The 40,433-nt window shown below is 67.4% G+C and carries 44 protein-coding genes and 1 pseudogene (1 of these 45 running past the window's edge); 14 read left to right on the top strand and 31 right to left on the bottom strand.

Features of this window, described 5'->3' with window-relative positions:
• A pseudogene (locus GRI99_RS13735) lies at positions 1-607 on the top strand (TonB-dependent receptor); the annotation flags it as partial.
• On the opposite strand, the gene GRI99_RS13730 reads toward GRI99_RS13735, so the two are convergent.
• Positions 604-1,728: a sensor domain-containing diguanylate cyclase gene (locus GRI99_RS13730; RefSeq protein ID WP_237438344.1), complete on the bottom strand. Its 1,125-nt coding sequence runs from the start codon at positions 1,726-1,728 to the stop codon at positions 604-606. The pseudogene GRI99_RS13735 and the gene GRI99_RS13730 overlap by 4 nt on opposite strands.
• 158 nt (positions 1,729-1,886) lie before the next feature.
• Here GRI99_RS13730 and uvrC point away from each other — a divergent pair, with 158 nt between their 5' ends.
• Positions 1,887-3,842: an excinuclease ABC subunit UvrC gene (gene uvrC / locus GRI99_RS13725; protein ID WP_160772603.1), complete on the top strand. Its 1,956-nt coding sequence runs from the start codon at positions 1,887-1,889 to the stop codon at positions 3,840-3,842.
• A 3-nt stretch (positions 3,843-3,845) separates the two neighbouring features.
• Here the strand turns inward: uvrC and GRI99_RS13720 are convergent, their stop codons facing one another.
• The 8 genes from GRI99_RS13720 to hisG all read right to left on the bottom strand — a co-directional run bounded on the left by GRI99_RS13720 (position 3,846) and on the right by hisG (position 12,566).
• Positions 3,846-4,739 (bottom strand): acyl-CoA thioesterase, encoded by an 894-nt coding sequence (locus GRI99_RS13720; RefSeq protein WP_160772602.1) that lies wholly within the window; start codon positions 4,737-4,739, stop codon positions 3,846-3,848.
• A gap of 92 nt (positions 4,740-4,831) precedes the next feature.
• A complete protein-coding gene (locus GRI99_RS13715) occupies positions 4,832-5,722 on the bottom strand; it encodes a cupin-like domain-containing protein (protein WP_160772601.1) in 891 nt (296 codons plus the stop codon).
• Positions 5,719-6,903, bottom strand: a complete 1,185-nt coding sequence (locus GRI99_RS13710) for a GNAT family N-acetyltransferase (RefSeq protein ID WP_160772600.1) — start codon at positions 6,901-6,903, stop codon at positions 5,719-5,721. The genes GRI99_RS13715 and GRI99_RS13710 overlap by 4 nt, the downstream gene beginning before the upstream one ends.
• Positions 6,904-7,063: 160 nt before the next feature.
• Positions 7,064-9,160 (bottom strand): sodium-translocating pyrophosphatase, encoded by a 2,097-nt coding sequence (locus tag GRI99_RS13705; protein ID WP_160772599.1) that lies wholly within the window; start codon positions 9,158-9,160, stop codon positions 7,064-7,066.
• Positions 9,161-9,290: 130 nt separating this feature from the next.
• The gene (thiL, locus tag GRI99_RS13700; protein ID WP_160772598.1) at positions 9,291-10,163 is read right to left on the bottom strand and encodes a thiamine-phosphate kinase; all 873 of its coding nucleotides are present in this window, start codon (positions 10,161-10,163) and stop codon (positions 9,291-9,293) included.
• The gene (nusB, locus tag GRI99_RS13695; protein ID WP_160772597.1) at positions 10,160-10,609 is read right to left on the bottom strand and encodes a transcription antitermination factor NusB; all 450 of its coding nucleotides are present in this window, start codon (positions 10,607-10,609) and stop codon (positions 10,160-10,162) included. Before nusB ends, thiL begins: the two co-directional genes overlap by 4 nt.
• Positions 10,606-11,895, bottom strand: a complete 1,290-nt coding sequence (hisD, locus tag GRI99_RS13690) for a histidinol dehydrogenase (RefSeq protein ID WP_160772596.1) — start codon at positions 11,893-11,895, stop codon at positions 10,606-10,608. The genes nusB and hisD overlap by 4 nt, the downstream gene beginning before the upstream one ends.
• Positions 11,895-12,566 carry an ATP phosphoribosyltransferase gene (gene hisG / locus GRI99_RS13685; RefSeq protein ID WP_160772595.1) on the bottom strand — a complete coding sequence of 224 codons (672 nt, stop codon included), beginning with the start codon at positions 12,564-12,566 and terminating at the stop codon, positions 11,895-11,897. Before hisG ends, hisD begins: the two co-directional genes overlap by 1 nt.
• A 20-nt stretch (positions 12,567-12,586) precedes the next feature.
• On the opposite strand from hisG, the gene GRI99_RS13680 reads away from it, so the two are divergent.
• A complete protein-coding gene (locus GRI99_RS13680; protein ID WP_160772594.1) occupies positions 12,587-13,693 on the top strand; it encodes a DUF2332 domain-containing protein in 1,107 nt (368 codons plus the stop codon).
• Positions 13,694-13,729: 36 nt separating this feature from the next.
• Here GRI99_RS13680 and GRI99_RS13675 read toward each other — a convergent pair whose 3' ends face one another.
• Positions 13,730-14,215, bottom strand: coding sequence for an FKBP-type peptidyl-prolyl cis-trans isomerase (locus GRI99_RS13675; protein WP_160772593.1), 486 nt, complete (start codon positions 14,213-14,215; stop codon positions 13,730-13,732).
• A gap of 202 nt (positions 14,216-14,417) precedes the next feature.
• On the opposite strand from GRI99_RS13675, the gene GRI99_RS13670 reads away from it, so the two are divergent.
• Positions 14,418-14,804, top strand: a complete 387-nt coding sequence (locus GRI99_RS13670) for a hypothetical protein (protein ID WP_160772592.1) — start codon at positions 14,418-14,420, stop codon at positions 14,802-14,804.
• A 20-nt stretch (positions 14,805-14,824) separates the two neighbouring features.
• On the opposite strand, the gene GRI99_RS13665 is transcribed toward GRI99_RS13670, so the two are convergent.
• Together GRI99_RS13665 and GRI99_RS13660 are read right to left on the bottom strand one after the other, a co-directional pair.
• Positions 14,825-15,709 carry a pirin family protein gene (locus GRI99_RS13665; protein ID WP_160772591.1) on the bottom strand — a complete coding sequence of 295 codons (885 nt, stop codon included), beginning with the start codon at positions 15,707-15,709 and terminating at the stop codon, positions 14,825-14,827.
• Positions 15,706-15,960 (bottom strand): BolA family protein, encoded by a 255-nt coding sequence (locus tag GRI99_RS13660; protein WP_160772637.1) that lies wholly within the window; start codon positions 15,958-15,960, stop codon positions 15,706-15,708. The genes GRI99_RS13665 and GRI99_RS13660 overlap by 4 nt, the downstream gene beginning before the upstream one ends.
• An 83-nt stretch (positions 15,961-16,043) precedes the next feature.
• On the opposite strand from GRI99_RS13660, the gene GRI99_RS13655 reads away from it, so the two are divergent.
• The gene (locus GRI99_RS13655; protein WP_160772590.1) at positions 16,044-16,655 is read left to right on the top strand and encodes a J domain-containing protein; all 612 of its coding nucleotides are present in this window, start codon (positions 16,044-16,046) and stop codon (positions 16,653-16,655) included.
• Between the two features lie 550 nt (positions 16,656-17,205).
• On the opposite strand, the gene GRI99_RS13650 is transcribed toward GRI99_RS13655, so the two are convergent.
• The 8 genes from GRI99_RS13650 to GRI99_RS13615 are packed head-to-tail and all read right to left on the bottom strand — an operon-like array spanning position 17,206 to position 22,306.
• On the bottom strand, positions 17,206-18,168 hold the full coding sequence (locus GRI99_RS13650) for an alpha/beta hydrolase (protein WP_160772589.1): 963 nt from the start codon (positions 18,166-18,168) through the stop codon (positions 17,206-17,208).
• 32 nt (positions 18,169-18,200) lie between these two features.
• The gene (locus GRI99_RS13645; RefSeq protein WP_160772588.1) at positions 18,201-18,830 is read right to left on the bottom strand and encodes a glutathione S-transferase family protein; all 630 of its coding nucleotides are present in this window, start codon (positions 18,828-18,830) and stop codon (positions 18,201-18,203) included.
• Positions 18,831-18,878: 48 nt separating this feature from the next.
• A complete protein-coding gene (locus tag GRI99_RS13640) occupies positions 18,879-19,553 on the bottom strand; it encodes a glutathione S-transferase family protein (RefSeq protein WP_160772587.1) in 675 nt (224 codons plus the stop codon).
• A gap of 3 nt (positions 19,554-19,556) precedes the next feature.
• Entirely contained in the window at positions 19,557-20,036 is a 480-nt protein-coding gene (locus GRI99_RS13635) for a VOC family protein (protein ID WP_160772586.1), read from the bottom strand.
• A gap of 5 nt (positions 20,037-20,041) precedes the next feature.
• Positions 20,042-20,830 carry a VOC family protein gene (locus GRI99_RS13630; protein ID WP_160772585.1) on the bottom strand — a complete coding sequence of 263 codons (789 nt, stop codon included), beginning with the start codon at positions 20,828-20,830 and terminating at the stop codon, positions 20,042-20,044.
• Positions 20,827-21,189 (bottom strand): DUF1428 domain-containing protein, encoded by a 363-nt coding sequence (locus GRI99_RS13625; RefSeq protein WP_202393098.1) that lies wholly within the window; start codon positions 21,187-21,189, stop codon positions 20,827-20,829. Before GRI99_RS13625 ends, GRI99_RS13630 begins: the two co-directional genes overlap by 4 nt.
• A gap of 26 nt (positions 21,190-21,215) precedes the next feature.
• Complete coding sequence (locus GRI99_RS13620) at positions 21,216-21,881, bottom strand: glutathione S-transferase family protein (RefSeq protein WP_160772584.1); 666 nt, start codon at positions 21,879-21,881, stop codon at positions 21,216-21,218.
• The gene (locus GRI99_RS13615) at positions 21,878-22,306 is read right to left on the bottom strand and encodes a VOC family protein (RefSeq protein WP_160772583.1); all 429 of its coding nucleotides are present in this window, start codon (positions 22,304-22,306) and stop codon (positions 21,878-21,880) included. The genes GRI99_RS13620 and GRI99_RS13615 overlap by 4 nt, the downstream gene beginning before the upstream one ends.
• A gap of 81 nt (positions 22,307-22,387) precedes the next feature.
• On the opposite strand from GRI99_RS13615, the gene GRI99_RS13610 reads away from it, so the two are divergent.
• The 4 genes from GRI99_RS13610 to GRI99_RS13595 all read left to right on the top strand — a co-directional run bounded on the left by GRI99_RS13610 (position 22,388) and on the right by GRI99_RS13595 (position 26,270).
• On the top strand, positions 22,388-23,074 hold the full coding sequence (locus GRI99_RS13610) for a winged helix-turn-helix transcriptional regulator (protein WP_160772582.1): 687 nt from the start codon (positions 22,388-22,390) through the stop codon (positions 23,072-23,074).
• A 77-nt stretch (positions 23,075-23,151) separates the two neighbouring features.
• Positions 23,152-24,135 (top strand): cobaltochelatase subunit CobS, encoded by a 984-nt coding sequence (gene cobS, locus GRI99_RS13605; protein ID WP_202393097.1) that lies wholly within the window; start codon positions 23,152-23,154, stop codon positions 24,133-24,135.
• Positions 24,136-24,244: 109 nt separating this feature from the next.
• Positions 24,245-25,840 carry a M28 family peptidase gene (locus GRI99_RS13600; RefSeq protein ID WP_160772581.1) on the top strand — a complete coding sequence of 532 codons (1,596 nt, stop codon included), beginning with the start codon at positions 24,245-24,247 and terminating at the stop codon, positions 25,838-25,840.
• Positions 25,841-25,979: 139 nt separating this feature from the next.
• Positions 25,980-26,270 carry a PilZ domain-containing protein gene (locus tag GRI99_RS13595; protein ID WP_160772580.1) on the top strand — a complete coding sequence of 97 codons (291 nt, stop codon included), beginning with the start codon at positions 25,980-25,982 and terminating at the stop codon, positions 26,268-26,270.
• A 158-nt stretch (positions 26,271-26,428) separates the two neighbouring features.
• Here the strand turns inward: GRI99_RS13595 and GRI99_RS13590 are convergent, their stop codons facing one another.
• The 3 genes from GRI99_RS13590 to GRI99_RS13580 are packed head-to-tail and all read right to left on the bottom strand — an operon-like array spanning position 26,429 to position 28,592.
• Complete coding sequence (locus GRI99_RS13590) at positions 26,429-27,421, bottom strand: SMP-30/gluconolactonase/LRE family protein (protein ID WP_160772579.1); 993 nt, start codon at positions 27,419-27,421, stop codon at positions 26,429-26,431.
• A gap of 5 nt (positions 27,422-27,426) precedes the next feature.
• Complete coding sequence (locus tag GRI99_RS13585; RefSeq protein ID WP_160772578.1) at positions 27,427-28,221, bottom strand: hypothetical protein; 795 nt, start codon at positions 28,219-28,221, stop codon at positions 27,427-27,429.
• Positions 28,218-28,592, bottom strand: coding sequence for a DUF6152 family protein (locus GRI99_RS13580; protein WP_160772577.1), 375 nt, complete (start codon positions 28,590-28,592; stop codon positions 28,218-28,220). Before GRI99_RS13580 ends, GRI99_RS13585 begins: the two co-directional genes overlap by 4 nt.
• 136 nt (positions 28,593-28,728) lie before the next feature.
• On the opposite strand from GRI99_RS13580, the gene GRI99_RS13575 reads away from it, so the two are divergent.
• On the top strand, positions 28,729-30,870 hold the full coding sequence (locus GRI99_RS13575; protein WP_160772576.1) for a transglycosylase domain-containing protein: 2,142 nt from the start codon (positions 28,729-28,731) through the stop codon (positions 30,868-30,870).
• 69 nt (positions 30,871-30,939) lie between these two features.
• On the opposite strand, the gene GRI99_RS13570 is transcribed toward GRI99_RS13575, so the two are convergent.
• The 4 genes from GRI99_RS13570 to fmt all read right to left on the bottom strand — a co-directional run bounded on the left by GRI99_RS13570 (position 30,940) and on the right by fmt (position 34,172).
• A complete protein-coding gene (locus GRI99_RS13570; RefSeq protein ID WP_160772575.1) occupies positions 30,940-31,242 on the bottom strand; it encodes a UrcA family protein in 303 nt (100 codons plus the stop codon).
• Positions 31,243-31,417: 175 nt separating this feature from the next.
• Entirely contained in the window at positions 31,418-32,524 is a 1,107-nt protein-coding gene (locus GRI99_RS13565; protein WP_160772574.1) for a zinc-binding dehydrogenase, read from the bottom strand.
• Entirely contained in the window at positions 32,524-33,273 is a 750-nt protein-coding gene (truA, locus tag GRI99_RS13560) for a tRNA pseudouridine(38-40) synthase TruA (protein WP_160772573.1), read from the bottom strand. Before truA ends, GRI99_RS13565 begins: the two co-directional genes overlap by 1 nt.
• A complete protein-coding gene (gene fmt / locus GRI99_RS13555) occupies positions 33,270-34,172 on the bottom strand; it encodes a methionyl-tRNA formyltransferase (protein WP_160772572.1) in 903 nt (300 codons plus the stop codon). Before fmt ends, truA begins: the two co-directional genes overlap by 4 nt.
• Positions 34,173-34,215: 43 nt before the next feature.
• On the opposite strand from fmt, the gene recR reads away from it, so the two are divergent.
• A complete protein-coding gene (gene recR, locus GRI99_RS13550) occupies positions 34,216-34,812 on the top strand; it encodes a recombination mediator RecR (protein WP_160772571.1) in 597 nt (198 codons plus the stop codon).
• A gap of 34 nt (positions 34,813-34,846) precedes the next feature.
• Positions 34,847-35,413, top strand: a complete 567-nt coding sequence (def, locus tag GRI99_RS13545) for a peptide deformylase (protein ID WP_160772570.1) — start codon at positions 34,847-34,849, stop codon at positions 35,411-35,413.
• A 16-nt stretch (positions 35,414-35,429) separates the two neighbouring features.
• On the opposite strand, the gene GRI99_RS18515 is transcribed toward def, so the two are convergent.
• The 4 genes from GRI99_RS18515 to GRI99_RS13530 form a co-directional block, all read right to left on the bottom strand.
• Positions 35,430-35,726, bottom strand: coding sequence for a hypothetical protein (locus tag GRI99_RS18515; RefSeq protein ID WP_202393096.1), 297 nt, complete (start codon positions 35,724-35,726; stop codon positions 35,430-35,432).
• Positions 35,727-35,785: 59 nt separating this feature from the next.
• Positions 35,786-35,998 carry a cold-shock protein gene (locus tag GRI99_RS13540; RefSeq protein ID WP_160772569.1) on the bottom strand — a complete coding sequence of 71 codons (213 nt, stop codon included), beginning with the start codon at positions 35,996-35,998 and terminating at the stop codon, positions 35,786-35,788.
• Positions 35,999-36,411: 413 nt separating this feature from the next.
• A complete protein-coding gene (locus tag GRI99_RS13535; RefSeq protein ID WP_160772568.1) occupies positions 36,412-36,816 on the bottom strand; it encodes a four-helix bundle copper-binding protein in 405 nt (134 codons plus the stop codon).
• Positions 36,817-36,951: 135 nt separating this feature from the next.
• On the bottom strand, positions 36,952-38,616 hold the full coding sequence (locus GRI99_RS13530; protein ID WP_160772567.1) for a formate--tetrahydrofolate ligase: 1,665 nt from the start codon (positions 38,614-38,616) through the stop codon (positions 36,952-36,954).
• Between the two features lie 242 nt (positions 38,617-38,858).
• Between GRI99_RS13530 and GRI99_RS13525 the strand changes: the two genes are divergently transcribed.
• Complete coding sequence (locus GRI99_RS13525; RefSeq protein WP_160772566.1) at positions 38,859-40,271, top strand: DNA recombination protein RmuC; 1,413 nt, start codon at positions 38,859-38,861, stop codon at positions 40,269-40,271.
• Positions 40,268-40,433: the beginning of a hypothetical protein gene (locus GRI99_RS13520; RefSeq protein ID WP_160772565.1), read on the top strand. Its footprint extends 569 nt past the window's final position; the window shows 166 of its 735 coding nt (coding positions 1-166); the start codon lies at positions 40,268-40,270; its stop codon lies beyond the right edge, outside the window. Before GRI99_RS13525 ends, GRI99_RS13520 begins: the two co-directional genes overlap by 4 nt.

Genomic DNA, 40,433 nt, shown 5'->3' with positions numbered 1-40,433 from the left:
GGCTGCGGGCGCCCCCCCTGCTGGCGGCCCTCCCGCGGGCGGCGCTGCCGGCGGTCCTCCCGCAGCAGGCGCGGGCGGCGGCGCTGGCCGCTTCCCCGGCGGCGGCTTTGGCATGGGCCGGGGCGGCGGCGACGGGGCCGGGCGCTGGTTCGTGAACCTGCAATACACCTATGAACTGAAGAACGAGGTGCTGATTGCCCCCGGCATCCCGGTGCTCGACCTGCTCGACCGCGACGGCAACCAGGCGCGCCACAGCGCCAACTTGCGCGTCGGCACTTTCTACAAGGGCTTCGGCGTGATCTGGAACGGCCAGTACACCGGCTCCTCGGTGCTGGGCGGCACGGGGCTGGCTGGCAGCAGCGACCTGCTGTTCAACGACTATGCCACGCTCAACTTCCGCGCCTTTGCCGACCTGGGCCAGCAGGCCAGCCTGGTGGAAGCCGTGCCGTTCCTGAAGGGCACGCGCATCGGCTTTGCGATGGACAACCTGTTCGACACCCGCCAGCGGGTGACGGACAGCGCGGGCAACGTGCCGCTGCGCTACCAGCCGTTCCTGATCGATCCGATCGGTCGCAGCTTCGAGATCGAGTTCCGCAAGGTGTTCTAGGCGGCTTTCGCCTGCACCTGCGGCACGGCCAGCTCGATGCGGTTGCGGCCGCCTTCCTTGGCGCGGTAAAGCGCTTCGTCGGCGGCGGCGAGCGCTTCGTTGGGCGTGGCATAGGCGAACACGTCGGCAATCCCGCCGGAAAAGGTGATCTGGCCGAACGGTAGCTTGTTGCGCCGGTTGACCAGCTTGCGCGCGGCCAGCGCGGCCCTTGCCTCGTCCAGCGCCTCGAAGGCGGCATGCTGGTGGCTGCCGCGAAACAGCATCACGAACTCCTCGCCGCCGTGGCGGGCGATGTGGCACCTGTGGCCGGAGATTTCGGACAGGGTCTTGGCCACCACGCAGATCACCCGGTCACCCGCATCGTGGCCGTGGGTATCGTTGACCGACTTGAAGTGGTCGATGTCGCAGAAGGCCAGGCACAGCGGCTCGCCGGAGCTGCGGGCTTCATCGTAGTTGCGGCGCAGTTCCGCCTCGAAGGCGCGGCGGTTGGGCAGGCCGGTCAGGAAGTCGATTTCCGCATCGCGCCGCGCCCGGTCCAGTGTGTGGCGCAGGTTGGCGGCTTCCTCCTCGCTCTGGCGCAGTTCGGCTTCCGCGCGGCGCGAGCGCTTCAGCATGGCGCGGGCATAGGTCGCCAGCTCGCTGATCATGTCGCCCGCGTCGGGCACCTTATCCAGCTTGTCGACATGTTCGGCCAGGGCATCGCCATACTCGCGGCTGGCGGTGTGGGCGGTGTGGGTGCTGCGCTTGAACTGGGCGATGGTATCCTCGAGCTGGCCGATCAGTTGCTCGACCGCCTTGTCCTCTTCCTTCGCCTCGCTGGCGGTGACGGTGTCCAGCCAGTCCTGCGTGACGGCCACGCCGCTTTCGCGCTGGCGGGCGATCTTGCGCATCAGCCGGGGGTTGAGGCCGGATACCGCGCTGTGGGCGATGGCCAGGTTATGAGGGGTGATCTCCAGGTCGTGCTCCACCAGGAACTCGCCGATCGCGCCCACCAGCCGCAGGCGCAGGTTGCGCCCGCGTTCCTGCGGGGTCAGGACAGCGGAGTCTTCCGCAGGCTCGATCATGTCCAGCGCACCACCGGGGCGCCGCAGGCCAAGCCATCCCAGAATGCCGTCACTCATCCGTTTCGATCCCACCAGTGCGTTGCAGGTGGTGCCATACCCCAAGAGTATCGGCGAAAGGGTAGGGCCCTGTTAAGGACGTTTGCTTAGCCGCTGTCCCCTGCAAAACGCCGGGCGGGTGATTGAGAAACCGCCGGGCCGTGGCTATCTCCCGGCACATGAGCCGCACCCCCGCAGGAAGCCCGCCCGATCCGCGCGGGAAGGAACGCTTCCACGAGGAGCGCGCGGCCTACACGGTGAAGGGCACGGCGGGCGGGTCCGGCCAGCCGGACCTGAACGCCGGGGTAGAAGCCATCCGCGAGGTGGTCCGCACGCTGAAGCCCAAGCCGGGCGTCTACCGGATGCTCGATGCCAGGGGCGACGTGCTCTACGTGGGCAAGGCGCGGGCGCTGAAGAACCGCGTGGCCAACTATACCCAGGTGGCAAACCTCACCAACCGCCTGCAGCGCATGGTCAGCCAGACGCGGGCGATGGAGATCGTCACCACCAACTCCGAGGCCGAGGCGCTGCTGCTGGAAGCGCAGTTCATCAAGCGTTTCCGCCCGCCCTACAACGTGCTGCTGCGCGATGATAAAAGCTTCCCCTTCATCCTGCTGCGGGCCGGGCACGATTTTCCCCGCATCATGAAGCATCGCGGGGCGAGGAAGGCGGTGGGCAATTATTACGGCCCCTTCGCCAGTGCCGGATCGGTCAACACCACGATCAACGCGCTGCAGAAGCTGTTCCTGCTGCGGAGCTGCACCGACAGCTTCTTCAGCCGACGTGACCGGCCGTGCCTGCTGTACCAGATCAAGCGCTGTTCGGCCCCCTGCGTGGGGCGGATCGACGAGGCCGGCTATGCCGAGCTGGTGGCCGAGGCGAAGGATTTCCTGTCCGGCAAGAGCGACGCCGTGCAGCGCAAGATCGAACGGCAGATGCAGGAAGCGGCGGAAAACCTGGATTTCGAGACCGCCGCCATGCTGCGCGATCGCCTCCGCGCCGCCACCTTCATCCAGGGCACGCAGGCGGTCAACGCCGCCGGGGTGGGCGATGCCGACGTGTTCGCGCTGGCCGCCAAGGGCGGGCACATCGCGGTGCAGGGCTTCTTCGTGCGTGGCGGGCAGAACTGGGGCCACCGCGCCTTCTTCCCCAGCCACACGCAGGACGTGAGCGAGGACGAGGTGCTGGCCCGCGTGCTGGCCCAGTTCTACGAGGAAGTGCCCCCGCCGCGCACCATCCTGGTCGACCGCGAACTGCCCGAGCGCGAGCTGCTGGAGCAGGCGTTCGGCGAGTTGGCGGGCCGCAAGGTCGAGATTTCCCAGCCCCAGCGGGGTGACCGGCGGCGGCTGCTGGAGCAGGCCAGCCGCAACGCCGTGGAAGCGCTGGACCGGCGGCTGGCGGAAACCGGCACGCAAGCCCGCGTGCTGCGCGAAATGACCGAGTTCCTGGAGCTGGCCGACGTGCCTCAGCGGATCGAGGTGTATGACAACAGCCATATCCAAGGCACCAAGGCGCTGGGGGCGATGGTCGTCGCTGGCCCCGAGGGGCTGGTGAAGAACCAGTACCGCAAGTTCAACATCCGCAGCGCCCAGACCAACGACGACTTCGCGATGATGCGCGAGGTCATGCAGCGCCGCTTCTCCCGCGCATTGGAGGAAGACCCGGAGCGCGAGCAGGGCATGTGGCCCGACCTGGTGCTGATCGACGGCGGCAAGGGCCAGATGAGCGCGGTGCGCGACACGCTGGAGGAACTCGGCATCGAGGACGTGCCGCTGATCGCCATCGCCAAGGGCCCGCATCACGGGCGCGAGGGGCGCGAGGTGTTCCACTTCCCCGACGGGCGCGAGAAGATGCTGCCCACCAATTCACCCGTTCTGTTCTATCTCCAGCGCCTGCGTGACGAGGTCCACCGCTATGCCATCGGCGCCCACCGCGACAAGCGCAGCCGGGCAATCAGCGCATCACCGCTGGACGAAATTCCCGGCATCGGCCCCGCCCGCAAGCGCGCGCTGCTGCTGCACTTCGGCACGGCGGGCAAGGTGCGCGCGGCGGCGCTGGATGACCTGAAGCGGGTGCCGGGGGTGAGCGCCAGCGTGGCGCAGCAGATCTACGATTTCTACCACGCGGCGGGGTAGGGATCACACCGCGCGCAGCATGCCTTCCTGCGCCACGCTGGCCACCAGGCGGCCGTCGCGGGTGAATATCTGGCCGCGGCCGAACCCGCGCGACATGCCGGACCACGGGCTGTCGGTAACGTAGAGCAGCCATTCGTCGGCGCGGAAATTGCCGTGGAACCATACTGCGTGGTCCAGGCTGGCCGCCTTCAACTGACCCAGGTGCATGGACAGGCCGTGCGGGTTCATCGCGGTGGAGAGGAGCTGGAAGTCCGACGCATAGGTCAGCACCGCGCGGTGGACCGGGCGATAGTCGGGCAGTTGCGCCACGGTGCGGAACCAGCAGTGGGCCATGGCGGGGCGCTTCTGCGGATCGAGCCAGTCACGCGGCTCCACCGAGCGGAAATCGATCGCGCGCGGGCGCAGCATGAAGCGCTTCAGCGGGCCATCGGGCAGGTGCTGCGCCACTTCGGCGCGGATTTCCGAATCCGGGCGCAGGTCTTCGGGCTGCGGCACGTTGGGCATCACCGCGTCCTGGTGGCTTAGGCCTTCCTGCGGCAGGTGGAAGCTGGCGGTGAGGTTGAGGATCGGCTCACCCTGCTGGCTGGCGACCACGCGGCGGTTGGAGAAGCTGCGGCCGTCGAGATCGCGCTTCACGCGGAATTCGATCGGATAGGCATCGTTGCCGGGACGCAGGAAATAGGCGTGCAGCGAATGGGTGTGTCGTTCCGCCGGCACGGTGCGCCGCGCCGCGCCCAGCGCCTGGGCCAGCGCCTGGCCGCCGAACACGCGGCCCATGCCATCGGGATGCTTGCGGCCGACGAACAGGTCACCCCCGCGCGGCTCAAGGTCGAGCAGCAGCATGAGGTCGGCGACCAGTTGTTCCGGCGTAGGAGTGGATCGGGCCTGGGTTGCCATCGCATGCCCCATGGTCTGTAGCGGCGGGCCAGTCAACCGCAGCGTGCCGCCGGTGCGACAGGCGGAGGCGGACTGTTTCGCCGACGCAAAGGTTACGCGCGGTTCACCCCCGGCAGTCGCCGCAGCAGCCGCCAGGCCAGGGCCTTGGCGCGGTTGCGGCGTGGCCAACGTCGGGGCGGGGCCGGGTGCAGGCCCCAGCGGCGCAGCAAGCCGTTGAAGGCGCGGGCATCGGCCTCGGCAAAGCTCCACTCGCTGCGCCAGGTGATCGACAGCGAGATCGACACGGCGGGGCCGTTGTGCACGAAATGCGGCGCCATCACCGGCACGTAGAGCGCTTCGCCCGGGGCAAGCTGGAAAGGCATCCCGTCGCGCGCCAGCGCCTCGTTCCAGCGCAACTCGCGCGCGCCGCCCAGGTGATAGGTCTCATGTACCTCGTCCGGGGCGAAGCGGCTGTCCCCCGGCGGGAACACGGTCATCACCTTGCTGCCGCGCAGTTGCAGCAGGATGTTGTGCTCCGGATCGAAGTGGTACGGCGTCACCGCATCGGGGCTGGAGATGAAGATGAAGCCCTGCGGTTTCATCATCCTGCCGGTCTTGCGTTCGATGATCGGGCGCAGTTCGCCCAGCAGGTCGTGCAGCAGCGCGGCATAGGTGGGCACCTGCTCGATGTTCTTGAGCGCGGCCCAGCTGTTGGATGTGGCGATGTTGCGGATCGTCTGGCCGATGGTGAGGCCGGTGGGGCCGGGCTTGCCGGTGATGCCCACTGGCAGATCGCCCCGGTTGTATTCCACGCTGGCATCCGGCAGCGCCTCGCCCAGTTCGGCCAGGGCGTCGAGCGCCAGCAGCGGATGCTCGTTCAGCTCGTGGACCAGCTTGTGCGGCCCTTCGGGATAGGACGAGGCGAAGTCTGCCCGGGCGTGCTGCCCGAACACCGCCCGGCCGGGCGCAGGAGTGCCGACAGGTCGTCCGCGTGGTTCAATCATGCTAGTCCCCCCGGCGCATGGCCGATTTCGTGCCGCAACAACAGGCCGAACAGGGCCTGCCGGGCCTGTCCGCCAATGGCGATGGAATGCCTGGCCACGCGCCGCCGCTCGCGCCAGAAATGGTCGATCATCAGGTGGTCCGCCGCTGCGCAACTGTCGGTCCAGGCGATCTCCGGGCGTTCCAGCAGGGCCAGGTTGGCCACCTGCAGCAGCACGCCGGGCGAGAAGCGGGCAAAGTCCTCGGCAAAGGCGGTCTTGAACGAATAGGCACCCGGCGCGGTGATGAAGTTGGCCAGCATGGCCAGCGGTTGGCCGTTCTGCTCCAGCGCCAGGCATTCCACGCGGCCCGCTTCGGCCCCCGCAACCAGGGCGGCGCGGAACCAGGCGGCATTGGCCGGATCGCTGGCGATGGCAGAGCCGGCCTGGCCCTTCCAGCCGCGCGCCTCCAGCGCCAGGAAGCGCTCGACCCAGGCGGCCACTTCGTCCGGCGTGCGGGCGTGGGTAGTGGCCAGCGGACCCAGCTCCTCCAGCCGGCGCTGCTGGCGGCGCAGTTCCTTGCGTTTCTTGCCCGCGAGCGAGGCTTCCAGATAGGCTTCGGGCGACAGGCGCGAGGCCAACATGGCCCGCTCCTCCACCTGCACGCTGGCGGCCTTGCGCCGCTCGCCCGCCAGCAGGCCTTTCAGCGAGGTGTGCAGGGCGCTGTCGGTGGGCATGTGCAGCAGGTGCAGGAACAGCGCGCGTCCGGCGTGGGCATCGCAATGGGCCAGCAGTTCGCGCCAGAACAACGCTTCCATGCCCGCAGCCACCAGCGGCAGGCCGCAGAAAGCATTGTCATGCACCCAGCCGCGCAAGTGGGGCAGGGGATAGCCATAATACGAGGAATACCGCCGCAGCGGCAGCAGGCCGGCAAGCTGCCCGTCCACCTCCAGGCAGGCGAGGCTGACCGATCCTTGCGGATCAAGCGCGCGCAGCGAGGGGAGCAGGAACCAGCTTTCGTAGAACGGGTTGGGCTCCGCTGTCCGCGCCGCCAGGGCATCCCATGCGGCGCGTTGCTGCGCAGTGTCGCAATCGGCCCAGGGCCGCAGCACCAGCCGCACCTGCGCGCGCGCGGGCGCGTCACTCTCCGGCGGGGGAGAGACCAGCGGCAGGCGCTCGATCGCGTGCGGGGCCAGGCGGGACATCGGCGTTAAGGTTTCCCTCGGGTTCACCGGGTAATCCGGTCATTCCGCCCTAGGACGGCTGGGACAAGGAAAGCCTAACGCCAAGGGTAAACAAAACCCTGCCCGGTCACAAAAACCGGGCAGGGTCGGTTGGCCTGTTACGGCCGGTTGGGTGCCAGGATCAGGCGAGCGCGGCCAGCAGCAGCAGGGCCACGATGTTGGTGATCTTGATCATCGGGTTGACGGCGGGGCCGGCGGTATCCTTGTAGGGATCGCCCACGGTGTCACCCGTGACGGCGGCCTTGTGGGCTTCCGAGCCCTTGCCGCCGTGGTTGCCGTCCTCGATGTACTTCTTGGCGTTGTCCCACGCACCACCACCGGCGGTCATGGACAGGGCCACGAACAGGCCGCCCACGATCACGCCCAGCAGCAGCGCGCCCAGCGCGGCAAAGCCGTTGGCCTGGCCGGCGATGGCGGCAATCACGAAGTAGACCACGATCGGGGCCAGTACCGGCAGCAGCGAAGGAATGATCATCTCCTTGATCGCCGCCTTGGTCACCAGGTCCACCGTGCGGGCATAATCGGGCTTGCTGGTGCCCGCCATGATGCCCGGATTGTCGCGGAACTGGTTGCGCACGTCGATCACCACGTCACCCGCAGCGCGGCCCACGGCGGTCATGCCCATGGCCCCGAACAGGTAGGGCAGCAACGCGCCCAGCAGCAGGCCCACGATCACATAGGGGTTCTCCAGGCTGAAATCGACGGTCAGCAAGGGGAAGAACTCCTTGAGGTCGGTGGTGTAGGCGGCAAACAGCACCAGTGCGGCAAGGCCGGCGGAACCGATGGCATAGCCCTTGGTCACCGCCTTGGTGGTGTTGCCCACGGCATCCAGCAGGTCGGTCTTTTCGCGCACGCTGTCATCCAGCCCGGCCATTTCGGCAATGCCGCCGGCATTGTCGGTCACGGGGCCATAGGCGTCCAGCGCCACCACCATGCCAGCCAGCGCCAGCATGGCCGTGGCCGAATAGGCGATGCCGATGAGGCCGGCGAGCTGGTAGGCGATGATGATGCCCGCCACGATCACCAGCGTGGGCAGCGCGGTCGATTCCAGGCTGATCGCCAGGCCCTGGATCACGTTGGTGCCGTGGCCCGTTTCCGAAGCCTTGGCGATCGAGCGGACCGGGCGGAAACCCGTGCCGGTGTAATACTCGGTAATCCAGATGATCAGGCCGGTGATGACCAGACCCAGCAGCGAGCAATAGAACAGGTGGCGGCCGATGATGTCGGTCGTCCCCAGCGTTGCCACGGTCGCTTCCATGTCGCCCAGGGCATAGCCGGTGGCCCACCAGATCGCCGGAATGGCGAGCACGGCGGAAACCAGGAAGCCCTTGTACATCGCGCCCATCACGTTCGTGCCGCCGCCAAGGCGGACGAAATAGGTGCCGATGATCGAGGTGACGATGCACACGCCGCCGATCAGCAGCGGCAGCGCCATCAGCGCAGGCAGCAGTTCCGCACCCTTCAGCAGCAGCGCGGTGAGCACCATGGTGGCGCCCACGGTGACCACGTAGGTCTCGAACAGGTCGGCGGCCATGCCCGCACAGTCGCCCACGTTGTCGCCCACGTTGTCGGCGATCACGGCGGGGTTGCGGGGGTCATCCTCGGGGATGCCGGCTTCCACCTTGCCCACCAGGTCGGCGCCCACGTCGGCCGCCTTGGTGAAGATGCCGCCGCCAAGGCGCGCGAAGATCGAGATGAGCGAGGCACCGAAGGCCAGGCCCACCAGGCCATCCACAACGGTGCGGTCTTCCCCGCCCACGCTGTAGCCGCCGGGGCCGGTCAGGTACCAGTAGAACCCGGCAATGGCGAGCAGCGCCAGGCCGGCCACCAGCATGCCGGTGATCGCGCCGGCGCGGAAGGCCAGAGTCAGGCCCGCCTGCAGGCCGGTGGAGGCCGCCTGCGCAGTGCGCACGTTGGAGCGGACCGAAATGTTCATGCCGATGAACCCGGCCACGCCCGACAGGATCGCGCCGATGACGAAGCCGATGGCCGGAACCGCGCCCAGGAACGCGAAGACCAGCACGGCCACCACCACGCCCACGATGGCGATGGTGGTGTACTGCCGCTTCAGATAGGCTTGCGCGCCTTCCTGGATGGCGGCGGCGATTTCCTGCATCTTGGCGTTACCGGCATCGGCGCTGAGCACCTGCCGGCTGGTGACGAAGCCGTAGACGACGGCCAGCGCACCAAGAATGATTGATAAAACTACGAGGTCCATGACCCGTATACCCCCTCTTCCAAATGGGAACGGCCCGGGTTTCCGGGTCCGCCTTTTTCGAGGTGCACAGGGCTATCGGCCATGCAAGAGGTGCGCAAGGGGGTAAGGATGCATTAACCCGCGCGGCGGATCATTTATGGGTGTAACCCAGCCCCTGCGGGTTGGTAACCGGCTCACCATCCACGAACAGCGGGGCAAACCCGCGCGGTTCCACCGTGCCGATGCGGGTCGCATTCACGCCAACCTTGCATCCCGGGGGCAGGGTGAACAGCAGTTCGTAATCGTCCCCCCAGGTCAGGCAGGCCATGCGCCGGGCCGGATCGGCCACCGGCACGCTGGCGATGTCGATCGCCAACGAGACCTGGCTCGCCTGCGCCATGCGGAAGGCATCGAGCAGCAGGCCGTCGGATACGTCCATCATCGCCGAGGCGAGTGGGGCGAGGGCCTGCCCTTCCACCAGCCTTGGGGTTGGGCGGGAATAGGCCGCATGATCTGCGCCGGTCGCATCCCGCAGCGCCTCGAACCCCAGCATGGCCGCGCCTACCTGCCCGGTCAGCCAAACCCCATCGCCCACTTGGGCACCGCCGCGCGAGGGGACGGGGGTATGCGTGGCGCGGCCCAGCGCGGTCAGGCCGTGGCTGCGGGTGCCGGTTCCTGACGCGGTATCGCCACCCAGCAGCGGCACGTTGTAATGCGCCAGAACCTCCGCCAGCCCGGCAACGAACCGTTCGTCCCCGGCACCCAGCATATGCCCCAGCAGCACGCCGAGCGGCTGCGCTCCCTTGGCGGCAAGGTCCGACAGGTTGGTGGCCACCAGCTTCCACGCCACGTCCGCCATGTCGGCACCCGGCAGGTAATGGGTGCCTGCCACCAGCATGTCGTGAGTCAGCACCAGCGTTTCGCTGCCCAGCTCCAGCACGGCGCAATCGTCTTCCAGGTTGCGCGCGGCGGGATGGGTGGCCAGCGCGCGGAGGCTGTCGATGAAAGTGGCCTCGCGGCTCACCGCACCGCCTTGGCCACGGCATCCAGCACGCCGTTGACGAACTTCGCCTCACGCTCGTCGAAGAAGGCGTGGGCCACGTCCACGTATTCGCTGATCACGGTGGCCTTCGACACGTCGGGCCGGGCCAGAAGCTCATAGGTGCCGGCGCGCAGAATCTGCACCATGGTCTTGTCCAGCCGGGCCAGCGTCCAGCCTTCGGCCAGCCGCTCCACGATCAGGGCATCGACCTCGTCCATGCGGGCGAGGGCACCGATCACCAGGTCATCGAAGAAATCGACCTCGGCTTCGGCATATTGCTCGTCCTCGATTTCCGCGCCCAGCCGATGCTGGTGGAACTCGTCGAGCAGGCGGGCCTGCGGGGTCTTCTCCATGTGGTGCTGGTACAGCGCCTGGACGGCGGCGAGCCGCGCGGCGGAGCGGGCGGTGGAACGGGGGTTCACTGTCATTTGAGGCGCAGCTCCACGGACTTGGCATGGGCGGGCAGCCCTTCGACATGGGCCAGCGCCACGGCGGCAGGGCCGATCCTGGCCAGCGCCGCTTCGTCAAGCTGGATGAAGCTGGTGCGCTTCATGAAATCGAGCACCGACAGGCCGCTGGCAAAGCGCGCGCGCCGCCCGGTGGGCAGCACGTGGTTGGGGCCGGCCACATAGTCGCCCACAGCCTCCGGCGTATGGCGGCCCAGGAACACCGAACCGGCATGGCGGATCTGCGCGAAGATCGCTTCCGGATCGTCGGTGGCAATCTCCACGTGCTCGGCTGCCAGGCGGTTGGCCAGGGCAGGGGCTTCCTTCGCCAGATCCTGCACCACGATGATCACGCCGAAGTCGTCCCAGCTTTCGCGGGCCACGCGGTTGGTGGACAGGTCGGCGCAGGTCACGTCCAGCGCATCCTCCACCACGGCGGCGAAGGCGGCATCGTCGGTAATCAGGATCGATTGCGCGCTGGGATCGTGCTCGGCCTGGCTGAGCAGGTCGGCGGCAATCCAGTCCGGATCGTTGCGGTTGTCGGCAATCACCAGGATTTCGCTGGGGCCGGCCACCATGTCGATGCCGACCACGCCGAACAACTGGCGCTTGGCCTCGGCCACGAAGGCATTGCCGGGGCCGGTGATGACATCGACCGGCTTGATGGTTGCGGTGCCATAGGCCAGCGCCGCCACCCCCTGCGCGCCGCCCACTCGCCACACCTCGTCCACGCCCGCCAGGTGCGCGGCGGCCAGCACCAGCGGGTTGACCTCGCCCAGCGGCGTGGGGGTGACCACGGCCAGCCGCTCCACGCCCGCCACCTTGGCGGGAATGGCGTTCATCAGCAGGCTGGAGGGGTATGCCGCCCGCCCGCCGGGGACGTAGAGACCCGCGGCATCGACCGCGCGCCACTTGGCACCAAGCCTGACACCGGCCTCGTCCACATGGTCGCGATCGACCGGAAGCTGGCCTTCGTGGTAGGCGCGGATGCGTTCGGCAGCCAGGTCCAGCGCCTTGCGCAAGTCCTTGTCCAGCGCCTTGTAGGCGGCCTTGCAGTCCTTCAGTGAAATCTGCCAGCCACTGTTGTCCAGGTCGTGCTTGTCGAACCGGGCGGTCAGGTCACGCAGCGCGCCATCGCCCTCTATCCGCACACGGGCCAGGATATCGCCCACCACGCGGCTGACATCGGCATCGCTCTCGCGCCGGTCATTGACGATGCGGGCAAACCTCGCGGCGAAATCGGGGTCGGTCGAGCGGAGCAGTTGCATCAGGCTTCCACCTGCCCGGAGACAGCTTGCCGGAAGGCATCGACCAGCGCCGACACGCGCGGATCGGTTTTCAGCGCCACGCGGTTGACGATCAGGCGGGCGCTCACCTGCATGATCGCATCCTTTTCCACCAGGCCGTTCTGCGCCAGCGTCTTGCCGGTGGAGACCAGGTCCACGATGCGGCCCGACAGGCCCAGCGACGGGGCCAGTTCCATCGCCCCGTTCAGCTTGACGCACTCGGCCTGCACGCCCTGGCGTTCGAACCAGCGCTTGGTGATGTTGGGATACTTGGTGGCCACGCGCAGGTGGCTGGCCACGCCGGGGCGATACTCGCTGCCCTCGGCGGGCTCGGCTACCGAAAGGCGGCAATGGCCGATGGCGAGGTCAACCGGCGCGTAAAGCTCGGAATAGGCGAATTCCTCGATCACGTCGGAGCCGACAATACCGGCCTGCGCCGCGCCGAAGGCCACGAAGGTCGCCACGTCGAACGCGCGCACGCGGATGATCCGCATGGCCCCGTCTTCGCTCGCAAAAGCCAGCGAGCGGTCGGCCTTGTCGTGGAACGAAGAATGCGGCACCACGCCGGCGCGCGCCATCACGGGCAGCGCCTCGTCGAGAATGCGGCCCTTGGGCACGGCAAAGGTAAGCGGCGGGGTGGAACCACTGGTCATGTGCGCGCCTGTAGTTTCAGATGGGCGAAAGGGCAATCGCGTTGGGGCAGGACAAGGGCGTGGTCGCATTCGAAATTGCCGACGTGGGCGCGGCGCTGGACTGGCACGCCGCCCATTGCGACAAGTCCGATGCGCCGATCACCGGCCGGATCATCCGCTCGCTGAAGGCCGTAATGCGCGGGCCAAGCGAAACGGGCCGCACTTTGCGCGAGTGGCAGGGGCAGGCGATGGAAGATGCCCTGGCCCTGCGCGTGGCGGGCGGGGTCCATGCGCTGCACCTGTCGGGCGCGGAACCGGCGCTGGGGCCGGTCTATCGCGGCGAGGTGGTGGACCAGGCGGCGATCGATGCCATCGTCTGCGCCGCTGCGGAAAGGCACGATGCCGCACTGCTGCCGTGGTTCGCCGGCCCGCCGCAGACCAACGAGGCCGGGCGCAGCGCCAGCGTGATGGGCGCGCTGCTGTGGCTTTCTGGCAAGTTGGGGCCAAGGTTCGAGCTGACCGAGATCGGTGCCAGTGCGGGCATCAATTCGATGATGGCGCGCTATTTCTATGACCTTGGCGGCACCACGGCGGGCCCGACGGATTCGCCGATGCGGATCGTGCCTGAATGGCGTGGGGACGCTCCGCCGCAGAACCCGGTGCAGATTACCGAACTGGCCGCTTGCGACATCGCCCCGGTTGACCTGACCGACCCGGTGCAGGCGCAGCGGCTGAAGGGCTATATCTGGGCCGACGCGCAGGAACGCATGGTGCGGATGGACGCGGCGATTGCCCTGGCGGGTGAGCGCAAGCCCGATCTGGTGGCGATGGATGCCGAGGAGTTCGTCCGCCAGCGACTGGCGCGGCCGCAGCAGGCGGGCGTGACCCGCGCAGTGTTCCACACGATCATGTGGCAATACCTGCCGGCGGAGAAGCGCGCCGCGATCCGGGCCATGCTGGAGGAGGCGGGCGCAGCGGCGACGGCGGAGCGGCCGTTCGCGTGGATCCGCCTCGAAACCAACCGCGTGACCTTCCGCCACGAGTTGACCGTGTGCTACTGGCCCAATGACGCTCAGGGCGGCGGCGCGGAGTGGATCCAGCTTGCCGAAGCCCACCCGCACGGGGCCTGGGTGGATTGGGTGGCGTAAGCCACCCCGCCCGCATGCGAGCGGGGAGCAGTAATCTTACCGCCCCGGTGCCACCATCACGTCCAGCAGCTCGATCTCGAAGAAAAGCGTGGCATTGGGCGGGATCGGCCCCGCACCGCGCGCGCCGTAGCCCATCTCGGCAGGCACGGCGATCTCGATGGTGTCACCGATGCCCATATAGGGGATGGCCACCTGCCAGGCGCGCACAAGCTGGCCCAGCGGGAAGGTTGCCGGGCGGCGGCCGCGCGTGGAATCGAACACCTCGCCCGTGGTCAGGCGGCCGGTGTAGTTCACCGTCACCGTATCGCGCACCGTGGGCGCAGGGCCGGTGCCATCGCCGGCGGTACGGCGCATGCGCACCCCGCCATCCAGCACATACCAGCCGTCTTCGGGCGTAAGGGCGTAAAGGGCGCTCAACTGGTCGTTGGCCCAGGCGGAATCCTGCGTGATGTCTCTGGCCTCCTGAGCCATGGCGGGGGTTGCACCGGCGAATGCGGTGAGGACGGCGATGAACTTTCTCATGACCCGGCCTTTAGCGGTGCCGGTCGTCGCCGTCATCCCCGCCTTCCTGATCGCACGAAATTCAAGCAAGCCCGGGTCGGTTCGAGACGTTCTGTGAAAATATGCGTGGAACAAATGCCAATAAGGAATGTATAGAACAATATTGCGCATTTAAAGGCTCAAAGCCTCAAAATATTTTTGCATTTTTAGAAAGAAAATTATCATGAATAAAATACTGTCATTCGCGATAATTTTGGCGGGCGCTCTCCTGATTTCCGGTTGTGCGACGGGCAGCCGTCCCTCCACTGCGGGTGAGCGCATCACCGCGCGCGGCGATTCCATATCCGAATATGGCGATGCGTGGACTGCCGGCCAGCACATGACCGATCGTGGCCAGGCGATGGTCGAGCGGGGCACCAGCGATGCCGATCAGGCGCGCAGGCGCCTGGCGGATGCGCGCGCCGTGATCACCCGGGAGGAACAGAGCCTGCGCGAAGCCGAAAGCGCCAGAACCGAAGGCCAGCGCATGATGGCCGAAGGGACAGCCGAAATGGCACGTGCCGAAGCAGAGTATGCCTCCCTCCGGCGCGGCCCTTCCGCTACGCAATAACCCGCCGTCCGGGCCGTGGGTCAGGGATAGCTCACCGTCTTGGGCACGTCCGGAATGGGGATGAACTCTGCCTCGTCCCCCGGCACCAGCGGAAAGCGGCCCTCGCGCCAATCGGCCTTGGCCTGCTCGATGCGGTCGCGGCTGCTGGAGACGAAGTTCCACCACACGTGGCGGCGGGTGGGGAAAGCCTCACCGCCCAGCAGCATCACCTTGGCGCTGGACTGGCTCGCCAGCGTCATCGCCACGCCGGGTTGGAGGACATAGAGCACGTAGAGGTCCAGCGGCATGCCATCGATGGTGGCGGCCCCGCCGGTGAGCATGACGGCGCGCTCGTCCGCCTCGGCGTCGATGGGGATCGATCCGCCGGCAGCCAGGTTGATCTCGGCATAGATCGTGGCCGCATGGGTGGTGGTGGCGGCGCGGCGGCCCCACAGTTCACCCATGATCACCGTGGCACTGGCGCAGGTGTCCTCCACCTGCGGCAGGTCGGTCACCGCTTCGAACGCGGGCTCGATCTCCTCCATGCCATCGGGCAGGGCCAGCCAGGTCTGCATCCCGTACATCGCCGGGCCATTGTCCCGCTCATCCTGGGGGGAGCGTTCGGAATGGACGATGCCGCGCCCGGCGGTCATCAGGTTCACCTGCCCGGGGCGGATGGTGGAAAAGCTGCCCAAGCTGTCGCGATGGTCGATCGCGCCATCGAACAGCCAGGTAACCGTGGCCAGGTTGATGTGTGGGTGCGGGCGCACGTCCATCCCTTCGCCGCGTTCCAGCCGGGCGGGGCCGAACTGGTCGACGAAGACGAACGGCCCGACCATGCGGCAGGTGGGGCTGGGCACCGCGCGGCGCACCTGGAAGCCGCCAAGGTCATGGGTGATCGGCTGGACGGTCTGGATAATGCTCATGCCGATTCCCCCGGTGCCACGGCCTTCACCGCCAGCGCATGGACGCGGGTGCCGGGAATGTCGCCCAGCGCCTTGTTGACCATCCGCTGGCGTTCCAGCCGGCCCTTGCCGGTGAAGGCCGCGCTCTCGATCAGCACGCTGAAGTGCGATTCGCCGCTGCCATCGTCACCCGAATGGCCGTGGTGCTGCGCGCTGTCATTGCTGACCACCAGCCGGGTGGGGGCGAAGGCAGTGGCAAGCAGGGCTTCCATTTCGCTCTGAACGGGTCCGGCCACGCGCTGATCTCCTGATTGGGGGGTTTTCATCTGGCGCACGATGCCCCAGATTCAAGCCAATGGCCACGACATCTCCCAAATTCCACGGCCGCCACGAACATGGCGGGCGACACTGCATGGCCCCCGGCTGCGACGGCGCGGGGGAATTTCGCGCGCCCGGCCCGCGCCGCCACGGGTTTGACGGGCCGGGCGACTGGCTGTGGTTCTGCCTTGACCACGTGCGCGAGTTCAACGCCGGGTACGATTTCTTCAAGGGCATGAGCGCGGACGAGATTTACGCCGCGCAAAGCCCGGTGGCCGGCTGGCAGACCGAAACGCGCGCCTTCCGCCCCACCGCCGGAATCGGGGATGCGCCGCGCTGGGCGGACTTTGCCGATCCGCTGGATGCCATCGGCGCGCGGGCCTCTGACATTCGTCGCCGGGCCGAGGGGCGCGCGGGCGAGATGCGCCGGGCGCAGGAACACGCCCGCTTCACCCCCGCTGAGCACCAGGCGCTGGGCGTGCTGGGGTTGAGTGTCACCGATGACCGGACCGTGCTGCGGCGCCGCTATTCCGAGCTGGTGCGCCGCTACCACCCGGATCGCAACGGCGGCGACCGGCGGCACGAAGGGCGGTTGCAGCGGGTGGTGGAAGCCTACCAGGTGCTGAAGAAGGCGCGCGCCTACGCCTGATTGGCAATTGCTATTGACAATTATAACCATTTAGGTTAGGTGTGTGTGGCCGGTCCAGCGGGGATGTCGACCCTCTCTGGCCTTTGCTCACCAGAGCAACGCGGCCGGTGTGGCGGCGCATGGCACGGGGTTACCCAAGCCACGTGCAAGCCACAACCGGAAGCGGCGGGTGGATGATCCGGGCGCCTGCCCCTTTGCAACCTCGCCCACCGGGCGCCTCTCGCGAAGACGACAGGCCCACCCGCAGCAGGAAGGCTCTCCGAAGGCTGGCCACGCACCCGGCACTGGCGCGGCACGATCAGCCGCGCCGTGACAGGCGGGCCGCAAAGCGAGTTCCCCCGCCAGCCACGGGCCACTCCCGCCCACAGGAACGGTGACCGATGCGCCCCGCCAGGCAGGCCCGGTCCGTTCGCGCATGCCCGGCAGCCCCGTGCGAGAGCGCCACCCGGCGCCGCACCGGCCGCGCGGATTTCCTTTTTTTTACAGCGATTTATGGCGTCTGACGCTGTTGGATTGGCGTCTCGGCACGAGTCCCGGCGCAGGCTGGGCCTCAAGGTGTGCCCCACAGCCAGCGCAGCACATCGGGCAGGATCGCGCTGCCGTGGGCGTCAGAATGCGCGCCGTCGCCCCATTCGTGCGCCACCTGGTAGCGGGGGCCAGGCAACCCCGCCTCATCCGCCGCGCGATTGGCGTATTCCATCGCCGCCAGCATCTGCTGGTTGGCCAGGAACCAGTTGCCGTGTTCGTTGTCGAGGTCGGCCGATCCGTCCTGCAGGAACACTTTCAGCGGGCGGGGCGGGGTGTGGCGGATCAGGCGGGGGTACAGGTCACCCGCCGGCAACGGCGCGGCGGCGGGACCAGCTTCCTGCGCGGCGATGGCGACATAGCTGCCGACGAACGAGATCACGTTGCCGAAGGCCTCCGGGTGGCGGAAGGCCACGGTGAAGGCGGCAATCGCCCCGCTGCTGGTGCCGCCGATGGCGCGGCGGGCGGGATCGTCGGTGAAAGCCCACTGTCGGCGGACTTCGGGGAGCAGCTCGTCAAGCAGCAGGCGCGAATAGTCGTCGTCCAGCTCGTCATATTCCTGCCAGCGGTGGTCCGGGTTCTCCATCCCCAGGTTGTCGGGATAGCGCCGGGACAGGTTGCCCGGCGTCACGAACAGCCCCAGCGTTGGCGGGATGGCTCCAGCCGCGATCAGGTTGTCGAGCACCACCGGCACTCGCAGCGAGCCATCGGGATGGGTGGCCCGCTGGCCGTCCTGAAACACCAGCAGGTTAGGCGGGCTGGCGGGGTCATAGCCGTTGGGCACATAGACCCAGTAACGCCGCACGGTGCCGGGAAAGGCGGCGGCGTGGAATTCGAACGGCCCCAGCAGTTCACCCGGCGCCACGCCGGGCTGCACCTGCGAATCGCGACCAGGCGGATAGTCCCCCGGCTGACGCTGCGCCGCGGCGGGGGTGACGATGAGGGCCAGGGCGACGAGGGCGGCGATGGCAGGGGAAAGCAGGCGCATGGGCAGGGTTGTCGGCCCCCGCCGCGCGCAGGTCAATTGCCGGCCTGCGCTGCGGCGATCAGGGCGTTGTCGATGGCTTTCGCTTCCTGATAGGCGGGGCGGGCGCGGACCCGTTCGGCATAGGCGGCAAAGCCGGGCCGCTCCGGCATGGACCTGAATTGCAGGCCCCAGTCCACCTGGCTGCCCAGGTACACGTCGGCCATGGTGAAGCGCTTGCCGGCGGCGAAATCGTGGGCGGAAAGCCACTGGTCCAGCGCATCCAGCGTGCGCTCGAAGGTGCCGAACCCGGCCATCATCTCGCGCCCTTCCGGCACCTGCCAGCCCATCGCATTGGCGGTGACGGCCGCTTCCAGCGGTCCGGCGGCGAAGAACAGCCAGCGGTAGTAATTCCCCCGCTCCGCCGCCGTGGGCAGCAGGTCGGACCGCTCGGCCTCGGCCAGGTAGTGGCACACGGCGGCCGCCTCGCTCACCGCCAGGTCCCCTGCCGGGGTATGGTGGACCAGGGTGGGCAGCTTGCCCATTGGATTGGCATCGAGCAGCGCCTGCGGTTTGGCCGCCCAGTCCACGAACACCGGATCGTAATCCGCCCCCACCTCGTGCAATGCCCAACGGGCGATCTGTGCCCGGCTCATGGGGTTAAAGAAGAAGGTGTAGGCGGCCATGGCAAATCTCCCCAAGCGGCGAGAACAATACAGGAACAGACTGGCCCGTCAATCGCGGTCCGGCGCGCCAAGGGGAAAATAAGGACGGTAAGGCCGGGCATCGTCCACGCAGCGCTTTACCGGCGGGAGGGCCAGCAGCTCGGCGCGTAGGGAGCCGAGGCGCGGGCGGGCAGGGCCGATGGGTTCCACCCAGTCGGCATAGAACAGGCTGGGCGCGGCGGCACAGGTTACCAGGCTGGTGTGCGGGGGCAGGGTGTTTTCGCCCAGCCAGGTTTCCAGCCAGTCATAGGCCTGGTTGAGGCGCTTCTTCCCCGCCGCCACCTCCTCGGCAATCGGCTCCTCGCGCAGGCCCATTTCCGGGCGGTCGCGGCTGATGAAGTGGGCCGAGACGACGCGCTGCATGTTGCCCATCACATAATTGTCGAACACCCGGTCGATCATCCGCGCCGCTACCGCCGCTGCCGGATCGGCGGGGATCAGCGGGGCGGGGCCGGGGTGGTGGACGGCCAGGTGCTCGACGATGGTGGTCGCCTCCACGATCACCTTGCCATCGTCCACCAGCACCGGGATGTGCCCGCCAGGATGCACCCGACCGCAGAACTGCTGGTGCAGCGGCTTGCCATCCTCCATCGGCACAAAGGTGAACGGCGTGCCGTTGGCATAGAGCGGGATCAGCGCCTTCCAGGTGTAGCTGGAGAACAGGTGTCCGTGCAGTTCAAGCATGTCTCATTCTCCCGCCAGCGCAGCTTCGATTGTCGCCACGTCGATCTTGCCCATGCCCATCATCGCATCGAAGGCCCGCTTGCGCGCGGCGGGATCGGGGTGGTCGTACATCTCCGTCAGCACGCGCGGGGTTATCTGCCAGGATATGCCCCAGCGGTCCTTGCACCAGCCGCACTGGCTTTCCTGCCCGCCGTTGCCCACGATGGCGTTCCAGTAGCGGTCGGTTTCGGCCTGGTCCTCGGTAATGACCGAGAAGCTGAACGCCTCGTTCGGCGCGAAGTGCGGGCCGCCGTTGAGGCCCAGCACCGGCAGGCCCAGCACGGTGAAGTCCACCGTCAGCAACGCGCCTGCGGGGGTGGAGGGGTTGTCACCCGGGGCATAGACGCACTGGCCCACGGCGCTGTCGGGGAAGGTGGCGGCATAGAACCGCGCGGCGTCCAGCGCGCCGCTGTCATACCACAGGCAGATTCGGGCCCTTGTCATGGTGGCTACTCCTTGCGTGGTCCGACAAGCCCGAGGCGCGCGCCTTGCGGATCGACGATGCTGGCCGACCAGTCGCCGCCGGGGACTTGCCCGATCTCGCCCTCCACCGTGCCCCCTTTAGCTGCGACTGCCGCCACCGCGCGATCGATGTCCTCAACCCCCAGGATGAATTCCCAGCGTGGCCCGCGCCCTTCGGGCAGCATGGTGCCCAGCGCGCCCACGGCCACGTCGCCGGCATGGACGAACAGATAGTCGCGCCCGTCGGGCATGGTCATGCCGCCGTCCTGCCGCCAGCCGACGAGATCGGCGTAGAAGGCGGCGGCGGCCCTGGCATCGGGTGACCAGTGCTGGTTCCAGCGCATGTGCTGCGGCTTGTCGGCAAACACGTCGCTGACGGCATCGGGCTGCCCGGCAGGAGGCACCGGGTCCATCAGGTAGAAGGTGGCGCCCCACGGGTCGGACACCATCGCCATCCGGCCCACGCCCATGTCCGTCACCGGCATGTGCACCGTGCCGCCGCCAGCCTGCAACCGGGCGACCGCTTGGTCCAGGTCAGGTGCATGGATGTAGCCGATCCAGACCGGCTCCATGCCCATCTGGGCCATGCCCGGGGTCAGCGTCAGCACGCCGCCGGCATTGCCGCCATCGCTGCGGCCGATCATGCGGTATTCGCTGCCGTTGGGCATGGCGTTACCGTGCTGCGCGATGGTCCAACCGGCCACCGCGCCATAGAAGGCAGCGGCCCCGGCGGGATCGGGCGTCATCAGCTCGTACCAGATGAAGCTGCCGGTCATTGCTTGGCATCCCCCCAGAAGATCGGGCTGAACCCGCCAAAGATCATGCGCTTGCCATCGAACGGCATCTCGTCGCCAAAGGCCTTCATCCGCTCGTCCTGCATCAGCTTTTCGTGGCTGGCATCGCAGGTGGCCCGGTCCGGCCACAGCACCCAGCTGAACACCACCTTCTCGCCCGCCTCGGCGGCCACGGCGCGGCGGAAATCGGTGTGCTGGCCGTCCTTCACGTCCTCCTCCCAGCACTCCACCTGCGATAGGGCGCCATAGTCTTTCACGATGGGCCAGAAGTCCTCTGCCACCTTGCGATAGGCGTCCTTGTTCTCATCCTTCACCGGGATGACGAAACCTTGCACGTACATGATGATCCTCCTCCAGTGTGGCAGCGTCACATGGTGAACGGCTGCCCGTCGTAATCGGCCAACTGGTCGGCATAGGCCTTGGCATAGGCCGGGCGCGCCTTGGCCCGTGCCACGTAAGCGGCGACGGCGGGTTCCTGTTCCACCAATCCGGTGGGCCGAAGGTTTTCCAGGACGGTGACCATGGCGATGTCGGCAATGGAGAACTCGCCGGCCAGCCAGTCCTTGCCGTCCAGCGCGGCGGCGAGGCGCTTCAGGCGCTGCTTCGCCAGCCCTTCCGCCGGTTCGCGCGCCCCGGCGGCCCACGGCTGATCGGCAAAGAACACGGCATAGCCGAACATGCGGGTGCACACCGGCTCCACGCTGTTGAAGGCGGAAAACAGCCAGCTCTTGGCGGTCCAGCAGGCTTGCGGATCGGCCGGCAGCAGGCCGCCGTGTTTCTCCGCCAGATACAGCAGCATGGCCCCGCTTTCAAAGATGTGCAGATCGCCATCGGCCAGGGCGGGCACCTGCTCGAACGGCTGGCGCTGCACATAATCGGCCGGCTTGGCTCCGCGTGCCTGCACCTTTTCGACCGCATAGGGCTGGCCCAGCTCCTCGAACGCCCAACGCACCCTGAGGTCGCGGACGAGGCCGCGGACCAGTTCGGGCACCCAGTCGAACACGGTGAGGACGGGGAGGGGAGCGCCGGTCATTGTGCGTCCTCCGGCATGGGTTCGCCGCTGGCGAAGGCCGGGTCCATCCAGAACGGCTCCCAGATGGTGCCGTCAGGGTCGGCAATGCTGCGCTGGTACATGAAGCCGTGGTCTGCGGGTGGGTTGATGTCGGCCGTGCCGCCACTGGCCCCGGCCACCTTGACCAGAGCGTCCACCTCGTCGCGGCTGTCGAGGTTGATGGCCAGCATCATGCCCTTGGCCTCGGGAGCAGGTAGGGGGGCCTGGGTGAAGCGGCGCCAGCTCCCCTCGCTGTGGATCATCACGAAGATCGTGTCCGACCACACCATGCACATCGCCCTGTCATCGCTGAAGGCGGGGTTCTTGGCAAAGCCGATGGCGGCATAGAACCGCTCCGATGCGGCCAGGTCTGTCACCGGCAGGTTCACGAATATCATCTTGGGCATGGGCTTGATCCTCTCCAGCGTCGCCTTCCTGCGCAACTCGGAACTTGCCAAGCGTGACCCTCGCAGTTACTAAAAGCAACTATGGAGTTACAAAAAGAAATTCTCCACGGTCGCTTACACGGACGCTGGTACGATGATGCATGCGGCACCGCCTTCGCACTGGAGGTGGTGGGCGAGCGCTGGGCGCTGCTGGTGCTGCGCGAGCTGATGTTCGGGCCGCTGCGCTTTTCGGACCTGAAGGCCGCGCTGCCGGGCATTTCCGCCAAGGTGCTGACCGAGCGGCTGGCCGGGCTGGAGCAGGCCGGCGTGGTGGCCCGGGCCGTGCTGCCGCCTCCGGCGCGCGGCACGCAGGTGTACGAGCTGACGCCCTGGGGCCTGATGGCCGAACCGATGATCCAGGAAATGGGCCGCTGGGCCGCCCGCTCGCCCATCCACGATCCGCGCCTGCCGCTTTCGCCCGTCAGCCTGATGCTGTCTCTGCGGACCATGCTTGATCGCAAGGCGGCCAAGGGCAAGAGCGCCGACGTGGGCTTTGCCGTGGCCGGCCAGGAGTTCCGCGCCCGGCTGGAGGATCGCAAGTTGCCGATCACGCGCGAGCCGGTGGCGGGCGCGCAGATCGTGGTCCGCGCGCCCGATGCCGCGCTGGTGGCGGCCACGATCTATGCCGGTGTTCCGGCCTCCGACCTGCCCGGCCTGGTGATCGAGGGGGACACGAAGCAGTGGCAGCGCTTTGCCGCCCTGTTCAGCCTGCCGCCCAAGGTGGGTTAGGGTCCTGACCCGAAAGCACCGCTTGCGCGCCTTTACCGTTGCAGGCCAATGCGCCCCCGTATAGGCACGGCCACGAGATGAATGACATGACCAGCACCACCGACCAGTCCGGCACGCTGCTTGCCGCCCCGGATACCGAAATCGACGTTCGCGGCACCTTCGGGGTCGATATCGACATGAAGGTCCCCGCCTTCAGCCAGGCTGATGGCCGGGTGCCCGATATCGATCCGAATTACGTGTTCGATCCCGATACCACGCTGGCGATCCTGGCGGGCTTTGCCCACAACCGCCGCGTGATGGTGCAGGGCTATCACGGCACCGGCAAGAGCACGCATATCGAGCAGGTGGCCGCGCGCCTTAACTGGCCGTGCATCCGCATCAACCTGGACGCGCACATCAGCCGCATCGACCTGGTGGGCCGCGACGCCATCGTGCTGCGCGATGGCCTGCAGGTGACCGAGTTCCGCGAAGGCCTGCTGCCCTGGGCGCTACAGCACCCGGTGGCGCTGGTGTTCGACGAGTATGACGCCGGCCGGCCCGACGTGATGTTCGTGATCCAGCGCGTGCTGGAACAGGCAGGCAAGCTGACCTTGCTGGACCAGAACCGCGTGATCCGGCCGAACCCGTGGTTCCGCCTGTTCGCCACCGCCAACACGGTGGGCCTGGGCGATACCAGCGGGCTTTATCACGGCACGCAGGCGATCAACCAGGGCCAGATGGACCGCTGGAACATCGTCACCACGCTCAACTACCTGCCCGAAGAGACCGAGCGCGAGATCGTGGGCGCCAAGACCGGCCTCGATCCCAAGCTGGTGGCGGACATGATTCGCGTGGCGGACCTGTCGCGCCAGGGCTTCATCAACGGCGATATCTCCACGGTGATGAGCCCGCGCACGGTGATTTCCTGGGCCGAGAACACCGAGATCTTCCACGATCCGGGCTTTGCCTTCCGCCTCACCTTCCTCAACAAGTGTGACGAGGCGGAACGGATGCTGGTGGCCGAATACTACCAGCGCGTGTTCGGCAAGGAACTGCCCGAGAGCGTGGTGGCCAAGGCGTAAGCCTGCCGCCAGACCGCTGGCGTCAGCCGTTCGTCGAAGGATCGCTTGCCCCGCGCGCCCGCGCGCGGCTAGGCATGTGCTTTCATTCGAAACGGGACTCTCACCAACCATGAACCGCCTTTCCGCCGCGCTGTGCGGTGTTGCCTTCGTTTTTGCCGCCCCGCTTGCCGCACAGGAGGTGGATTCCGCTGCCATCCAGCGTGACGTGACGATCCTCTCCCACGACAACATGGAGGGCCGCGAAGCCGGCACCCGCGGGCACGAACGGGCGGCGGGCTATGTCGCGGGCCGCATGGCCGCGATGGGTCTGCGGGGTGGCGGGGATGACGGCACCTATTTCCAGGCCGTGCCGCTGCTGCGGGTGGAACGGGCGCAGGAAGGAAATGCCATCGCCATCGACGGGCTGGAGCAGTTCCGGCTGGGCACCGACCTGACCCTGGCGGGCAGCGCCATGCAGGAAAGCGGCAGCGTGGAGGCGGAGCTGGTCTTCGTGGGCTATGGCCTGGACCTGCCGGGGCGCAACGACCTCGACGGGGTGGACCTGAACCGCAAGATCGCCGTGCGCGCCTATGGCGGCCCGCGCAATCTCTCGTCCGACGAGGCGGCGCATTACCGCAGTTCCATTGCCGAACGGGTGGCGGCACGCGGTGCGATCGGCCTGCTGCTGGTGTGGACCCCGCAGCGCGAAGGCGTGCAATCGTGGGAGCGGGTGATCGAGGGGGCCAACCACTCGGTGGGGATGACGTGGGTACGACCCGACGGCACCCCGTTCAGCACCAGCCCCGGCCTGCTGTTCAGCGGCAGCATTTCCGCCGAGCTGGGCCGCGCGCTGCTGGCAGGGCACGAGTTCGACTATGACGACCTGGTAGCCGCCGAGCAGACCGACGAGGCGCTGGTCCCCGCCTTCCCGCTGGGCCGCACGGCGCGGGTGAGCTGGGCCAGCACGTTCAGCCGGATGGACAGCCCCAACGTGATCGGCCTGATCCCCGGCAGCGATCCGGACTTGGCTGACGAGTACCTGGTGCTCACCGCCCACCTCGACCACGAAGGTATCCGCCCCACCGACGAGGAAGGGGACGACGAGATCTATAACGGCGCGATGGACAATGCCGTGGGCGTCTCGTCCTTGCTGGAAGTGGCCCGCCTGCTGAGCACGGCGGGCACCCGCCGCTCGGTGCTGGTGGTGGCGCTGACGGCGGAGGAGAAGGGCCTGATCGGCAGCAGCTACAACGCCGCCAATCCCACCGTTCCCGCCGGGCAGGTGGTGGCCAACGTCAACCTCGACATGCCGATCGTCACCTATCCCTTTGCCGACGTGGTGGCGATGGGGGCGGAACGGTCCAACCTCTACCCCGCGGTGGAAGCGGCGGTGGCCGGCGGCGGGCTGACCTTCAGCCCCGATCCCGCGCCGGAGCAGGGCTATTACACCCGGTCGGACCAGTATTCCTATGTCCGCAACGGCATCCCGGCGGTGAACCTGGACCTGGGCTGGGCCAACGGCGGCGAGGAGGCGCAGAAGGACTTCCTGGCCAACCACTATCACCGGGCGAGCGACCACGCCGACCTGGTTGATTTCACCGCGCTGGCCCGCTTCACGGCGGCCAACTTTGCCATTGCCCGCGACATTGCCAACCAGGCGCAGCGGCCCGCGTGGAACGAGGGCGAATTCTTCGGCCGCATCTTCCCGCGCACGCCGGGGAGCTGAGCGGGAAGCCATTCCTTACCGGCGCGTTCACGCCGTTTGTTGAAGCCGTGTTGGCCGGGCGCGCTCCACACCACGGATGGCGCCACTCACTCGCCCGCGTCGGCCATCCGCCGACGGGCCGCCACCGGAATTGGAATGCATGCCGTCTCGCCTGGCCGATCTCGTTCACAAACTGCAAGTCAAGTGCCGCTTCAAGGCGGGCAATACGGTGGACCTGGACGTGCTCGACCTGTCCCCCGGCGGTTGCCTGGTGGACCTGAAGCGCTGGGGCGGCGAAGTGGGCGAGCGGGTGCTGGTGAAGCTGCCCGGCCTGTCATTCCAGCCCGCCAGCATCGCCTGGGTCGAGGACGAGCAGGCCGGCATCGCCTTCGAACAGGCGATGCACGAGGCCGTGCTGGAACACCTGATGGCCCAGGCGCGGGCGGCTTAGGCACGCAGTCCTTGTCATCCTGAACTTGTTTCAGGATCCATTTTGCGGCCCAAAGCGGAGGGTTTTGTTCAGGGCGGCCGAAAGGTTTGCCCCGCTCAACGGCCATCCGCGTCAAACGAGGAATGGACCCTGAAACAAGTTCAGGGTGACGATGGTGGTTACCGCACGCCGCGTGACAGCACGGGGATGCGGTAGATCGTCATCGCGATGTTGCGCTCGCCGTGGGGTGGGGCCCACAGGTCGCCCGCCGGGGTCGCCGCGCCCATCGTGCCGATGTACAGAACGTTCCTCTGCGGTCCGGCCAGCGCCAGCGTGATCGAGCGGCGCGGGGTGGGGATCACGCCCAGTTCGGTGCCATCGGGCGCGAAGATATAGACCCCCGCATCGCCGGTGACATAAAGCCGCCCGGCAGCGTCCACTTCCATCCCGTCACCCCCGAACCCTTGCGTATCGCGGGCCAGGCGGGCGAACACGCGGGCGTTCGACGGGCTGCCATCAGTCGCAATGTCATAGGCGCGGATCGTGGTGCCATCGGTGACATAGAGTACGCGCCCGTCCGGGCTGGTGACCACGCCGTTGGAGAAGCGCTCCATCGTGGCGACGGTGGTGACCGTGCCGTCTGCCGTGGTGTGATACAGCGCCCCTTGCGTGAACCAGGCCCCGCCGCGCCCGTCGGCATAAAGGTCGTTCAGCCGGCCCAGGGTGGAACCATCGGCAAAGGCATCGGCGATGACCTTGCGTTCTGGCGAAAGCTGCACCACGGCGCTGCGCCGTTCGCAGGTGAGCTGCATCAGGCCGGGGTCGGAACAGCCGCGCTCCACCGCCAGCATCGACCCGTCAGCCGCCACCGACACCGCGCCCGCACCCAGCACGTAGGGCACTTCCACGAACGAGCGGCCATCGGGCCACAGCTTCCAGATCGCGTTGCTCTGCTCCTGCGCGAACAGCAGCAGGCCATCGGGGGTGACCGACATGCCATCGGCCGCCATCGGGCCGGACCAGACCTTCTCCCACTCCGCCTCGCCGGTGGTGACGCCGGTGATGGCGGGCACGTCGCTGGCCACTTCGCCCGGTTCGAGCGACTGGGCGGCGGCGGGAAGGGTGAGGGCAAGTGCCGAAGCGGCGGCCAGCAGGGTCAGCAGGGATTTCACGGCGGTCACTCCACAGGGGCCAGTTCGATGGTGTTGAGACCGTCCTCGTTGCCGGTGCGGTCATTGTCCCAGGGCAGGATGATCTGCCGGTCAAAGCCGGGATCGCGCACATGGGCGATCGTCACGGTCCAGGGTCCGGTCAGGGTCACGGGATCGGTCACGGTCACTTCGTTGATCAGGCGATCACCGTCCAGGCGGATGCGCTCGACATAGCGTGCTTCTTCCGAGAACGGGGGCGAACCGTGGAAGAAGGCCGAGGGGTCTTCCACCATCACCGTCTCGATCACCAGGGTATCGCCCTCCCAGCGGCCGATGGAGGTGCCATAGGTGGTGGGCCACATGTCCTCTTCGGCAGGCATCGGGCGGCCATCGGTGTAGATGTAGCGTGCCTCGTTGTAGAAATTGATGATGATGGTTTCTTCCGGCGTGATCAGGTAGCGCAGCGGCGTGGCCGAGTTCATCATCATCGGATAGCCCCAGCCGGTGGCCTTGCGCCCGCCGGCCCGGGCGCGCACATCCGCACGGCGTCGCTGGCCCTCCTCATTCCACGGTGCGTTATCACCGCGCAGCGACATGATGTTGACCGAGAAGGAACTGCCGCTGGAGGCCGTGGCCGCCGGGGCCAGCCCGGTGATTGTGGTTCCCGCCTGGTCTTCCGACACCCAGTAGCCGGGCCAGTAGGGCAGGGCGGCAAAGGCCTCGTTCCGGGCGTCAACCTCGTCGTGGTGTTCGGCAAGGGCAGGGGCAGGGACGGCAAAGGCGGCGGCCAGCAGGCCCACGGCAATGGCGGCGCGCATCATTCGCGGTTGGTCCCCACCGGCTGGCCCTGCGCGTTGCGTACATCCAGCACCACGCCGCCGGGCGAACCGTTGCGCAAGGGGTTGTAATCCACCGCCACCTGCATGCCGGGGCGCAGCGTGCGCGGGCGCCAGCCGCGGGCATAGAGATACATCGGCGCGCCCATCTCAAGCGAATATTCCACGTCGCGGTTCCCCTCGCGCACGGTCACCTGGATATAGGCGTGGGGGTTGGTCCACTGGAATTCTCGCACGGTCCCGCTGATGGTGGCGGTGCGGGTGCGATCGAACATGGCAAACGAATGGTGGGCACTGGCCAGGGGCGCCACGCCCAAGGCGCCCAGTACCGCCGCAGCGGCAAGCAATTTTCGCATTATCCTCTCCAAGCCTTCTGGCCCTGTTAAGCTGGAACATGACACGGATGTTTGCGCTCGTCACCAGCCGATTTTGCTTTTAGCAAACGGCAATAGGGGCTGGCCATCGCTGTATTAAGAGGATAACACAGCCGTCATGGACTGGTTGCGGTCGAAGCGGGCTGACAAAGGTGGATACTGGGCTCCGGGCGAGGTCAGCTCGGTGCTGGACGATGCCCCGTGGCACCCGCAATACGCCGGTTCGGGCCAGGCCGGGCCTCCTCCGCCACCGGTCCCTCCGGTCCAGCCGACGTGGGAGGGGGCGGAGCAGCCACCGCTGGCCGAACCGGGCAAGCCGAAGCGCGGCAAGCTGTGGTGGGCGGTGCGCGGAGTTGCGGCCGCGCTGATGGCCTTCTTCCTGCTGGTGGCCTACCTGGCGGTGACCGCGCCGCTGTCCAAGTCGCTCGCCCCCATTGCCGCGCCCGAGATCACGCTGCTGGCCAGCGACGGCACGCCGATTGCCCGCAACGGGGCGGTGGTGGGCCAGCCGGTGAAGGTGGCGGACCTGCCCGAACACGTGATCCAGCCGTTCCTCGCCATCGAGGACCGGCGCTTCTACAGCCACTGGGGCGTGGACCCGCGCGGCATTGCCCGCGCTGCCTGGACCGGGGTGGGCGGCGGTTCCACCATCACCCAGCAACTGGCCAAGTTCACCTTCCTGACCCCCGAGCAGACCCTCACCCGCAAGGCGCGCGAGGCGCTGATCGCCTTCTGGCTGGAAGCGCAGCTGAGCAAGGACGAGATCCTGGAGCGCTATCTCTCCAACGCCTATTTCGGTGATAACCAGTACGGCCTGCGCGCGGCATCGCTGCACTATTTCTACCGCCAGCCGGAGAACCTGCGGCCCGAACAGGCGGCCATGCTGGCCGGCCTGTTGCAGGCGCCAAGCCGCCTGGCCCCCACGCGCAACCCCGAGGCAGCGGCAGAGCGGATGCGGCTGGTCAAGAACGCGATGGTCGCGGCCGGCTTCCTGACGCAAGCGCAGGCCGATGCCATGCCGGTGCCCGCGCTGGACGTGCGCCGGCTGGGGGATGACCTGCCCACCGGCACCTATTTTGCGGACTGGGCGCTGCCGCAGGCCCGCGCGCGGGGTGAGGTCAGCTATGCCAGCCAGACGCTGACCACCACGCTCGATTCGCGGTTGCAGGCCCTGGCCCGCCGCGCCACCGCCCAGGCCCCGCGCGGCAGCCAGGTGGCGCTGGTGGCCATGCGCCCCAATGGCGAGGTGGTGGCGATGATCGGCGGCACCGACTATGCCGACAGCCCCTTCAACCGCGCCACGCAGGCCCGGCGGCAGGTGGGTTCCACCTTCAAGCTGTTCGTCTACCTGGCGGCGCTGCGGGCGGGGTATGAGCCGGGCGACATCATCGACAATTCGGAAATCACCCAGGGCTCCTATCGCCCGCGCAACGCCAACGGCACCTACAGCACCTCGATCACGCTGGAGGATGCCTTCGCGCAAAGCAGCAACGTGGCCGCCGTGCGCCTGATGCAGGAGGTGGGCGATGATGCCGTGATTGCCACCGCGCGCGACCTGGGCGTCACCTCGCCGCTGGCTGCGGGCGATCCCTCGCTGGCGCTGGGCACGGGCACGATGACGCTGCTGGAACTGACGGCAGCCTATGCCGGGGTGGCGGGCAATTCCTTCCCCGTGCAGCCACATGCCTTCGTGCAGGAGGAGCAGGGCTGGTGGGACTGGCTGTGGAACGGGCCGGACAGTCTATCGGGCACTGAGCACGAGGACATGGAAACGATGCTGCGCCGCGCGATCAATCGCGGCACGGGGCGCGCGGCCATGTTGCAGGGGCCCAACTTCGGCAAGACCGGCACCACGCAGGACAACCGCGATGCGCTGTTCGTGGGCTATGCCGGCAGCGGTGAGAACCGGCTGGTGGTGGGCGTGTGGATCGGCAACGATGACAACAGCCCGCTGAACGGCGTCTCCGGCGGCACTACCCCGGCGCGCATCTGGCGCGATTTCATGGCCGGGGCGCTGGGCGAAACCCGCCGCCCGGCACCGCGCCCCAGTGCCTCGGCCGATCCCGGCGGGCCGGTGCAGCCGCAGGACGTGGACGGGCTGGACGACATTCCGCTGACCGAGGACGGCGCCACCCGCCTGTCGGTGGACAGCAGCGGGGCGACGATCAGCACCAATGTGGAAGGCGTGGGGCTGGATATCCGGCTGGACGAGGGCGGGGTGCGTGTCTCCCCCACGGCGCAACCACCGCCCGAACCCTAACGGGCCACAGGCAGCAAAAAGGGGCTCCGGACAGGCCGTCCGTAGCCCCCTTTCGTTACGGGCGGCCGATCAGCGCGAGGCGGACATGCCGGTATAGGTCGCGGCCAGGCGGGCGCGGCGTTGCAGCACGCTCATCGCCCGGGTCTTCAGCGTGGTCATGCAGGCAGCCCGCTCGGTGATGCGGGCGGCATCGGTGCAGGCGGCAGCCACTGCGGCATCGATCCGCTGTTCGACCACGGCGACATCGGCGGGATTGGTGAGGTTGAGGCCGGCGTGGCTCACCTCGACGCGAAAATCGTCCGCCATGGCGGGCGGCGTGGCGGCGATGGCGGTGAGCATGGCAACAACGGCGGCGGAGAGGAACTTCTTCATGACGGTAGTATCCTTGTCCTGAATGGTGTCGTTTCCGCCTTCCTGGATCTTCCCCTGTGTGTTCTGAGCCAGAGCGTGTCTGGCCATGCCATGCTGCCGCAGGTGGCGCGATTTGCCCAATGCGATGATTGCAAGACCGGTTGCGCCCCGCGCAACAGCGGTCATCACCCGGCCGTCACATGGTCACGAGATATTTTTCGCCCGTTGCCATGCGCGCATAGTCCGTCATCGCTGCCTTCGTCAGCATCCCGTCCAGGCTGACCTTGTGCTTGTAGTTGCTGGCGAAGGTGGTGGTGAGGCCGGCGCGCACCCGCGTCCGCATCCGGCCGATCACTTCCGGCCCGGCGGCTTCCAGGAACGGGGTGAGCAGCCAGCCGCCCACGCTCCAGCCGAAGCCGTAACTGGGCGTCAGGATGGTCGGCCCGGTGTCGAGCCGGCCATAGATGTACATCACCTTCGGGTGGCTGGAGCCATAGCGGTTGAACGTGGTGAGGCGGCTGGCCGCCACCCGTTCCATTGCCCGCAGGCAGGTGTCGGTGGTGGTTCCGCCGCCGATCGGGTCAAAGCCTATGAAGGCATCGGTGGCGGCAATGGCAGCGGCTAGCGCGGCCTCGAAATCGGGCTGGGAACTGTCGACCACGTACTCGGCGCCCAGCTTGCGCAGCAGTTCGGCCTGTTCGGGCTTGCGGACGATGTTGACCAGGCCCAGCCCGTCTTCCTTGCAGATCCGCACCAGCATCTGCCCCAGGTTGCTGGCGGCGGCGGCGTGGACCAGCGCCTTGTGCCCGCCCATCCGCGCGGTCTCGGCAAAGCCCAGCGCGGTCATCGGGTTGACGAAGCTGGAGGCACCTTCCTCTGCCGTATGATCGCCCAGCGGCAGGCACATGGCGGCATCGCACAGGGCATATTCGCCATAGGCATGGCCGGGCACGCAGGCGACCCGCTGGCCCATCAGGGCGCGGGCCATGTCGGTTTCGCCGGTCGCAATCACCGTGCCGGCCCCTTCGTTACCCACCGGCAGGCTTTGCCCCATGCGCGCCTTCTGCGCCGCGGCGGCCTGCGGGTGCAGGCGGGCGACCACCTTGCCGGGGGTGTATTCGGCATTGGCAAGGTCCGCCCCGGCGGTCAGCAGGAACAGGTCGCTGGGGTTGATCGGCGCGGCTTCCATCCGCACCAGCACCATGTTGCCGGTGGGCTGGGGAAAGTCCTGCGTCACCAGTTCCAGCGTCAGCACGCCGTCGTCCGCAAGGGTGCTGCGCAATTGCCGGCCAGTGGTGGTCATCATTCGTCTCCCGGATAGACCGCCCGCACGAAGTAGAGCCCGTCGGGCGGGGCATTGAGGCCCAGCGCGGCGCGGTCCTTTGCGGCCAGCGCTGCGGCCACATCATCTTCGGCCCATTGGCCCAGGCCCACAAGCGCCAAGGTGCCCACCATGGAGCGGACCTGGTGGTGCAGGAAGCTGCGCGCGGCGGTCCGGACGATTACCTGTTCACCCGCGCGGCTGACGGTCAGCGAATCGAGCGTCTTTACCGGGCTCTGCGCCTGGCAGTGGACGGAGCGGAAGGTGGTGAAATCGTGCAACCCCACCAGCGCCTGCGCGGCGCGGTGCATGGCTTCGGCATCCAGCGGGCGGGTGACAGCCCACGCCTTGCCCTTGTCCAGCGTCAGTGGCGCGCGGCGGTTGACGATGCGGTATTCGTAGGCGCGGCCGATGCAGGAAAAGCGGGCGTGCCAGTCGTCCGCCACCACCCGGCAATCGAGCACGGCCACGGGATCAGGTTTCAGGTGATGGTTCAATGCCTCCATCAGGCGGAAGGCGTCGAACGGCTTGTCCACCTCGATATGCGCCACCATGCCCAGCGCGTGAACCCCGCTGTCGGTGCGCCCGGCGGCGTGCATCCGCACCTCCTCGCCGGTCACGCGGAAGGCGGCTTCCTCCACCGCCTGCTGCACGCTGGGGCCGTGATCCTGCCGCTGCAGGCCCATGAAGGGGCCGCCGTCGAACTCCAGGGTGAGGGCGAAGCGGGTCAATTCAGGCGCGTTCCGGCAGGGATGGGCAGGCCGCGCAGCATGTCCGCCGTGGGCATGGCGGGGCGGCCGGCGCGCTGGACCTGGGTGGGGCGGATGGCGCCGCTGCCGCAGGCGATGGTGAGGGCATCGTCCCGCGTCATGCCGGGATCACCGCCGCCTTCAAGGACTTCGGCTGCCAGCACCCGGAACCGCTCGCCGTTCAGTTCGAACCAGGCGGCGGGATGGAAGGCGCGGATCTGCCGTTCAACCTGCGCGGCACTCTGGCTGAAATCCAGCCGCGTCTCGGCCTTGTCGATCTTGTGGGCATAGGTCACGCCCTCGGTCGGCTGCTCGACGGCGTGATGGGCAGGAAGGTCCGCCAGCACCTGCACCATCAGCGCTGCGCCCATGTCGGCCAGCTCGGCAGTCAATTCGCCCGCAGTCTTGCCGTCAATCGCCGTGCGCCCTTCCAGCCGCACGGGGCCGGTATCGAGGCCCGCCGCCATCTGCATGATGCCAACGCCGGTCTCCGCGTCCCCCGCAAGGATCGCCCGTTGCACCGGGGCGGCTCCGCGCCAGCGGGGCAGCAGCGAACCGTGGATGTTGAGGCAGCCGTGCTTCGGCGCATCGAGCACCGCCTGGGGCAGGATCAGGCCATAGGCCGCCACCACCGCCACATCGGCCCCCAGTGCGGCAAATGCCGCCTGCTCCTCCGCGCCCTTCAGGCTGACGGGGTGGCGCACGGGAATGTCCAGCTCCTCCGCCGCCTTGTGAACGGGCGTGGGCGTCAGTTCCTTGCCTCGCCGCCCGCCGGGGCGGGGGGGCTGGGTATAGGCGCAGATCACCTGGTGCCCCGCCGCCACCAGCGCCCGCAGCGCGGGCACTGCGAAATCGGGGGTTCCCATGAAGATGATGCGCATTGACAGCTTCCGGTTTGCTTCGCTTCGCCCTATCCGTCGGGCAATGGCATCGCAAGAGATCGAGACCCTGGCATCCGCCCTGGCCAAGCTGCCCGGCCTTGGCCCGCGTTCGGCGCGGCGGGCCGTACTGTGGCTGGTGAAGCGGCGCGAGACTGCGCTGGTGCAGCTCCTCGCCGCGCTCACCGAAGTGCGCGAGCGGCTGGCCGAATGCGATGTATGCGGCAATGTCGACACGCAGAACCCCTGCGCCATCTGCGCCGATCCCCGCCGTGACCAGCGCGCGTTGTGCGTGGTGGAGGACGTGGCCGACCTGTGGGCGCTGGACCGGGCCAGGCTGTTTACCGGCCGCTATCACGTGCTGGGCGGCAAGCTGTCCGCGCTGGATGGGGTGCGGCCGGAAGACCTCAGCATCGACCGGCTGATCGAGCGGGTGGCGGCCGGGGGGATCGACGAGGTGGTGCTGGCGATGAACGCCACGCTGGAAGGGCAGACCACCGCCCACTACATCGCCGAAAAGCTGGAAAGTTTCCCGGTGCGGATCACCCAGCTTGCCCACGGCCTGCCCGTGGGGGGCGAGCTGGACTATCTGGACGAAGGCACCTTGGCGCAGGCGCTGCGGGCGCGGCGGCCGGTGGGTTGAGGAAACCGATCCCCGCGCCTATATGGCCGAGATTATGGCCATCCTCCCCATCATCGAAGCGCCCGATCCGCGCCTGAAGACCGTGTCCAAGCCGGTCGATACCTTTGACGACCAGTTGAAGATCCTCGTCCACGACATGTTCGAGACGATGTACGATGCCCACGGCATCGGCCTCGCCGCGATCCAGGTGGGCATTCCGCTGCGGTTGCTGGTGATCGACCTGCAACCCGAGGACGAGGATGCCGAGCCGGAGCCGTGCGACCACGATGGCCACCACCATCATCACCAGCCGACGAAGAAGGAACCACGGATCTTCGTGAACCCGGAGATCCTCGACCCGTCGGCCGAGCTGAAGACCTACCAGGAAGGGTGCCTGTCGGTGCCCGATATCTATGCCGATGTGGACCGCCCGGCCATGTGCCGCGTGCGCTGGCAGGACCTGGACGGCAACGTGCACGAAGAGCAGATGGACGGCATGATGGCCGTGTGCATCCAGCACGAGATGGACCACCTGAACGGGGTGCTGTTCATCGACCATCTCAGCCGCCTCAAGCGCTCGATGGCGCTCAAGAAGCTGGAAAAGGCGCGCAAGGCGGCCTGAGCCGCCGCGTCGACCGTCAGTTTTCCGGGTGGTTCCCGGCTGCCTGCTGCAGCAGCTCGGCATCGAGCAGAGCGTCTTCGCGCGCTTCGTCGGCGATGCGTTCGGCGTCCCGCCGTTCGTTTTCCTGCCGCTCGCTCTTGGCGATCTCTGCCTTGGCGCGTTCGGCCTGCACCCGCAGGGCCTGGTCGGCCAGGGTGCGCCAGGTCTTTTCCGACCGCAGGCAGCGCTCGCGTACCATGTCCAGCTTGGCGGCGGCGGCTTCGGTCGCGCTTTCCTGGGCGCGGGCGTCATAGAAGGCGAATGTCTGGTTCATGCGGACCCTTTCCGGTCGCATGCGCCCCCTCTCCGTGGGGAGAGGGGGAACACGGTAAATCAGTCTGCCGGCTGCAGGTTCACGGCCGAAGCCTTGCCGTTGCGGCCCTGCTCGATCTCGTAGCTGATGCGCTGGTCGCGATCGAGCGTGGCGAGACCGGCGGCCTGCACGGCGGTGATGTGCACGAAGCTGTCGGCCGATCCGTCATCGGGCTGGATGAAGCCATAGCCCTTTTCGGCGTTGAAGAATTTTACGGTGCCGTTGATGGCCATGATGGGTTCCTTTCAAGAACGAGTGTCCTCGCGCGGCGGAAGTGCCGCGCGCGGTCGTGCGTCAAATCGTCAAGTGAAAGGAAGTCGCCGTCTGGTCGAAGCCGCGATGCCGAAGCGCCGGGCAAAGTCAAATGCCGAAGTCCGTCGCAGTTTTCGACGTCAGCGGAACAGCGTGTAGCACGCTTTCCCGCAAATGCATAATCGCGAATGCCTGCGGTGCCGCCCGCCGCTCATTCCTGCGGATAGGCGCCATCGGCCAAGGGGCAGCCGGTAGGGCATGGTTGCCACCATCGCTTCGACCTGGTCGCGCACCCCTGTATCAGCAACTGCTTGCGATCCCTTCCAGACTGGCCGGTCTGGTAGCGCGCAAAGCGGAAGTTTGGGTAATATTCTGCTGCGGGAACCTGTCGGGCTTACACCGATGCGGCCTGGTTCATGCCTTCCAGCGCCGTGGCGCAATCCTCCATGCACTCGCGGCACATCCGGGCACAGCGGCGGCAATGGTCGTGATCGTGCTTTTCACATTCCTCGGCGCACAGGCGGCACACCAGCACGCAGGTTTCCAGCAGCGACTTGATGGTCGGCACGTCGCCCCCGGTGCGGCGGGCGGCCACCCAGCTCAGCGCCTGGCAGATATCCGAACAGTCCAGGCACATGCGGATGCACTGGGCCATGTCCATTTCCTCGGCGAGGCAGGCATCGGCGCAGGAATTGCAGATGGCCGAGCAGTACATGGCGTGTTTCACCGCCTGGGCCAGGTCGGGGTTGAAATCGGCACCCACATCGGGGTGCTCGCGGATCATTTCGATAATGGACATGGGATCGGCCTCCTTGTGATCGATTGACCGACGGGAGGCGGGACTGTTCCCGCAAACGGGACGACGGGTGCAAAAAGGCCGCCCCGTTGCGGGGGCGGCCTCTTGCTTTCGGTCCGGAACAGCCGGTTGCCCGGATCAGAACAGGCCTTCGATCTGGCCGTTCTCGTCGAGGTAGATATTCTCGGCGCTGGGCACCTTGGGCAGGCCCGGCATGGTCATGATCTCGCCCGCGATGGCCACCACGAAGCCGGCACCGGCGGAGAGGCGCACTTCGCGGATCGCCACGTCGTGATCCACCGGCGCACCCAGCGCCGTGGGATCGGTGCTGAAGCTGTACTGCGTCTTGGCCATGCACACCGGGAAGTGGCCATAGCCCATGTCTTCCCACGCCTTCAGCTGGCTGCGGACGGACGAGGGGATGGTCACCGAACCGGCGCGATAGATCTCGGTCGCGATGGTGGTGATCTTGTCGGCCAGCTTCATCTCCGAGGGATAGAGCTGGTTGAAGTCCGGCGCGCCGGCATCGGCCTTGGCGGCAACGATGCGGGCCAGTTCCTCGGCCCCGGCGCCGCCTTCGGCCCAGTGCTTGCAGATCACGGCTTCGGCGCCGTACTCCTTGGCCATCTCCACGATCACGTCCAGCTCGGCCTGGGTATCCAGGTAGAAGTGGTTGATGGCGATGGTGGGGGTGATGCCGAACTTCTTCACGTTCTCGATGTGGCGGCGCAGGTTCACCGAACCGGCGCGGACCGCATCCACGTTCTCGCCCTTGGTCAGGTCACCCTTGGCCACGCCGCCGTTCATCTTCAGCGCGCGCACGGTGGCCACCAGCACCACGGCATCGGGCTTCAGGCCCGCCAGGCGGCACTTGATGTCCATGAACTTCTCGGCGCCCAGGTCGGCACCGAAGCCGGCTTCGGTCACCACGTATTCGGCCATGCGCAGCGCGGTCTTGGTGGCGATCACCGAGTTACAGCCGTGGGCGATGTTGGCGAAGGGGCCGCCGTGCAGGAACGCCGGGCGGTTTTCCAGCGTCTGCACCAGGTTGGGCAGGATCGCGTCCTTGAGCAGGACGGTCATTGAGCTGTCAGCCTTCACGTCACGGCAGAACACCGGGGTCTTGTCGCGGCGATAGCCGATGATGATGTCGCCCAGGCGCTTCTGCAGGTCTTCCAGGTCCGAAGCCAGGCACAGGATGGCCATGATTTCCGAAGCCACGGTGATGTCGAAGCCGGTCTCGCGCGGGTAGCCGTTGGACACGCCGCCCAGCGGGCCGACGATCGAGCGCAGCGCGCGGTCGTTCATGTCCAGCACGCGGCGCCAGGTCACGCGGCGCAGGTCGATCTCCAGCGCGTTGCCCCAGTAGATGTGGTTGTCGATCATGGCCGACAGCAGGTTGTGGGCCGAAGTGATGGCGTGGAAGTCACCCGTGAAGTGCAGGTTGATCTCGTCCATCGGCATCACCTGGCTCTTGCCGCCACCGGCGCCGCCGCCCTTGACGCCGAAGCAGGGGCCCAGGCTCGGCTCGCGCAGGCACAGGAGCGCCTTCTTGCCGATGCGGTGGAGCGCGTCGGACAGGCCGACCGAGGTGGTGGTCTTGCCTTCGCCCGCCGGGGTGGGGTTGATCGCGGTGACCAGGATCAGCTTGCCGTTGTGCGTGGTGGGCAGGGTGGCGGTATCCACCTTGGCCTTGTACTTGCCATAGGGGATCAGCGCCTCGTCCGGCACGCCGGCGTTCTTGGCCACTTCGGTGATCGGGATCAGGGTGGCCTGGCGGGCAATTTCGATATCGGTGGGCATCGGCAAGGATCCTCTTCCTGATAGGACGGGACACCCGGGATGGGCACCGCCCAGTTTCATAGCTGCGAAATTTTCGCGAATCTGAATTTGTAAGCACCCCATACAATTTTGCAGGCGCGTTTCTCAAGGGGAGATTTGTCAACCGGTGCGCTCATTCGTGGTGGAGATGATTTCGGGTTGGGTTGTGCAGTAGAGCGGTCTCGGGTAAGTTCCGTGTTTGTTCCGATATTGCCGAGAGAATCATGGATCTGTTGATCGCCGCCGTGCTTGCCGTTGTCGCGCTTCTGCTTGGCGCGGGTCTGGGCTGGTTTCTCGGCACCCGGCCGCTGGCCGAGGCGAAGGCGCGCGCGGCGGAGCAGGAGGATCGGGTCAAGGCGATGGTGGTGGACCTTGCCACGATGAGCGAGCGGGCCGCGCGGGCTGACGGGCTGGCGGTGGAACTCGATGCCGCCCGGCGCGAGCGGGAAGGGCTGGGGGCGGAACTGGCCACGCTGAAGGCTAACGCCGCGCATTTCGAGGAGCAGAAGCGCCTGCTGGTGACCGCGCGCGAGGAACTGCTGAAGGAATTCCAGAACACCGGCCATGCCGTGCTGAACAAGGCGCAGGAGGCCTTCCTTGCGCGGGCGGAGGAGCGGCTGGGCCATTCCGAGAAGGCCAGCGAGGAGAAACTCAAGGCCTTGCTGGCCCCGGTGGGGGAACGGCTCAAGACCTACGAGGAGCAGGTGCAGAGCCTTGAGGCCAAGCGGGTCGATGCCTTCGGCCAGCTTGCCGGCGTGATCGAGGAGATGCGCAAGGGCCAGGAAGAGGTGAAGCGCGAGGCGCAGCGGCTGGGCAATTCGCTGACCAACGCCCCCAAGGCGCGCGGCCGCTGGGGGGAACGGGCGCTGCAGAATGTGCTGGAACAGTGCGGCCTGTCGCAGCACACCGATTTCGACCTCGAGCATTCGCTGGAAACCGAGGGCGGGCGGCTGCGGCCCGATGCGATCGTCCACGTGCCGGGGCAGAAGAAGCTGGTGATCGACGCCAAGGTATCGCTCAACGCCTACCAGGCCGCGTTCGAGGCGGACAATGATGATGACCGCCAGCGCCACCTGGCGCTCCACGCCAAGTCGATGCGCAACCATGTGCAGACGCTGGGGGCCAAGAGCTACCAGAGCCAGTTCGAGGAAGCGCCTGATTACGTGGTGATGTTCGTCCCCGGCGAACACTTCGTCGCCGCCGCGCTGGAGGCCGATCCGGAGCTGTGGGACTTCGCCTTCCGCAACGGCGTGTTGCTGGCCACGCCGACCAACCTCGTGGCCATCGCCCGTACCGTGGCGCAAGTCTGGCGGCAGGACAAGATGGCGGGCGAGGCCAAGGAAATCGGCCGCATGGGCGCCGAACTGTACGACCGGCTGCGGGTAGCCGCCGAACACCTCAAGCGCGTGGGAGGCGGGCTGGAATCGGCCGTGGCCAATTACAACCGCTTCGTCGGCAGCTTTGAGCGGAACGTCCTGTCCAGCGGCCGCCGCATGGCGGAAAAGGGCCTGGAGATCGCCAAGGAAATGGACGAGGTGCCGTTGGTCGAGGCGAGCCCGACCTATGGCGCGACGGATGTGGTGGAACCTTCGGTGCGGTTGCTTGAAGATGGCGCGCAGGACGAGGCGGCGGAATGAACCGCTGCGGTCTGGTCCTTCTCTTCAGCTTCTTGTTGGCAGGGTGCAACGAGACGCAGGAATTGACCGTGCCGGTTGAGCCGCGCGCGAGTGAATCAAGCGCGACGATCTCCACTGCCTCGGCCCCGCAAGGCCCGTTTGCCCCGCGCGACGATTGCGCTG

This window comes from Alteraurantiacibacter buctensis, from assembly GCF_009827655.1.
Lineage (GTDB): Bacteria > Pseudomonadota > Alphaproteobacteria > Sphingomonadales > Sphingomonadaceae > Alteraurantiacibacter > Alteraurantiacibacter buctensis.
This window is presented reverse-complemented; position numbering and strand designations above follow the sequence as displayed.

Bases quoted from the DNA above. Each gene is read 5' to 3' on its own strand.
- GRI99_RS13730 (WP_237438344.1), bottom strand. From the start codon at position 1,728: ATGAGTGACGGCATTCTGGGATGGCTTGGCCTGCGGCGCCCCGGTGGT.
- uvrC (WP_160772603.1), top strand. From the start codon at position 1,887: ATGAGCCGCACCCCCGCAGGAAGCCCGCCCGATCCGCGCGGGAAGGAA.
- GRI99_RS13720 (WP_160772602.1), bottom strand. From the start codon at position 4,739: ATGGCAACCCAGGCCCGATCCACTCCTACGCCGGAACAACTGGTCGCC.
- GRI99_RS13715 (WP_160772601.1), bottom strand. From the start codon at position 5,722: ATGATTGAACCACGCGGACGACCTGTCGGCACTCCTGCGCCCGGCCGG.
- GRI99_RS13710 (WP_160772600.1), bottom strand. From the start codon at position 6,903: ATGTCCCGCCTGGCCCCGCACGCGATCGAGCGCCTGCCGCTGGTCTCT.
- GRI99_RS13705 (WP_160772599.1), bottom strand. From the start codon at position 9,160: ATGGACCTCGTAGTTTTATCAATCATTCTTGGTGCGCTGGCCGTCGTC.
- nusB (WP_160772597.1), bottom strand. From the start codon at position 10,609: ATGACAGTGAACCCCCGTTCCACCGCCCGCTCCGCCGCGCGGCTCGCC.
- hisD (WP_160772596.1), bottom strand. From the start codon at position 11,895: ATGCAACTGCTCCGCTCGACCGACCCCGATTTCGCCGCGAGGTTTGCC.
- hisG (WP_160772595.1), bottom strand. From the start codon at position 12,566: ATGACCAGTGGTTCCACCCCGCCGCTTACCTTTGCCGTGCCCAAGGGC.
- GRI99_RS13680 (WP_160772594.1), top strand. From the start codon at position 12,587: ATGGGCGAAAGGGCAATCGCGTTGGGGCAGGACAAGGGCGTGGTCGCA.
- GRI99_RS13675 (WP_160772593.1), bottom strand. From the start codon at position 14,215: ATGAGAAAGTTCATCGCCGTCCTCACCGCATTCGCCGGTGCAACCCCC.
- GRI99_RS13670 (WP_160772592.1), top strand. From the start codon at position 14,418: ATGAATAAAATACTGTCATTCGCGATAATTTTGGCGGGCGCTCTCCTG.
- GRI99_RS13665 (WP_160772591.1), bottom strand. From the start codon at position 15,709: ATGAGCATTATCCAGACCGTCCAGCCGATCACCCATGACCTTGGCGGC.
- GRI99_RS13660 (WP_160772637.1), bottom strand. From the start codon at position 15,960: ATGGAAGCCCTGCTTGCCACTGCCTTCGCCCCCACCCGGCTGGTGGTC.
- GRI99_RS13655 (WP_160772590.1), top strand. From the start codon at position 16,044: ATGGCCACGACATCTCCCAAATTCCACGGCCGCCACGAACATGGCGGG.
- GRI99_RS13650 (WP_160772589.1), bottom strand. From the start codon at position 18,168: ATGCGCCTGCTTTCCCCTGCCATCGCCGCCCTCGTCGCCCTGGCCCTC.
- GRI99_RS13645 (WP_160772588.1), bottom strand. From the start codon at position 18,830: ATGGCCGCCTACACCTTCTTCTTTAACCCCATGAGCCGGGCACAGATC.
- GRI99_RS13640 (WP_160772587.1), bottom strand. From the start codon at position 19,553: ATGCTTGAACTGCACGGACACCTGTTCTCCAGCTACACCTGGAAGGCG.
- GRI99_RS13635 (WP_160772586.1), bottom strand. From the start codon at position 20,036: ATGACAAGGGCCCGAATCTGCCTGTGGTATGACAGCGGCGCGCTGGAC.
- GRI99_RS13630 (WP_160772585.1), bottom strand. From the start codon at position 20,830: ATGACCGGCAGCTTCATCTGGTACGAGCTGATGACGCCCGATCCCGCC.
- GRI99_RS13625 (WP_202393098.1), bottom strand. From the start codon at position 21,189: ATGTACGTGCAAGGTTTCGTCATCCCGGTGAAGGATGAGAACAAGGAC.
- GRI99_RS13620 (WP_160772584.1), bottom strand. From the start codon at position 21,881: ATGACCGGCGCTCCCCTCCCCGTCCTCACCGTGTTCGACTGGGTGCCC.
- GRI99_RS13615 (WP_160772583.1), bottom strand. From the start codon at position 22,306: ATGCCCAAGATGATATTCGTGAACCTGCCGGTGACAGACCTGGCCGCA.
- GRI99_RS13610 (WP_160772582.1), top strand. From the start codon at position 22,388: ATGGAGTTACAAAAAGAAATTCTCCACGGTCGCTTACACGGACGCTGG.
- cobS (WP_202393097.1), top strand. From the start codon at position 23,152: ATGAATGACATGACCAGCACCACCGACCAGTCCGGCACGCTGCTTGCC.
- GRI99_RS13600 (WP_160772581.1), top strand. From the start codon at position 24,245: ATGAACCGCCTTTCCGCCGCGCTGTGCGGTGTTGCCTTCGTTTTTGCC.
- GRI99_RS13595 (WP_160772580.1), top strand. From the start codon at position 25,980: ATGCCGTCTCGCCTGGCCGATCTCGTTCACAAACTGCAAGTCAAGTGC.
- GRI99_RS13585 (WP_160772578.1), bottom strand. From the start codon at position 28,221: ATGATGCGCGCCGCCATTGCCGTGGGCCTGCTGGCCGCCGCCTTTGCC.
- GRI99_RS13580 (WP_160772577.1), bottom strand. From the start codon at position 28,592: ATGCGAAAATTGCTTGCCGCTGCGGCGGTACTGGGCGCCTTGGGCGTG.
- GRI99_RS13575 (WP_160772576.1), top strand. From the start codon at position 28,729: ATGGACTGGTTGCGGTCGAAGCGGGCTGACAAAGGTGGATACTGGGCT.
- GRI99_RS13570 (WP_160772575.1), bottom strand. From the start codon at position 31,242: ATGAAGAAGTTCCTCTCCGCCGCCGTTGTTGCCATGCTCACCGCCATC.
- GRI99_RS13565 (WP_160772574.1), bottom strand. From the start codon at position 32,524: ATGACCACCACTGGCCGGCAATTGCGCAGCACCCTTGCGGACGACGGC.
- fmt (WP_160772572.1), bottom strand. From the start codon at position 34,172: ATGCGCATCATCTTCATGGGAACCCCCGATTTCGCAGTGCCCGCGCTG.
- recR (WP_160772571.1), top strand. From the start codon at position 34,216: ATGGCATCGCAAGAGATCGAGACCCTGGCATCCGCCCTGGCCAAGCTG.
- def (WP_160772570.1), top strand. From the start codon at position 34,847: ATGGCCATCCTCCCCATCATCGAAGCGCCCGATCCGCGCCTGAAGACC.
- GRI99_RS18515 (WP_202393096.1), bottom strand. From the start codon at position 35,726: ATGAACCAGACATTCGCCTTCTATGACGCCCGCGCCCAGGAAAGCGCG.
- GRI99_RS13540 (WP_160772569.1), bottom strand. From the start codon at position 35,998: ATGGCCATCAACGGCACCGTAAAATTCTTCAACGCCGAAAAGGGCTAT.
- GRI99_RS13535 (WP_160772568.1), bottom strand. From the start codon at position 36,816: ATGTCCATTATCGAAATGATCCGCGAGCACCCCGATGTGGGTGCCGAT.
- GRI99_RS13530 (WP_160772567.1), bottom strand. From the start codon at position 38,616: ATGCCCACCGATATCGAAATTGCCCGCCAGGCCACCCTGATCCCGATC.
- GRI99_RS13525 (WP_160772566.1), top strand. From the start codon at position 38,859: ATGGATCTGTTGATCGCCGCCGTGCTTGCCGTTGTCGCGCTTCTGCTT.